Source organism: Providencia sp. SP181, assembly GCF_050446505.1.
Taxonomy (GTDB): domain Bacteria; phylum Pseudomonadota; class Gammaproteobacteria; order Enterobacterales; family Enterobacteriaceae; genus Providencia; species Providencia vermicola.
The window spans coordinates 173,014-230,684 of sequence record NZ_JBBPXM010000007.1; the positions used below are offsets into that span (position 1 = coordinate 173,014).

General features: G+C 42.0%; 50 protein-coding genes (2 of these 50 only partly in view). 25 read left to right on the top strand and 25 right to left on the bottom strand.

Annotation, left to right across the window (positions count from 1 at the left end):
• The 11 genes from pstS to hemN all read left to right on the top strand — a co-directional run.
• Positions 1–450, top strand: the final stretch of a protein-coding gene (gene pstS, locus AABS66_RS13745; protein WP_206084975.1) for a phosphate ABC transporter substrate-binding protein PstS. It extends 594 nt beyond the left edge of the window; the window shows 450 of its 1,044 coding nt (coding positions 595–1,044); the start codon falls outside the window, past its left edge; it ends in the stop codon at positions 448–450.
• Between the two features lie 109 nt (positions 451–559).
• On the top strand, positions 560–1,516 hold the full coding sequence (pstC, locus tag AABS66_RS13750) for a phosphate ABC transporter permease PstC (RefSeq protein WP_206084973.1): 957 nt from the start codon (positions 560–562) through the stop codon (positions 1,514–1,516).
• Position 1,517: 1 nt separating this feature from the next.
• Positions 1,518–2,399, top strand: a complete 882-nt coding sequence (gene pstA, locus AABS66_RS13755; RefSeq protein ID WP_206084971.1) for a phosphate ABC transporter permease PstA — start codon at positions 1,518–1,520, stop codon at positions 2,397–2,399.
• Between the two features lie 37 nt (positions 2,400–2,436).
• Positions 2,437–3,213 (top strand): phosphate ABC transporter ATP-binding protein PstB, encoded by a 777-nt coding sequence (pstB, locus tag AABS66_RS13760; protein WP_206084970.1) that lies wholly within the window; start codon positions 2,437–2,439, stop codon positions 3,211–3,213.
• A gap of 13 nt (positions 3,214–3,226) precedes the next feature.
• Positions 3,227–3,937, top strand: a complete 711-nt coding sequence (gene phoU / locus AABS66_RS13765) for a phosphate signaling complex protein PhoU (protein WP_206084968.1) — start codon at positions 3,227–3,229, stop codon at positions 3,935–3,937.
• A 736-nt stretch (positions 3,938–4,673) separates the two neighbouring features.
• On the top strand, positions 4,674–5,513 hold the full coding sequence (locus AABS66_RS13770) for an ABC transporter substrate-binding protein (RefSeq protein ID WP_206084966.1): 840 nt from the start codon (positions 4,674–4,676) through the stop codon (positions 5,511–5,513).
• A 111-nt stretch (positions 5,514–5,624) separates the two neighbouring features.
• The gene (locus tag AABS66_RS13775; protein WP_206084964.1) at positions 5,625–6,377 is read left to right on the top strand and encodes an amino acid ABC transporter permease; all 753 of its coding nucleotides are present in this window, start codon (positions 5,625–5,627) and stop codon (positions 6,375–6,377) included.
• Between the two features lies 1 nt (position 6,378).
• Complete coding sequence (locus AABS66_RS13780; RefSeq protein ID WP_206084963.1) at positions 6,379–7,131, top strand: amino acid ABC transporter permease; 753 nt, start codon at positions 6,379–6,381, stop codon at positions 7,129–7,131.
• A 181-nt stretch (positions 7,132–7,312) separates the two neighbouring features.
• Entirely contained in the window at positions 7,313–8,647 is a 1,335-nt protein-coding gene (locus AABS66_RS13785; protein WP_206084961.1) for an NCS2 family permease, read from the top strand.
• A 369-nt stretch (positions 8,648–9,016) separates the two neighbouring features.
• Positions 9,017–9,535 carry a Der GTPase-activating protein YihI gene (gene yihI / locus AABS66_RS13790; RefSeq protein WP_272538917.1) on the top strand — a complete coding sequence of 173 codons (519 nt, stop codon included), beginning with the start codon at positions 9,017–9,019 and terminating at the stop codon, positions 9,533–9,535.
• Positions 9,536–9,868: 333 nt separating this feature from the next.
• On the top strand, positions 9,869–11,242 hold the full coding sequence (hemN, locus tag AABS66_RS13795; protein WP_206084958.1) for an oxygen-independent coproporphyrinogen III oxidase: 1,374 nt from the start codon (positions 9,869–9,871) through the stop codon (positions 11,240–11,242).
• 268 nt (positions 11,243–11,510) lie between these two features.
• On the opposite strand, the gene ampC is transcribed toward hemN, so the two are convergent.
• Positions 11,511–12,659, bottom strand: a complete 1,149-nt coding sequence (ampC, locus tag AABS66_RS13800; RefSeq protein ID WP_430225046.1) for a class C beta-lactamase — start codon at positions 12,657–12,659, stop codon at positions 11,511–11,513.
• Positions 12,660–12,842: 183 nt separating this feature from the next.
• Here ampC and AABS66_RS13805 point away from each other — a divergent pair, with 183 nt between their 5' ends.
• Positions 12,843–13,724, top strand: a complete 882-nt coding sequence (locus AABS66_RS13805) for a LysR substrate-binding domain-containing protein (RefSeq protein ID WP_206084954.1) — start codon at positions 12,843–12,845, stop codon at positions 13,722–13,724.
• Positions 13,725–13,787: 63 nt separating this feature from the next.
• Here AABS66_RS13805 and AABS66_RS13810 read toward each other — a convergent pair whose 3' ends face one another.
• From AABS66_RS13810 to AABS66_RS13875, 14 genes are all read right to left on the bottom strand, one after another.
• A complete protein-coding gene (locus tag AABS66_RS13810) occupies positions 13,788–14,075 on the bottom strand; it encodes a helix-turn-helix domain-containing protein (RefSeq protein ID WP_206084952.1) in 288 nt (95 codons plus the stop codon).
• Positions 14,076–14,123: 48 nt separating this feature from the next.
• The gene (locus AABS66_RS13815; protein ID WP_206084951.1) at positions 14,124–14,372 is read right to left on the bottom strand and encodes a helix-turn-helix domain-containing protein; all 249 of its coding nucleotides are present in this window, start codon (positions 14,370–14,372) and stop codon (positions 14,124–14,126) included.
• Positions 14,373–14,669: 297 nt separating this feature from the next.
• Positions 14,670–15,629: a fimbrial protein gene (locus AABS66_RS13820; protein WP_206084949.1), complete on the bottom strand. Its 960-nt coding sequence runs from the start codon at positions 15,627–15,629 to the stop codon at positions 14,670–14,672.
• Positions 15,626–15,904: a helix-turn-helix domain-containing protein gene (locus AABS66_RS13825; protein ID WP_206084947.1), complete on the bottom strand. Its 279-nt coding sequence runs from the start codon at positions 15,902–15,904 to the stop codon at positions 15,626–15,628. The genes AABS66_RS13820 and AABS66_RS13825 overlap by 4 nt, the downstream gene beginning before the upstream one ends.
• Before the next feature lie 40 nt (positions 15,905–15,944).
• Positions 15,945–16,442 carry a fimbrial protein gene (locus AABS66_RS13830; RefSeq protein WP_206084945.1) on the bottom strand — a complete coding sequence of 166 codons (498 nt, stop codon included), beginning with the start codon at positions 16,440–16,442 and terminating at the stop codon, positions 15,945–15,947.
• Between the two features lie 16 nt (positions 16,443–16,458).
• A complete protein-coding gene (locus AABS66_RS13835) occupies positions 16,459–16,977 on the bottom strand; it encodes a fimbrial protein (protein ID WP_206084943.1) in 519 nt (172 codons plus the stop codon).
• 10 nt (positions 16,978–16,987) lie between these two features.
• Positions 16,988–17,968 carry a fimbrial protein gene (locus AABS66_RS13840; protein ID WP_430225047.1) on the bottom strand — a complete coding sequence of 327 codons (981 nt, stop codon included), beginning with the start codon at positions 17,966–17,968 and terminating at the stop codon, positions 16,988–16,990.
• 14 nt (positions 17,969–17,982) lie between these two features.
• Entirely contained in the window at positions 17,983–20,505 is a 2,523-nt protein-coding gene (locus AABS66_RS13845) for a fimbria/pilus outer membrane usher protein (protein ID WP_430225048.1), read from the bottom strand.
• 25 nt (positions 20,506–20,530) lie between these two features.
• Positions 20,531–21,199 carry a fimbrial biogenesis chaperone gene (locus AABS66_RS13850; protein ID WP_206084933.1) on the bottom strand — a complete coding sequence of 223 codons (669 nt, stop codon included), beginning with the start codon at positions 21,197–21,199 and terminating at the stop codon, positions 20,531–20,533.
• Positions 21,200–21,256: 57 nt separating this feature from the next.
• On the bottom strand, positions 21,257–21,781 hold the full coding sequence (locus AABS66_RS13855) for a fimbrial protein (protein ID WP_206084931.1): 525 nt from the start codon (positions 21,779–21,781) through the stop codon (positions 21,257–21,259).
• Between the two features lie 935 nt (positions 21,782–22,716).
• Positions 22,717–24,189 (bottom strand): nitrogen regulation protein NR(I), encoded by a 1,473-nt coding sequence (gene glnG, locus AABS66_RS13860; RefSeq protein WP_430225049.1) that lies wholly within the window; start codon positions 24,187–24,189, stop codon positions 22,717–22,719.
• A gap of 9 nt (positions 24,190–24,198) precedes the next feature.
• Positions 24,199–25,248, bottom strand: coding sequence for a nitrogen regulation protein NR(II) (gene glnL, locus AABS66_RS13865; RefSeq protein ID WP_206084927.1), 1,050 nt, complete (start codon positions 25,246–25,248; stop codon positions 24,199–24,201).
• Between the two features lie 159 nt (positions 25,249–25,407).
• Positions 25,408–26,817 (bottom strand): glutamate--ammonia ligase, encoded by a 1,410-nt coding sequence (gene glnA / locus AABS66_RS13870; protein WP_206084925.1) that lies wholly within the window; start codon positions 26,815–26,817, stop codon positions 25,408–25,410.
• Between the two features lie 354 nt (positions 26,818–27,171).
• Positions 27,172–27,864: a PadR family transcriptional regulator gene (locus AABS66_RS13875; protein WP_272573858.1), complete on the bottom strand. Its 693-nt coding sequence runs from the start codon at positions 27,862–27,864 to the stop codon at positions 27,172–27,174.
• Positions 27,865–28,296: 432 nt separating this feature from the next.
• On the opposite strand from AABS66_RS13875, the gene typA reads away from it, so the two are divergent.
• Positions 28,297–30,120 (top strand): ribosome-dependent GTPase TypA, encoded by a 1,824-nt coding sequence (gene typA / locus AABS66_RS13880; protein WP_206084923.1) that lies wholly within the window; start codon positions 28,297–28,299, stop codon positions 30,118–30,120.
• Positions 30,121–30,168: 48 nt separating this feature from the next.
• Here typA and abgT read toward each other — a convergent pair whose 3' ends face one another.
• From abgT to AABS66_RS13895, 3 genes are all read right to left on the bottom strand, one after another.
• Positions 30,169–31,695 (bottom strand): p-aminobenzoyl-glutamate transporter, encoded by a 1,527-nt coding sequence (abgT, locus tag AABS66_RS13885; RefSeq protein WP_206084917.1) that lies wholly within the window; start codon positions 31,693–31,695, stop codon positions 30,169–30,171.
• Positions 31,696–31,773: 78 nt separating this feature from the next.
• On the bottom strand, positions 31,774–33,222 hold the full coding sequence (locus AABS66_RS13890; RefSeq protein ID WP_206084915.1) for a M20 family metallopeptidase: 1,449 nt from the start codon (positions 33,220–33,222) through the stop codon (positions 31,774–31,776).
• On the bottom strand, positions 33,215–34,537 hold the full coding sequence (locus AABS66_RS13895) for a M20 family metallo-hydrolase (RefSeq protein WP_206084913.1): 1,323 nt from the start codon (positions 34,535–34,537) through the stop codon (positions 33,215–33,217). The genes AABS66_RS13890 and AABS66_RS13895 overlap by 8 nt, the downstream gene beginning before the upstream one ends.
• Before the next feature lie 263 nt (positions 34,538–34,800).
• Between AABS66_RS13895 and AABS66_RS13900 the strand changes: the two genes are divergently transcribed.
• From AABS66_RS13900 to msrA, 10 genes are all read left to right on the top strand, one after another.
• Positions 34,801–35,712, top strand: coding sequence for a LysR family transcriptional regulator (locus AABS66_RS13900; protein ID WP_206084911.1), 912 nt, complete (start codon positions 34,801–34,803; stop codon positions 35,710–35,712).
• 179 nt (positions 35,713–35,891) lie between these two features.
• On the top strand, positions 35,892–36,506 hold the full coding sequence (yihX, locus tag AABS66_RS13905; protein WP_206084909.1) for a glucose-1-phosphatase: 615 nt from the start codon (positions 35,892–35,894) through the stop codon (positions 36,504–36,506).
• 61 nt (positions 36,507–36,567) lie between these two features.
• A complete protein-coding gene (gene dtd, locus AABS66_RS13910) occupies positions 36,568–37,005 on the top strand; it encodes a D-aminoacyl-tRNA deacylase (RefSeq protein ID WP_206084907.1) in 438 nt (145 codons plus the stop codon).
• Between the two features lie 23 nt (positions 37,006–37,028).
• Positions 37,029–37,943 carry a bifunctional GNAT family N-acetyltransferase/hotdog fold thioesterase gene (gene fabY, locus AABS66_RS13915; RefSeq protein ID WP_206084905.1) on the top strand — a complete coding sequence of 305 codons (915 nt, stop codon included), beginning with the start codon at positions 37,029–37,031 and terminating at the stop codon, positions 37,941–37,943.
• A 274-nt stretch (positions 37,944–38,217) separates the two neighbouring features.
• The gene (locus AABS66_RS13920) at positions 38,218–38,787 is read left to right on the top strand and encodes a TetR/AcrR family transcriptional regulator (RefSeq protein ID WP_206084903.1); all 570 of its coding nucleotides are present in this window, start codon (positions 38,218–38,220) and stop codon (positions 38,785–38,787) included.
• A 103-nt stretch (positions 38,788–38,890) separates the two neighbouring features.
• Positions 38,891–39,823 carry an SDR family NAD(P)-dependent oxidoreductase gene (locus AABS66_RS13925; protein WP_430225050.1) on the top strand — a complete coding sequence of 311 codons (933 nt, stop codon included), beginning with the start codon at positions 38,891–38,893 and terminating at the stop codon, positions 39,821–39,823.
• 253 nt (positions 39,824–40,076) lie between these two features.
• Positions 40,077–41,138: an MBL fold metallo-hydrolase gene (locus AABS66_RS13930; protein WP_430225051.1), complete on the top strand. Its 1,062-nt coding sequence runs from the start codon at positions 40,077–40,079 to the stop codon at positions 41,136–41,138.
• Positions 41,139–41,526: 388 nt separating this feature from the next.
• Positions 41,527–43,581 (top strand): ATP-binding cassette domain-containing protein, encoded by a 2,055-nt coding sequence (locus tag AABS66_RS13935; RefSeq protein ID WP_430225052.1) that lies wholly within the window; start codon positions 41,527–41,529, stop codon positions 43,579–43,581.
• Positions 43,582–43,606: 25 nt separating this feature from the next.
• A complete protein-coding gene (locus tag AABS66_RS13940) occupies positions 43,607–44,623 on the top strand; it encodes a glycine betaine ABC transporter substrate-binding protein (RefSeq protein WP_206084887.1) in 1,017 nt (338 codons plus the stop codon).
• Between the two features lie 30 nt (positions 44,624–44,653).
• Entirely contained in the window at positions 44,654–45,109 is a 456-nt protein-coding gene (gene msrA / locus AABS66_RS13945; RefSeq protein WP_206084885.1) for a peptide-methionine (S)-S-oxide reductase MsrA, read from the top strand.
• A gap of 43 nt (positions 45,110–45,152) precedes the next feature.
• On the opposite strand, the gene AABS66_RS13950 is transcribed toward msrA, so the two are convergent.
• Positions 45,153–46,910 carry an AsmA family protein gene (locus tag AABS66_RS13950; protein WP_430225053.1) on the bottom strand — a complete coding sequence of 586 codons (1,758 nt, stop codon included), beginning with the start codon at positions 46,908–46,910 and terminating at the stop codon, positions 45,153–45,155.
• Between the two features lie 111 nt (positions 46,911–47,021).
• On the bottom strand, positions 47,022–48,410 hold the full coding sequence (locus AABS66_RS13955; protein ID WP_206084876.1) for a uracil-xanthine permease family protein: 1,389 nt from the start codon (positions 48,408–48,410) through the stop codon (positions 47,022–47,024).
• A 236-nt stretch (positions 48,411–48,646) separates the two neighbouring features.
• Here AABS66_RS13955 and gltS point away from each other — a divergent pair, with 236 nt between their 5' ends.
• The gene (gene gltS / locus AABS66_RS13960) at positions 48,647–49,861 is read left to right on the top strand and encodes a sodium/glutamate symporter (RefSeq protein WP_206084875.1); all 1,215 of its coding nucleotides are present in this window, start codon (positions 48,647–48,649) and stop codon (positions 49,859–49,861) included.
• Between the two features lie 97 nt (positions 49,862–49,958).
• Here the strand turns inward: gltS and recG are convergent, their stop codons facing one another.
• Genes recG through gmk form a run of 5 tightly spaced genes read right to left on the bottom strand, consistent with a single transcriptional unit; the run spans position 49,959 to position 55,868 of the window.
• On the bottom strand, positions 49,959–52,040 hold the full coding sequence (gene recG, locus AABS66_RS13965) for an ATP-dependent DNA helicase RecG (RefSeq protein WP_430225054.1): 2,082 nt from the start codon (positions 52,038–52,040) through the stop codon (positions 49,959–49,961).
• Positions 52,041–52,055: 15 nt separating this feature from the next.
• Complete coding sequence (gene trmH / locus AABS66_RS13970; protein WP_206084867.1) at positions 52,056–52,769, bottom strand: tRNA (guanosine(18)-2'-O)-methyltransferase TrmH; 714 nt, start codon at positions 52,767–52,769, stop codon at positions 52,056–52,058.
• A 5-nt stretch (positions 52,770–52,774) separates the two neighbouring features.
• Positions 52,775–54,892: a bifunctional GTP diphosphokinase/guanosine-3',5'-bis pyrophosphate 3'-pyrophosphohydrolase gene (gene spoT / locus AABS66_RS13975; RefSeq protein ID WP_206084865.1), complete on the bottom strand. Its 2,118-nt coding sequence runs from the start codon at positions 54,890–54,892 to the stop codon at positions 52,775–52,777.
• 19 nt (positions 54,893–54,911) lie between these two features.
• Positions 54,912–55,187, bottom strand: coding sequence for a DNA-directed RNA polymerase subunit omega (gene rpoZ / locus AABS66_RS13980; protein ID WP_004262665.1), 276 nt, complete (start codon positions 55,185–55,187; stop codon positions 54,912–54,914).
• A gap of 57 nt (positions 55,188–55,244) precedes the next feature.
• Positions 55,245–55,868 (bottom strand): guanylate kinase, encoded by a 624-nt coding sequence (gene gmk, locus AABS66_RS13985; RefSeq protein ID WP_206084863.1) that lies wholly within the window; start codon positions 55,866–55,868, stop codon positions 55,245–55,247.
• Between the two features lie 321 nt (positions 55,869–56,189).
• Here gmk and ligB point away from each other — a divergent pair, with 321 nt between their 5' ends.
• A protein-coding gene (gene ligB, locus AABS66_RS13990) for an NAD-dependent DNA ligase LigB (RefSeq protein WP_430225055.1) crosses the window boundary here: on the top strand, positions 56,190–57,671 show its 5' portion. 225 nt of this gene lie beyond the right edge of the window; the window shows 1,482 of its 1,707 coding nt (coding positions 1–1,482); it begins with the start codon at positions 56,190–56,192; its stop codon lies off the right edge, out of view.

Genomic DNA, 57,671 nt, shown 5'->3' on the forward strand with positions numbered 1-57,671 from the left:
GGCGGTAAAGGTAACGATGGTGTTGCCGCATTCGTACAACGTCTGCCAGGCTCTATCGGCTATGTGGAATATGCTTACGCAAAACAAAATAATCTTGCGTATACTAAGTTAGTTTCTGCGGATGGCGAAGCGGTATCACCAACAGGCGAAAGTTTCAGCGCAGCAGCGAAAAAAGTTGACTGGTCGAAGTCGTTTGCTCAAGACCTGACTAACCGTGATGGTGCAAACGCATGGCCAATCACGTCAACAACGTTCATCTTAGTACACAAAGAACAAGCCAATGCTGAAAAAGGCAAAGCCGTTCTCGACTTCTACAACTGGGCGTACGATAAAGGCGGTAAACAAGCAGAAGCGCTGGATTACGCCGTTTTACCTCAAGAGGTTGTAACAGCTGTTCGTGCAGCATGGAAAACAGAAATTAAAGATAGCCAAGGTAAAGCATTGTTCTAATGCACCTCGGGTTGGAAATGGCGGGTAAGTACTGAGGAACAGGGCTTACCCGCTCATTGTTGTAACACAATCCTACAGTACAAGTAGGAATGGAAAGAGAACAAAGCGCATGGCCGAAAAAACAACGGCATTTAGAGCTCCCAGCAAATCAGGTGATGTAATTTTTGGTGCACTGGTAAAGATTGCCGCGCTAATCACTTTGTTAATGCTAGGTGGCATCATTATTTCCCTTATTTTTGCGTCTTGGCCAAGTATGCAGAAGTTTGGGTTTTCGTTTTTATGGACCAAAGAGTGGGATGCGCCTGCAGAACAGTTCGGTGCCCTTGTGCCAATCTATGGCACCATTGTAACCTCGTTAATCGCCCTGATTATCGCCGTCCCCGTCAGTTTCGGTATCGCGTTGTTCTTAACGGAGCTTGCGCCAAACTGGCTAAAACGTCCATTAGGGATTGCTATTGAATTGCTTGCCGCCATTCCCAGTATCGTTTACGGGATGTGGGGCTTATTCGTTTTCGCACCACTATTTGCAGAATATTTCCAAGAGCCAGTTGGCAACGTGATGTCGAGTATTCCAATTGTCGGTGAATTATTTTCAGGCCCTGCATTCGGGATAGGTATTTTAGCGGCGGGGATTATCCTCGCGATTATGATTATTCCATACATTGCGTCTGTTATGCGTGATGTGTTTGAACAAACCCCTGTGATGATGAAAGAGTCAGCCTACGGGATTGGCTGTACCACTTGGGAAGTGATTTGGAACATCGTATTGCCGTATACCCGTAACGGGGTAATAGGCGGGGTGATGTTAGGGTTAGGCCGTGCATTGGGTGAAACCATGGCGGTAACCTTCGTGATTGGTAATACCTACCAGCTCGATAGTGCATCCCTCTTCATGCCAGGAAACAGTATTACTTCCGCACTAGCGAATGAATTTGCGGAAGCAGAAAGTGGCTTACATACCTCAGCGCTGATGGAACTTGGGCTTATCCTGTTTGTTATCACGTTTATTGTGTTGGCGATTTCCAAGTTGATGGTAATGCGTCTTGCGAAGAATGAGGGGCGTTAATATGTCAGAATATCAACCTTTTATCGTCAATGAGAAAGAACGCGCACGCCGTCAAGCATGGCGCCGCCAAGTTAACAGAATGGCACTGCTTGTCTCAATGTTGACCATGGCATTCGGGCTGTTCTGGTTAGTGTGGATTTTATTTTCGACGGTGACCAAAGGGATTGACGGTATGTCCCTTAACCTGTTTACCGAGATGACGCCACCACCAAATACAGAAGGTGGTGGTTTAGCGAATGCGATCGTCGGAAGTGGTTTATTAATCCTGTGGGCTACCGTGATTGGAACACCTTTAGGGATTTTAGCGGGGATTTACTTGGCAGAATACGGTCGTAAATCATGGCTAGCATCTGTGACCCGCTTTATTAATGACATTCTGTTATCAGCACCATCTATTGTTGTTGGTCTGTTTGTGTACACCATCGTGGTTGCGCAAATGCAGCACTTCTCTGGATGGGCAGGGGTGATTGCGCTGGCATTGCTGCAAATCCCTATTGTTATTCGTACCACTGAAAACATGCTGAAACTGGTACCAGATAGCTTGCGTGAAGCGGCTTATGCTCTTGGAACGCCGAAATGGAAAATGATTTTATCCATTACATTAAAGGCATCTGTATCTGGGATTATTACAGGGATCTTACTGGCAATTGCGCGTATTGCGGGAGAAACCGCACCGCTCCTGTTTACTTCACTGTCGAACCAGTTCTGGAGTACAGATATGAGCGAACCCATTGCTAACTTACCTGTAACGATTTTCAAATTCGCAATGAGCCCATTCTCCGAATGGCAAGAGCTCGCATGGGCTGGGGTGCTGTTAATTACCCTGTGTGTCCTGCTGATTAACATCATTGCCCGCGTTGTGTTTGCACAGAAAAAACACTAAGCGCCCAGATAAATAAAGATTTAGAGAGAAAGTAACCATGATTAATGCAAATGAAATTGCAAACAGTAAAATTAAAGTCCGTGACCTCAACTTCTTTTATGGCAAGTTTCACGCACTGAAAAATATCTCTTTAGACATTGAAAAAAATAAAGTTACAGCGTTTATCGGCCCATCAGGTTGTGGTAAATCGACGTTATTGCGTACGTTTAATAAAATGTATGAACTGTACGGTGAACAACGCGCTGAAGGTGAAATTTTACTGGATGGTCAAAATATCCTGACGGACAAACAAGATATCGCATTATTACGTGCAAAAGTGGGGATGGTGTTCCAGAAACCAACGCCATTCCCAATGTCCATCTATGACAACATTGCATTTGGTGTGCGTTTATTTGAAAAGCTATCTCGCGTGGAAATGGATGAGCGCGTGCAGTGGGCACTTACCAAAGCAGCGCTGTGGAATGAAACCAAAGACAAATTGCACCAAAGTGGTTACAGCTTGTCGGGTGGGCAGCAACAACGTCTGTGTATTGCGCGAGGTATTGCAATTCGCCCAGAAGTGTTATTGCTGGATGAGCCTTGTTCAGCATTGGACCCTATTTCCACAGGGCGTATTGAAGAGTTAATCAGTGAGTTAAAATCAGAGTATACGGTCGTGATTGTTACCCACAACATGCAACAAGCGGCACGTTGTTCTGATTACACAGCATTTATGTATTTAGGTGAACTGATTGAGTTTAATCATACCGATAAGATGTTCACCACCCCAGAAATGAAACAAACTGAAGATTATATTACTGGCCGCTACGGTTGATATGGAGCCGACGATGGATACGCTGAATCACAATAAACATATATCTGGGCAGTTCAATGCGGAACTGGAACATATCCATACTGAATTAATGACAATGGGAGGGCTGGTCGAAGAACAGCTCACCAAAGCCATTACGGCAATGCATAACCAGGATGAAGCCCTAGCGCGCGAAGTTATCGAAAATGACCACAAAGTCAATATGATGGAAGTGGCCATTGATGAAGAGTGCGTCAAAATTATTGCCAAGCGCCAGCCAACGGCGAGTGACTTGCGACTGATTATGTCAATTTCAAAAACGATTGCGGAGTTGGAAAGGATCGGCGACGTTGCCGATAAAATCTGCCAAACCGCATTGGAGAAATTTTCGCAGCAACATCAGCCGCTTCTCGTGAGTTTAGAATCGCTAGGCCGCCACACAGTGCAAATGTTGCATGATGTGCTAGATGCGTTTGCGCGAATGGATCTCGAAGAGGCGATTCGTATTTACCGCGAAGATGAAAAAGTTGACCAAGAGTACGAAGGCATTGTCCGTCAGCTTATGACCTATATGATGGAAGACCCGAGAACAATTCCAAGCGTATTGACGGCGTTGTTCTGCGCACGCTCAATCGAGCGTATCGGCGACCGCTGCCAAAATATCTGTGAGTTTATTTTCTACTATGTGAAGGGGCAAGATTTCCGGCATGTAGGTGGTGATAATTTAGAAAAAATGCTCACCAAATAAATTTTCGTCATCCTTCGTGCTGTGGCGGTGTTGGCTGTACTCGGCTACTCGGGTCACATACTTGTGTATGCTCCCCGAGATATCCTCGCTTGCCGCCTAGCCACAACGCGAATGATTTAGAAAATTAAATACTAGCTATGCTTTGTGCTGTGACGGTGTTGACTGCACTCACTTACCCAAGTCACATACTTGTGTATGCTCCTAATTTTCGTCACCCTTCGTGCTGTGGCGGTGTTGGCTTCATTCGGCTACTTGGGTCACATACTTATGTATGCTCCCCAAGCTATCCTCATTTTGCCGCCTAGCCACAACACGAATGATTTAGAAAATTAAGTACTAGCTATGTTTTGTGCAGTGGCAGTGTTGGCTGTATTCAGCTACTCGGGTCACATACTTTAGGGGGAACTGTGTTTGCCGCCTTGCTACAGCACGAACTATTTAGAGCATTGATGCTGGTTATGGGCGATTGCAGGCATGAGGTTAATGCATTCGATAGCCTATCTATTTCGATGAATACACTAAAACGTTTTTATACAGACTTTCTTCTTGCTCAATAAGAGTCTATTGATGGTGTAAGCCATATTCGGGGGCCTTTGTTACAAAGTTTGCCCCTTTTTTGTACTTCTTTATATTCCATTTGGTTATAAATATATTATTTAATATTATTTCAGGTGCTAAGAGATAGTTGATAGCTTGTGATGGTCGATTTACATAAATTTACCACTAGGGGTATTCAATGAAAGCTCGTATTCTGACGACTGTTTTACTTACAGGTTTGGCGCTGACAGCGAATGTCGCTAGCGCAGATAAATTAGATGATATTAAACAAGCGGGTGTGATCCGTATTTCCGTATTTGATAGTAACCCACCGTTTGGTTTTATTGACCCACAAACAAAAAAATTAGCGGGTTATGACGTTGATATCGCACAAGAAATTGCAGATGGTTTAGGTGTAAAACTTGAACTGCGTCCAACGAACCCTGCAAACCGCATCCCACTGCTGACATCGGGTAAAGTAGACTTGATTGGTGCGAACTTTACGATTACCGATGAGCGTGCAAAACAGGTTGATTTCTCAATCCCTGATTTCGCCACGGGCCAAAAATTTATTGCCCGTAAAGGTGTATTAAAAACCCCTGATGATATCAAACCACTGCGTATTGGTGCAGATAAAGGAACGGTGCAGGAAGTGACGCTGCGTGAACGTTTCCCTGACACTAAAGTGATTTCTTATGATGATACTCCGCAAGCATTCGCAGCGCTGCGTAATGGTAACGTGCAAGCTATCACGCAGGATGATGCAAAACTAGTGGGATTACTAGGTAACTTACCTGAGAAAGTCAAAGCGGACTTTGAAATTTCCCCCTTTAGCTTAACCAAAGAGTATCAAGCTCTGGCAGCTAGCAAAGGCGAAACGCGCTTAGTGGAAAACGTGAATGAAACGCTGCTGAAATTGGAAAAAGACGGTAAAGCTGAAGTCATTTATAACCGTTGGTTTGGTCCAGACACGAAAGCGGCACAACCACGCGGTGACTTCAAATTTGCCCCATTGAGTGAGCAACAACCACAGTCGTAATCGACAATAGCAAGTACTGAGTGATTTGAAACCCTGCACTGTGTGCGGGGTTCTTGGTTATACGGGGTGAGGTTTTTCGTCACAGGGTGTGAAAGAAATAGGTCGTGAACTATGTTTGAGAAATTTGTCAGTGGTGATTTTTGGTCTGCACATCTTCTAGCGCCTCAGTACCTTGAATGGTTCGGTTATGGCTTTGTTTTAACAGTCTGGATTTCGATTTGCACCATTATTGCCGCCACCTTTTTAGGGTTTTTAGTTGCATCAGCAAAGGATAGCCAGATTGCTCTTTTGCGTTGGGCAGTCAGTATCTATATTTCTATTTTTAGAAACACGCCTTTGTTGGTGCAGTTATTTTTTTGGTATTTTGCCTCGGGGGAAATACTGCCTTCAGCCGCAATGGAATGGCTAAATACTCCCCATGAAATCAACATATTTGGGCTTACCGTGGGTTGGCCGTCCTTTGAGTTTTTAGCAGGTTTTATTGGGTTAACGTTATATACCGTCCCTTTTATTGCGGAAGAAATTCGTGCAGGGATCCGTGGGGTACGCCAAGGGCAAAAATATGCCGCGTTCGCACTGGGGCTCACTTCATGGCAAGCAATGAAATTAGTGGTCTTGCCTCAAGCAGTCAAAATCGCAATGCCGCCGTTGTTGGGGCAATATATGAATGTCGTGAAAAATTCCTCATTAACCATGGCAATTGGCGTCGCGGAGCTCTCTTATGTGTCTCGTCAAGTTGATAGCCAAACGTTACAAACCTTCACCGCATTTGGTGTGGCCACCGTGTTGTATATCGCCATTATTGCCCTGATGGAAGGCTGGGGACAATGGCGCTTGCAACGAAACTTGGCTCAGGGGGTATAATATGGACTTTTCAGTGATCGAGCAAAATTGGCAATATTTACTGTTTGGTACTTTCCCTGATGGCCCGTTAGAAGGGGCAGCGTTGACACTCGTGATTAGCCTGCTAGCAGGGGCGGCATCGATTGTCTTAGGGACACTAGGTGGTATTGCTTTGGCAATGTTACGTGGTTTTTGGGTTAATTTATTCGCGGCAGTTTTAGGCTTTTTCCGTGCAATTCCAGTCATCATGTTAATATTTTGGACTTACTTCTTGTTGCCCATTTTGTTAGGTACGGAAATTCCTGGGATCACCACGGTGGTTTGTGCACTCGCCTTAATCACTTCTGCTTATTTAGCACATGCTGTGAAAGCAGGGATCTTAGCGATAGGTGCAGGGCAATGGCAGGCAGGGTTGTCCCTTGGTTTTAACCGTTGGCAGGTATTGTGGAATATCGTTTTACCTCAAGCATTGCGAATGATGGTGCCGTCATTTATCAACCAATGGGTGGCGCTGATTAAAGATACCTCATTAGCCTATGTCGTTGGTGTGGCTGAGTTATCTTTCTTAGCAACTCAAGTGAATAACCGCGAAATGGTTTACCCGTTGGAAGTTTTCTTATTCGTGGCATTTATCTATTTTGTGATGTGTTTTACGGTAGAAATTGTTGCCAATGTGGTGGCGAAAAAACTCAGTGCACAAAACGGCCCGCACAAGTCTGTGGTAAAACGCAGTTTATTGTTTTGGCGTAGACAAAAATTACTGGCGCTATCCTAAATTTTAATGGCGGTTTTTATACCGCCATTCTCCAAATTCTATTTTTATTCTTTTTCTTGATTCATCGCGTTGTATCAGTTAGTTAGGACATTTTGCCTGTTGATTTTTACGCAATCGTTTTCTTTTTCGATTTTTAATTGTAGTATAGGGCGAAAAAAACTTTTTTTGGGCGCGATATCTAATGAGTAATCAATCTTCTAGCTCGGCACAATCGCAGAGCTTGTTTCAGCGTGTTTTTAAATTGCAAGAACACGGCACAACCGCACGAACTGAAGTTGTTGCTGGCTTCACGACCTTCCTGACGATGGTGTATATCGTCTTTGTTAACCCACAAATTTTATCAATTGCAGGCATGGATATTAAAGCTGTGTTTGTTACCACCTGCTTGATTGCCGCTATAGGCAGTATTTTGATGGGCTTATTGGCTAATTTACCGATTGCGGTCGCACCAGCGATGGGGCTGAATGCCTTTTTTGCGTTTGTGGTAGTTGGCGCGATGGGGTATTCATGGCAAGTCGCAATGGGTGCTGTTTTCTGGGGCGCAGTTGGCTTGTTTATCCTGACATTATTCCGCATTCGTTATTGGATTATTGCCAATATTCCCTTGAGTCTACGTGTGGGGATCACCAGCGGTATCGGTCTGTTTATTGCGATGATGGGGCTGAAAAACTCGGGTATTATCGTGGCAAACCCAGACACTTTGGTATCTATTGGTAACTTAACACATCATAACGTATGGTTAGGGGCGTTGGGCTTCTTTATTATCGCCATCTTAGCGGCGCGTAATATTCATGCGGCGGTGTTAGTGTCGATTGCGGTGACCACCTTAATTGGTCTGGCGCTGGGCGATGTAAAATACACAGGCATTTTCTCTATTCCACCAAGTGTTACCAGCGTCGTTGGGCAAGTGGACTTCGCTGGCTCATTAGATTTAGCGTTATCTGGCGTGATTTTTGCTTTCATGTTAGTCAACTTGTTTGACTCATCGGGCACCATGATTGGTGTGACTGACAAAGCGGGGATCACCAATGAACGTGGGACTTTCCCTCGTATGAAGCAAGCCCTATATGTTGATAGCTTAAGCTCTGTAGCGGGTTCGGCGATGGGAACCTCATCAGTCACCGCGTATATTGAAAGTTCTTCAGGGGTATCAGTTGGTGGGCGTACGGGGTTAACGGCAGTTGTTGTGGGTATCTTATTCCTATTAACCATGTTTATCTCTCCACTTGCGGGTATGGTTCCTGCTTATGCAACTGCAGGTGCATTGATTTACGTGGGTGTGTTGATGACTTCAAGTCTGACTCGCGTGAAATGGGATGACTTAACTGAATCAGTACCTGCGTTTATTACCGCAGTTATGATGCCGTTTAGCTTCTCGATCACAGAAGGGATCGCGCTAGGGTTTATCGCATACTGTGCGATGAAAATTGGGACAGGGCGCTGGCGTGACTTGGGTCTGTGTGTGATTTTAGTCGCGGTTATGTTTCTGCTTAAAATGGTTTTAGTCGACGCCTAATACTCGTCATACTTCAAGCTGTGGTGTTGTTGTCTTCTCTCGGTTACTCGGGTCACATACTTATGTATGCTCCCCGAGATAACCTCGATTGACGCCTAGCCACAACTTGAATTATTTAGAATATTATTCAGTCTAATTTGTTTAGTGGCACAAATTTTTTAACATTATTTAATGAACTCATCATTTCTCTTTCTTCTATTCGAATCCCTCTACATGCAACACAAATTATTTAAGGTATAATCTATAAAGTACTATTGCGAAGGCAGGGTGGAATAAAAAATCCGCTGAAATTGCAAACTAGTGCTTTCCCCCTTTATGGGATCCTGCTAGATTTCGCAGCAGAAACTGACTTTATCAAGGTATCAGACCATGAATGCACCAAAAAAACCGACAGCTAAGCCAAAGAAAAAATACCGTAAAACCAAAGAAGAATTGAACGCGGAAGGCCGTGAACGTAAACGCGAGAAAAAACATCGTGGTCATAAAGCTGGCAGCCGTTATGAAGAACAAGCATCCAACAAGCAAAATGGTGGGCAAAACGCCTCTGCTGACCCGCGTTTAGGCAGCAAAAAACCAGTCCCTTTAATTGTGGATGAAAAACACATTACCAAACCTGTTGTTGAGAAAAAACAGCCAGTCGTTAAAGAAAAACTGACGCCTGAAAAAGAGTTAGAACTGTTAGAAAGCGATGATCGCTTAGATAGCTTACTTGCGCGCCTAGAAGATGGCGAAACGGTTAACGCTGAAGAGCAAAAATACATCAATACTTGTTTAGACCGTATTGATGAACTAATGAGTATTTTAGGCATTGAATATGCTGACGAAGAAGAAGAGGAAGAAGACGAAGATAAACTCGATGACATCATGCGCATCTTAAAAAGCAAATAACTTCGTTTAATCATCCCTCGCGCTAGCGGGGGATGCGTCTGTTTTTTCTACAAACACACTTTTCTTTGATGTTGCATCAAGTCTCTTTTTTCTAACATCTTTATAATACTAGTCATATTTAAAGCTGCAGCGTTGTTGGCTACGTTCATTCGCACGAGTCTCATACTTATGTATACTCCTAGCGACTCATTCACTTGCCGCCTAGCTGCAACTTGAAATATTCAGAATCTATAACGTTATGTATGCTATAAAATTTTTATACCACCGAATAACAAATTAAATAAGGTGCAACCCGTTGTCATGGTTTGAGCTTTTGGTCAATTGAGGAATGTTATGTCAGAGCAAAATATTGTTTGGGATCTTTCTCTCATTCAAAAATACAATTATTCAGGGCCACGTTATACGTCGTATCCCACCGCTTTGGAATTTAATCAAGACTATGATGAAAAAGCGTTTATTAGTGCGACAACGCGTTTTCCAGACCGCCCGTTATCGCTCTATGTCCATATTCCTTTTTGCCATAAGCTGTGTTACTTCTGTGGTTGCAATAAATTAGTGACACGCCAAAAGCATAAGGCGGATGAATATTTAAAAGTTATTGAAAAAGAAATTATTCAACGTGCATCTTTACTAAAAAACCGCACTGTCACACAAATGCATTGGGGCGGAGGTACACCAACTTATCTTGATAAAGCCCAAGTTAGTCATTTGGTCGGTTTATTGAAAAAACATTTTCATTTTGCAGATGATGTGGAAATGTCCATTGAAGTTGACCCGCGTGAAATTGAGCTTGATATGATTGATCACCTACGCCATGAAGGATTTAATCGCCTAAGCATGGGGGTACAAGACTTCAATAAAGAAGTTCAGGTGTTGGTAAATCGAGAACAAGACGAAGACTTCATCTTTGCCTTGATTAAACGCGCTAAAGAGACAGGCTTTACATCAACCAGTATTGACCTAATTTATGGTTTACCAAAACAGACGCCAGAAAGCTTTGCTTTTACACTGAAAAAAGTCGCTGAGTTATCACCCGACCGTTTAAGCGTGTTTAATTATGCTCACTTGCCAAATTTATTTGCCGCGCAGCGCAAAATTAAGGATGCGGATTTACCAAGTGCAGAACAAAAACTCGATATTCTACAAGACACGATTGCGACGTTAACCAAAGGCGGCTATCAGTTTATTGGGATGGATCACTTTGCCCGCCCTGAAGATGAACTTGCTGTAGCGCAGCGTGAGGGGATATTGCACCGTAACTTCCAAGGCTATACTACCCAAGGTGATTGCGATCTCTTAGGGTTAGGCGTTTCGGCGATCAGTATGTTAGGGGATAACTACGCGCAGAATCAGAAAGACTTAAAAACTTATTATGCACAAGTTGAAGAGCAGGGACATGCCCTGTGGCGAGGTTTAGTCCTAACTGATGATGATTGCTTGCGCCGTGATGTGATTAAAACGTTAATTTGTAACTTCCAACTAGATTTTGCACAAATAGAAGCTCTTTACCCGATTGATTTTAAATCTTATTTTAAAGAAGATTTGGAATTGCTAAAGCCAATGGCAGAAGATGGGCTGGTGGAAATAACCGAAACAGGTATTAAGGTGACACCGCAAGGGCGCTTGCTGATCCGCAATGTTTGCATGTGTTTTGATGTGTATTTGCGGGGGCAGATGAGGCAACGGCAGTTTTCCCGTGTCATCTAAATACTCTTCATATTTCGCCCTGTCGCGTTGTTGGCTGCGTTCGCTAACCCTAGTCACATACTTTATGTATGCTCCTAGGGCTTAGCTTCTCTTGCCGCCTAGCGATAGAACGAACTATTTTGAGTATTGAATATTCGTCATATTTCGCGCAATAGCGGCGTTGGCTTTATTCGGCTACTCGGGTCACATACTTTTGTATGCTCCCCGAGATATCCGAATTTTGCCGCCTTGCTCTAGCACGAACTATTTTGAGTATTACATTGTGATATCAATTCTGGTTATCAATCTTTTCAATTAGCTGATAAGCGGCATTAATGCGGTCGGGGATCGGATACCATTTATTGGCAAGGATCACCACGGCGACTTGTTCTTCTGGAAGAAACACGGCATAAGTGGCAAAGCCATTGGTTGACCCTGTTTTATTATAAAATGCACGGGTTTCTGGTGGCATTGCGGGTTTAATTGCTTCGACTTTTTGTGGCTGTAATGCCATTTCATCACGGTTACCTTGCTGTAATTGTGATAAAGAGACTGGCCACGGGTAACTTTCCCACATCATATCTTGCACAAATGAATCGGTTAGATATAACCCCGTGTGGGTATCTTCAACGGCTTCTTGCCACGATTTTGCGACTTTTACCGTTTGCATATTAATTTCAAGAAAACGAATTAAATCTTTCGCGTTCGATTTTAAACCATAAGCCTCAGCATCTAGAATTTGCGGGGTGACTCGTACAGGTTGGTCTTTTTTATTGTAGCCCTGTGCATAATTTTTTTGTTGATTCTTAGGCACATGAATATAAGTATGCTTGAGTCCAAGGGAAGGCAGCATCAATTTTTCCATGGCTTGTTCAAAAGGCATTTTTAACTGTTTGGCTGCCACAATACCTAATAATCCCACCCCTAAATTAGAGTATGAACGAAACTGACCAATCGCTTTTTCAGGGATCCAGTTTTGGTAATAACGCGTTAATTCCATTGAATTTGTTATTGTTTCAGGTACAAACAAAGGTAAGCCCGATGTATGGGTTGCAAGATTCATAACGCTAATGTGGTCAAAGGCAGAACCTTTTAATTCAGGCAGATAATGACTCACTGTTTGTGAAAAATCTAATTTTCCCTGCACTTGTGCATAGGCAGCCAAAGTTGCTGTGAAAGTTTTAGACAGCGATCCAATTTCAAACAGCGTATTGTTATTGACAGGCTCTTGGGTTTGTTTGGATTGCACGCCATAGTGGTAAATATAGCGTTTGCCTTCCATGGAAATGGCGACAGACATCCCTGGAATACCTTGCTTTTTCATCAACGGTTTAATGATGTTATCAACATCCTGTTGGCTTAACGCGTTGGCTGAAAGGGTCGTAAAAGCCAAACTAAGAGCGACAAAAATCCGCCCCTGACGAAAAAGATTTCTCATAGAGTTGTCCAATTAAATAAAAGTTTAAGTTATTGATAGCTGATTTTGAAAAGTACTTCAGTATGACAAATAAGTGCCGTAATATAGCATTTATTCGGTTAAAGTAGCCGTTGAGCAAGAGTATGCGTGTTTTAAGCTATTTTTTAAAACGATATAAAATTCGATGAGCCAAAAGAAAATCTTATGTCAGGAAATTACCGTCATCGCCTCCCACTTAATGCACTTCGTGCATTTGAGGCATCTGCCCGGCATTTAAGTTTTACGCGAGCGGGGCTTGAATTGAATGTCACTCAGGCTGCAGTAAGCCAGCAAGTTCGGTTGCTGGAAGAACAGCTAGGCTTGGAATTATTCATTCGGTTATCAAGAGGGTTAGCATTAACAGATGAAGGCTTGGCTCTGTTACCTGTGTTGAGTCGTTCTTTTGATCAAATCGAATCGTTATTGTTGCAATTTGAAGATGGTCATTATCATGAAGTGTTAAGTATCTCAGTCGTGGGAACCTTTGCAGTAGGTTGGCTATTACCGCGTTTAAGCAAATTTTCTGATTTATACCCCTATATTGATTTACGTATTATGACCCACAATAACGTGGTCAATTTAGCGGCGGAAGGGGTTGATTTCGCCATCCGCTTTGGGGAGGGCTTATGGCCATTAGTGGAAAATACACCTTTATTTTCGACTTCCCATACAGTGCTATGCACAGAAAAAGTCGCTGCTAATTTAATATCACCACTGGATTTAAAAGATCACAATTTACTACGCTCTTATCGTAAAGATGAGTGGGAAAAGTGGTTTCTTGCTGCACAAGTCGAGCCATGGCGAGTGAAAGGGCCTGTGTTTGACTCCTCTCGCTTAATGGTTGAGGCCGCAATATTAACGGATAGTGTTGCATTAGTGCCAAGCTGTATGTTTGAGCACGAAATTAGCGCTGGAGCACTCGTTCAGCCTTTCGATATTGGTGTGACATTAGGGGGATACTGGCTAAGTCGTTTAAAGTCGAAGCCGATGACATCGGCAATGATGATTTTTCAGCAGTGGATATTAGAAGAGGCACAATTAAGTTAAGCCAGCACAACAATGTGACTGGCTTAGGTAACGTTAATTTGCAGTTTATCTGAGGGCCATGCTTTAAAACACAAGCGTTTCGGCCTCATATAAACTTTTTTTGTCATGAATAAAGTTATTTGCATGATTTAATGGATTATAGTCGGTGAAAAAATAGGCGGGGTCGATATCGAATATTTGGCAAAGTTGGAATAACGTATCAACATGGATATTTACCTCTCCATTTTCATAGCGAGATTGATGTTGTTGGCTAATTCCTAACAAGGCACTGAGTTCCTTGCCACTCATGCCGTAACTTTCCCTTAATGACCTAATTTTTACACCTACTGATGTGGATATTTTTTTGCTCATAATGTGCCTTAATAAATAGTTAATTAATATTTAATTGGGTATTTTTACTTATTCTAATTTGGTTAATTCTTTTATATCTTTATTAGAAATTAAATCATAAAAGTTAATTTCAAAGTAATTAACATATTGTGCTAAACGGTCTAAATTAATACGATTGATTCCCCGTTCGTATCTTGATTGTTGTTGTTCACTAATTCCAAAATCATTAGCCATTTTAGATAATGGAATACCTTTCATTTTTCGATAATAAGTTATTTTACGACCGACTAATTTTGATGCAGGATAATTTTTCTGCATAGTAAACTCCTTTTATATCGGAACAACTATTTAAAAATGACTACTTTGACATAAAAAAGAATTTTAAATTAAAATTAGTTTTTTATATTGAAAGACTACTCTAACAGAGTGTAATTAATATAAAAATAGATATTGATCATTAAAATAAAAAATTTTAAAGAAAGTTAAATTATAAATACTGAATTTATTTCATATTGAAACATGAGCTTCTTATTATGAAGATATTTAAATGAACTGTTTCTAATCTATTATATCTAAACTGATGTACAATATATAAATTATTAATATTATTTGTTGTTATTCATATGAAATATTTATTATGACAGTACTATTTGCTGCGCCAGCTGTGATGTTATTGGCTGTTTTAATGTAACGAGCTTTCCAATTAAACAGATATTCATTGGTTTGGATATTATTTTGTAGGCTGGTTTTGACCTTTAGCTTAATGGGTGTATTGTTTTTGTCCAGTAACTGGATTGCGATACCTGTCGCAGAATTTGCCCCCGTTAGTTTTATTTTTCCTGTTGTCTCATCAACATACCCAGCACTGCTGGTGACAGTAGCTTTAATATTGGTGCCCTTATCACAGGTTAATATCACGGGGATATTAACCATCTCACTGGTATCACCGATATTCTTAAACTGAGTATCAAACCAATCTCCAAGCTGTACGGAATAGTTAGCTGAAGTTGCTGTACACTTTACAACATTTATTCTGATACCATTTGTGGGCATATAGAGCGTGGATAAAATAAACGTTGAATTTGTCTTGGTATTTTCTTGTGAAAATTGGGCGAGCTGACCCCCTCGGATATAATTACTTGTAGTAACTCGACCTGTTTTCACGATTTCAGTTTTCCATCCTAGGTTTTCAAATCCCCATGACTGATCCGTATAGGCAATTCGGAAGGGAAACCAGATATTGCTGCTGTTAATTCCCACGCGAACACCAATCCCAGGGATATTAGTTGGGGCAATATTATTGGTTGAACTCCAGCCGTTTAAAAAACGCCCAACTTGCCATGCACCACAATCACTATTTGTCCCCGAGTGCGAACTACGCCACCCACTAAACATTGAGGTATTGATTGTTGCAAGCACAACATTGGTTCGCATATCATCATATTGTAGTGTGATAGTTTGATTTTGTAATGTACGTTGTAAATTATTAAAATTTGGGTTTTGATAGCAAGCTGCATTTGTATAAGCAGAAATGGATGATAAAAATCCAATAATAAATAAATGATAAACCTTCACTCATTTTCCTTTATGATTAATTTTAACTTATTTAAAATTTCTTGATTCTCTTTTTCATTTAAAATAAAAAAATGTGCTAGCTCAACGCCAAATATATTAGCATACTCATTTAACCTATCTAAATTAATTCTATTGATCCCCCGCTCATATCGAGATTGTTGTTGTTCGCTAACACCAACGATAATTGCAAGTTCATGAAGGGACATGCCCTTCATTTTTCGATAATAAGTTATTTTATTTCCAATAATTCTAGATACTGGATAATACTCAGGCATTTAACCACCTCTAATTAGAAATAGAACAAGACACTATTTATTAATGATAAACAAAATTGAATTCTAGATGGCTACGAAATGAACCTGGCTCCATACCACTGCCATAACCGGCTACGCGAGCAGAAAATGGAAACTCCACACTGCGTGTTTGGCTGTTCACGGGAATAGTGATTTTTGCACCATTTTTAAGGGTGGTTTTGCTGGTGCCATCGGCCAAATTCAAGGCGACATTTTTTGCTGTGCCATTATTAATAAAATAGTCGGGAGTGATGGTATCAGGTGTACCAGATAAGGTCATAATGGCTTCTTGAGTCGCCACTGGGCAATTTTTCAATTTTACTGAAAAATCCACCCAAGGGGATTTTTGAGTATCTTTAATATTCCAAATATTGATTTTTTTCAGGTCAATCACATAGTTTGTGGTATCTAATTCACACGGCATAGCCGTAACATAGCCATGAACATTGATATTAATTTGCTGGTCGGCGGCAAACAGTGAGCCAGATACCAGCAATAATGAAAGTGCAAATTTTTTCATTATTTCATTCCTTTTCTTATAAATAGGTAATGGTGGCGGTAATATTGGCAGAAATAGACCCTGGTACCACATTACCCACGGCACTGTAAGCACGGGTACGTAATGGAATGGCAATATCTGACTGTCCATTCAATGGCACCTGTAAGACTTTTAAATTACCTAGGGGAGTAGCTCCGTCATCACTTTGTAATTGCACGGCGACATTTTTTGCGGTGCCTAAGTTTTTATATAAGCTATTGGTGGTATCCCCTGTTTCAGCGGTACCTGTAAAGGTCAATTTGATTTGGTTCACAAATGACGAGCAGTTATTTAAGTTAATATTAAACGTATTCCAAGTAGAACCTGTTTGTGCGCCATTAAAAATATCAATTGGCAAACGTTTCAAATCAATATCGATATTATTACCGCCAGAAATATTACAGGTGGCGGCTTTAATATTACCGGTGAAATTAACAGTAATATTTGTACCTGCAAAAGAGGATAAATGCACAGCGAATAAATTTATCGACAAAATAGCGAGTAATATTTTTTTCATACAATTATTCCTACTCATAGCGAATATTAATAGTGGCAGTGCCATTTGCAGGGCCTGGGGTAATTTTATCGGCAGTTTTAATATAGCGCGCTTTCCAACCGAAAATATAATCGCCTGCGGCGACATTATCTTTTATGGTTCGTTTACTGTTTAAAGGGATATGGTTTTTATTAGCATCAATAATTTGTATCGCAACCCCAGTAGCTTTATCGGCTCCCCCTGACAAGGCTAATTGGCCTTGTGCTGCATTAACAGTGCCACTGGTTGCTGTGACGGTTGCTTTAATATTGGTGCCAGCCATACAGGTTAATGTAATGGGGATATCGACTTCTGTGCTGGTACTACCAACTGAAGGGAATTGAGTATCATACCAATCACCTAAATTAATCGTTGGTACGGGGCTTTTTAATGAGCAGCTTAATACGTTTATACGAATGGCATTAGCAGGCATGTTTAGAGTTGTTAAATACCATGTACCTGATACTCCACTATTAGTTTGGGTTAGCTGTGCAACGCTTCCTGAGCGAATCACACCCGAGCTAGTCACTTGCCCAGTTTTTTTGATTGTAATATGCCAAACAGTATCATAGACAATCCAACCTAACTGCCCTGAGCCTTGGGGACCAAACCGGCGATTAAAATTTCCACCAATACCCCCTGTTGCAACTGTAATGCCAATTCCGGGTATATTTGAAGGTGCGATATAATTATTAGGCGTCCAACTATTGATAAAATTTCCTTGTAAATAGGAATTACCACAACTGGTATTTTCACCATAAGTCTTTGTTGATGAAGCGGATAAGTAACGTACATTAAACGAACCAAGATCTCTCGCTGCGGTATCATCATATTGAAGGTTATAGGTAGCAGATGGAATATTAGCCTGTATATTTCTGAAATTAGGATTTTGCGTACAAGCCGCAGTCGCATATCCTGAATATAAATATACACAACTAGCCGCGAATATTGATTGATAGATTAATTTTCTCATTTTCTATTTCCTTATTATCGGCAAACCGCAGTGGTTTTATATAAGCCCATATAATCCGAAATACCTGCTAAGTTATAATTTACTTGGCATTGTTGTTTCTCGTTATATTGAATAATAAACTGCCCACTTTCTGCTAAGCCGGATAAATACACTTCACCGTCATTACCGACAAGGCTATTTAATTGGTTGTTATCGTTAAAGATGGCCTGTGCCCCAAATGGTACTGGTTTACCGTCAGCAAAGGTCAGCGCCATAATCGCACGGTAACCAACGTTTGCCGCAAAGCTGGCTTTCACTAAGGCGCCACGGCTTGGTGCGACGGTTTGGCTGGTTAACTCCATTTCGGTATTGTCGGGTAACGCGGAAGTATCGATATCCACGGTATTTTTACGGTAAGCCGTCATGTACGGCACTAACGCATAACCTTGGTTATTGGTTACCACGCCAGCTTGATTCATAATCGGTACATCCCCTGCATTCGGGATTTCCACAAGGGCGGCGGTCTCACCCAACTGTTGCCCTAACACTAGCCCGTTTGAGTGTGCGACTAAGCTGCCGTTCACCCCGTAATAGAGGTTATAGTTGTCTTTGCTGTAACCCGAACCACCAGACACTTCACCATATTGCCCTTTATAGGAGGCATTTAAGTTACCTGTTGTTCCCGTTTCTTGATTGGTAAAGCCTTGTTGCATACTCCAATTTAAACGGTTATTAAGCTGGGATGCAGACACCCCCATGCTACCTGTGCTGGAGTCACGGCTGCTATGGTTGCTAACAAAGTTGATGTACGCCGTGTCATCAAACAAGCTAAACGGAATATTGACCGAGAACGTGAATAAGTGGTCTTCATCACTCTGGTTTTTCGTTCCCGTAGTGTATGAATAGCTGCTGGTGTTCTTGTTATAGGTATAATTCAGCCCATAGCTGATCCCTTGCCAGCTATTGTTATAACCCAGCGTAGCAGACTGTGTTTTGCGGTCGCTGTTCCAATAATCTTCGTTGACGTAACCCGCTGAAATCGAACCGTAAGTATCCCCCAGATTTTGACTCAAGGTAATTTCCCCGCGATTACGGCGGCGTTCAATTTCAGGCACATAGTTGGTATCACGGAAGGTATCTAACACTTCCGATAAGCTGTAAAATCCTTCTGTGGAATAACGATAACCCGCTAAGGCGATATTGGTGCCGATATCATTCAGGTTTTTGTTATAGCGAAAACGGTAGGATTGCCCGCGCTCTTTGATGTCGCTACGCAACTTAGCGTAGGACTGGGTGACGTCAATAGATACCGCCCCAAATCGACCTAAGTTTTGCCCCGCACCCACTGAATAAGATTGATAATCTTCACTTAACTGGCTACCACCGTAGGCGGTCACGCCATGGGGTAAGCCATAAATCAAGGTAAACTGGCCAAATTTGGTTTTATCTACGTTGCTATCGTAAGAGCGATATTCACCCGCAGTGGCGCTATAGGCTAAATACCCTTCGCGTTGTAATACAGGGAGTGACGCAAACGGCACAATTTGTACTTGTTCGCTGCCATTCGACTCTTTTATCGTCACATGTAAGTCACCGCTGCTCCCTGTCGGGTAAAGATCGCTGATCTCAAACGGGCCTGCGGCCACGTCCGTTTGGTAAATGGTATAGCCATTTTGGCGAATGGTGATTTGTGCATTGCTGCGTGCTATTCCACGTACCACAGGGGCATAACCGCGTAAGCTTTCGGGGTACATATCGTCATCGGTAGCGAGTTGTGCCCCACGAAACGGCACGCTGTCAAACACTTGAGATGGCGATGTGCTATCTCCCAGTATTAACTGGCTTTTTAGGCTGTTGATACCACGGGATGCATAGGTGTAAATGGTATCCCATTTATTGGATTGCCCGCTGCTATTTGACCATGTGGTGTAGTTACGCAGGCGCCATGCCCCGATATTAATCCCTGGGCGCAGGTTCACGTAGTTTGACGTGGTATCTTCGCCGCCTTTACGGTCAGTATTTTTCGACCCACTGTAGCTGTAATTGAGCAGCAGGGCGGTGATGCCATTATCGATATCCGCTAAGTCCACGTAACCCCGCGGGTTTTTCGCCAGTGCGATTTGTGGAATGCTCAAATATAAACGTTGAGAATCAAAATCAAAGTCACTTTTGGCATCAGGAATAGCGGACAAATTGACACAGTTATTTTGGCTATTATTTAATTCAGGGTAATCCGCAATTTTAATATCAAAACTTTTTAAATCATCGAGTGTTAAACATGGTGCTAATTTATTATCACTATTTTTATCAAACTTTAAACTTTTCGCGCCAATTAAATTGGTATTCACATAAATATCGACATAATAGCTGCCAGCTAATTGTTGGTTATTTTCAAATTGGCTTAAGTCCACCGCTACTTTATTTGGCAATTCTAAAAAGTCAGGGTCAAAATACGTTTTTCCCTCAGCCGTATTATTGTTGGTCGGGTTTTCGGCGTATAAAGGTACCGTATAGCCTAAATAAATGAATAGGCTAAGGCATATTTTATTTATTTTCATGTTCACAACCTACAAAGATATTGGGCTATATTTTTGCTTCAGACGCCTCAGCGGCAGAGCCATAATCATTAATCACTTCCCATTTCACGGTGCCGTGGGCTGCGTTGTCATTGACGTCAAAGGTGGCGCTAGAAAAGGGTGCTGCATAGGAGACATCACTCACTTTTTTGCCATTAAAGGTAATGCTTTGGAAATTCATAAAATAGGGTGTCGGGTTTTTTACGGTTAATTGATTACCCGATTTCGACCATGTCAGTTTTTTTTGTTGTTCTTCAAAGTTCACGTCTTTAATCGCTGAAGGGCGGTAAATCAATTTCATTTGTGTTTTAAAGGCAATTTGCAACGAATTTTCCGTGCGCTCGGTGGCAGGAATGGTTTTAATATTGAGCCAAAATAACGATTCTTTATCTTTGGGTAAGGTGTTCGCCGTTAAAAAGATACGCAGTGCATTGGTTTTATCGGCATTTAATCGGAATAATGGTGGTGTAATAGTAAAATCCGATTGTTTTTTTTCGTCGATGCCATCAATCCACGATTGAATTAAGTAAGGGATTTTATCGGGGTTTTCGACACTGATACTGACATCTTTATTCCCTTCATTATAAATCACGCGGGTGCCGCCAATAATTACACCAGCGTTAGCGGTTTGCATAAATAAGAATAAAGATATAAAAAAACAAATTAAGCGTTTCATATTATCACCTAGTAATACAGGAATAAGGTTTAAGTCCGTTTAAACCTTAAAGTCCAATTAGTTATAATTGATTGTGAACGTTGCGGTGCCGTTAGCTGGACCCGTTGTTACCGTGTCAGACTTCGCAATATAACGCGCTCTAAAATCTAAGTTATTTTCCACATTTTGCTGTAATGGGTAGTTTTTAGATGCCGTAAACAGCGGAACAACGGTATTTATATCATCAGTAATTTGGATCCCTACACCTGTAGCCACACCCGCTTCTTCTTTTAGCTTGATAACCGTGTCATCTCCTAAATACGAGTCAGCATCGAATTTTACGGATGCCGTGGTGACGGTGGCTGGGCAGTTAATTAATTTAATGGTGAATTTAGTGGCAGCGGCAGTGCTTCCAGCGCTAGGTAATGCGGTTTTAGAAACTTTCCCTAAATTTACTTTTAACGCATCAGAGCCTGCGGCTAATTCACAGGCTTGGTCGGTAATTTCACCCGTGAAATCGATAGTCCCGTCAGCAGCGAATGCATTATTAATAGCAAAAATAGACGACGTCGCAATTAACGTTGCGATGATATTCTTTTTCATTTATGACTCTCCAAGGAAGATATTTTATTTGATGGTATTGAGAGCGAGCTAAATATTCGCTTACTCAATTGGAGAGTATTTTGTGGTTATTTTTTCAAATAAACAAGTCAACTAAAAAATAGCATTAAATAATAATTTAATTTTATTTTTGGTTGTTTTAAAATAGAAAACACATTATGTGTTAGAGAATGGGCTTATGTTTTAAAATAAAAGAATTTTCATTTTTTATTCATGAATCACTAAAGTTAAATAAAAATAAAAACCCAGTAATAATTTTAGCGTGATTTTTAAATTTTATTCCTCTCGCATAATGTGATTTTTGGGTTTTTAATCTTAAGTCAAATTTTATTTTTGTTTGAAAAGAGAGCGAAATAACGAAAAACAATGATTGATATCGTAATATCTGAAAAGGTTGCTCAAAATAGTATACTCGAATTTCATTGTTTTTATAAAAAACATCTTCCTTATTACTAAAAATGCTTACAGTTATAGAATAAAAAATTTACGATATAGAAGATGTTTATTTTAGTCGTTATTTTTTAGGTTTTAATCATAAAGTGAAAATTTTGTGTTACTGAGAGGGTTTAAATATTGCCTTTCACAATTGGCATATTTCCTGTAGTTTTTTTGATTTTTTAGGTCGTAATAAAATAATGTGTTCATAGGGTGTTTAATAATTTCACTGGGCTAAATAAGATATGTGATTTTCTTAAAGAGAATCATTAATGTACTGCATTAAATAGAATATCGTATTTTAATGGTCATTATAAGGAGTGGGATAGGGGTTAGTTTGTCTAAAATAGAGAGTGCTTATTTGTTTTAATATGAAACGTTAATAAAACTATTTTATAATTAATATAAAGGAGTAGAGTTCTCCTCTACTCCTTTTTGAATAATTGCCAAAATTAAATGAAGTTACTTAATTTTATTGTGGTTTATTCAATGCTTAATTCTTTTAATTTACGGGTTAGGGTATTGCGCCCCCAGCCTAATAAGCGAGCAGCTTCCTGTTTATGTCCATCGGTGTGTTTCAGTGCGCAGTTAAGTAGAGTGCGTTCTAATAGTGGCACTGTTTGTGCTAATAAATCATCTTTTCCGGCGGATAACGCATGGTCAGCCCACTTTTCCAATAATTCAAACCATTGTGCATCTGAGGTGAATTGATGCACGGGTAAAGGAGCCTTTGCAGGTTCATTGGCCTTTGGTTTATTGGTTTCAGTGTTTTGTATTGAGTGCTCTTCCAGTAAATCATCTGGCAAATCTTGCGGTAAAATTTCTTGGCTTGCCGCCATAACGGTCAGCCAGCGACAGACATTTTCCAATTGGCGAACATTTCCTGACCAATAATAGCGCTGCAGAATTTTTTCACTGTTAGGGTGCAGTACTTTACTTTCTACACCTAACTCCTTTGCGGTATTTTGTAAAAAATAGTGTGCAAGGCGTGGAATATCTTCCGTTCGTTCTCGCAAAGGAGGAAGTTGTACTCGAATCACATTTAATCGGTGAAATAAATCTTCACGGAATAAACCTTCTTTAACCCGTTTTTCAAGATCTTGGTGGGTGGCGGCAATAATTCGCACATCCACTTTCACAGGAGTATAGCCACCAATACGGTAAAATTGCCCTTCAGCAAGAACACGTAATAACCGTGTTTGTACATCAAGGGGCATATCCCCAATTTCATCTAAAAATAATGAACCGCGGTTGGCTTGTTCAAAACGCCCTTGACGAACTTGGGTTGCTCCTGTGAATGCGCCTTTTTCATGACCAAAAAGCTCCGACTCGATGAGATCTTTTGGAATAGCGGCCATATTCAGGGCAATAAATGGCTCACTAACTCGTGGACTATGTTGGTGCAACGCGTGGGCAACAAGCTCTTTCCCTGTCCCTGACTCACCGTTAATCAGTACGCTAATTGATGAGCGCGATAAGCGGCCGATAATGCGGTACACCTCCTGCATTGCAGGCGCTTCACCGATCATGGTGGATGAAACAATCGGCGCTTTTTGTTTTGTTTCACGCCCCGTGTGGTTCTGTTCACGGCTATGATTTAACGCACGTTCAACCAATGCCACAGTTTCATCGATATCAAACGGTTTAGGCAGATAATCAAAGGCACCAGATTGATAGGCATTAACGGCAGCATCGAGGTCTGAGTGAGCTGTCATAATGATGATCGGCAAAAGGGGGTGTGATTGTTTAATGGTATTGAGTAGCTCAATACCATTGGTTCCAGGCATGCGAATATCGGATAACAAAACATCAGGGAGTGCGTTTTCCAATGCAGCAAGTACCGCATCAGCACTGTCAAAGCAGGTGCAGACAAATTCTGCACTGTTGAGTGCTCGCTCTAAAACCCAGCGAATGGAACTGTCGTCATCCACGACCCAAATTTTTCCCTGTGACATGGTTATCCCCTATTTTTTGATGGGTAGATAAATAGAAAACTCAGTGTGCCCTGGCCAACTGGTAAACTCGATTTTCCCTGCATGTTGATCCACTAAACTTCGCGCAATTGACAGCCCAAGCCCTGTCCCATCAGGTCGGCCACTCACCATTGGGTAGAAAAGCGTATCTTGGATGGCCAATGGAATGCCAGGGCCGTTGTCTTCGATATCAATCCTCGCAGCTAACCGATAACGCTCACCTTGTAGCATGACTTGAAATGCAGTGCGCGTGCGTAGTGTGATATGACCGCCCGTATCAGCGACGGCTTGTAGAGCGTTGCGGGTGACGTTCAGTAAAACTTGTTCGATTTGATCGGGGTAATAGTCTAAATCGGGCAAACTTGGATCATAGTCGCGAGTTAATGTGACATTAGCAGGTTTTTCGAGGGAAACTAAGCGCACCACGTTTTCCATAATATGGTGAATACTTTGCTGAGTTTTTGGTCCTGGATACTGTGGCCCAAGCAATCTATCGACCAAGGCTCTTAAGCGGTCGGCTTGTTCGATAATGACTTGAGTATATTCATTTAATTGTGGGGAGGGCAGCGCCTTAGATAACAACTGCGCTGCCCCCCGCAACCCACCCAGTGGGTTTTTTATTTCGTGAGCCAGACCGCGGATCAGTTCACGCGCGGCAAGTTGCTGTGCATTTTGCGCCAATTCTTGGCTAAGGCGTCGCTGGCTATCGAGTTGTGACAGCTCAACTAAAATAAATTGTTCTGAAAAAGGTTGTGCGCTGAATGACATTACGTGGGAATGGTTATTAAACACCAACGTGACCTCATTTTCAGTAAAACTGTGGCCTTCTTTTAAACTATTGAGCATTAATTCATCATTGAGTGAGCAATAGCTAAATAAGAGTGGAAGGGGAGTCCCATAGAGTTTGCGCTGACTTTGGGTTAGGATTTGCAATGCGGCATGATTGGCGTAATGGATAACCAAATCGTAATCCAAAATAAGCACGCTATTAATAAGGGAGTCGAGGATTTGTTCGGGTGCTGGCAAATGTTCGGTTTTCATGTCATGTCACTCCTGCACTATTTTGGTGCATTATACCTGATAGACCAAACAACCGATATTTGATTTTTGTTTCTTTGGTGCAGTTTTAGAGAGAAAAGGCCCCATCAAAAGATGGGGCAAGTGCTTCACGGCAACAAAGACTATCAGTGGAACGGCGTGTTACACACTGTAGTACATTTCAAATTCGAGCGGGTGTGGTGCCATACGGACACGTTGAATGTCAGCACGGGTTAATTCAATGTACGCATCGATAGCGTCATTTGTGAATACACCACCACGAGTTAAGAACTCGCGATCTTTATCCAGTTCCGCTAGTGCTTCATCTAAAGAACCTGAAACAGTTGGGATTTCTTTTGCTTCTTCTGGTGGTAAGTCATACAGATTTTTATCCATTGCATCACCTGGGTGGATCTTATTGATAATGCCATCAAGACCCGCCATTAACTGCGCTGCAAACGCTAAGTATGGGTTAGCTGCTGGGTCTGGGAAACGCACTTCAATACGACGTGCTTTGGTACTTGCAACCACAGGAATACGGATAGATGCAGAACGGTTACGTGCAGAGTAAGCTAGCATTACAGGAGCTTCAAAGCCTGGAACTAAACGTTTGTATGAGTTTGTTGTTGGGTTTGTAAATGCGTTCAGCGCACGAGCATGTTTAATGATACCGCCGATGTAGTACAGCGCCATTTCAGATAAACCGCCGTATTTGTCACCCGCAAACAGGTTCACGCCGTCTTTTGATAAAGACATGTGGCAGTGCATACCTGAACCGTTATCACCGACTAATGGCTTAGGCATAAAGGTAGCTGTTTTGCCGTATGCATGGGCAACATTGTGCACAACATATTTATAAATCTGGGTTTCATCCGCTTTTTTGGTCATCGTATTAAAGCGGGTGGCGACTTCGTTTTGGCCTGCAGTTGCCACTTCATGGTGGTGAGCTTCAACAACTAAGCCCATCTCTTCCATTGTGGTACACATTGCAGAACGCAGGTCTTGTGATGAGTCTACAGGTGGTACTGGGAAGTAACCACCTTTAACGGCTGGACGGTGGCCTTTATTGCCGCCTTCATATTTTGTGCCAGTGTTCCATGCCGCTTCGATATCATCGATATGGTAGTAGCTGCCGTGCATGTTGTTGCCGAAACGAATATCGTCAAAAACGAAGAATTCAGGTTCTGGACCAAATAACACGATGTCAGCGATACCGCTTGAACGCAGGAAATCTTCTGCACGTTTAGAAATGGAGCGTGGGTCTCTGTCGTAACCTTGCATGGTACCCGGCTCTAAAATATCGCAACGGATAATTAAGGTCACATCAGCAAAGAATGGGTCTAACATTGCAGTAGATGCATCTGGCATCAGTACCATGTCAGATTCGTTGATGCCTTTCCAGCCACCAATTGATGAACCGTCGAACATCTGGCCTTCTTCAAAGAAGTCTTCGTCAACTTGGTGAGCAGGGATAGTGATATGTTGCTCTTTACCTTTTGTGTCGGTAAAACGCAGATCAATAAATCTTACATTGTGCTCTTTAATTAACGATAAAACATGTTCAGCGGACATTCTCGGCTCTCCTGGTCGGGTCTAATCAACAAACCGCATCATATTTTGCGTTTGTTGGTTTGTCTGGCATGGCGGCGGTGATTAATCACATTAATGCACGTTGCTCGCTCACTATAAATACTATAAGCGAAAATCGTGCCAACTTTTAAAAGAAGAGTAAATACGGATTGTTACGAGAGAATGTCAATCGATTGAGTTAAAAATAGTCACAGTTTGCACTTGGTTGGTGCATTTTTGATGATGGACTGCACTGTTTTGGTGCAAAAAGAAAAGGATAGAGAAAAAAGCCAGCTTTGTGCTTAATAATAAGCCCAAAGCTGAATTGGCAAACATTATTTAATGAGTGAGGAGGTGTTATTCATCATCACTGTTCGTTAATAAGGTATTCACTTCTTCAATCTGTTTTACGGCATCATTGATAATGGAAGCAATTTGACGCGTTTGTTCTTCATTCAATTGTTTCAGAACCATTTTGTGGCGCAGTAGGGCTTTAAAGCGGCTGACTGCCATTTCAATGTCTTCTGCTAAATTGCTGCCTTGTTGCATATCACGTGCTTTAGCCAGCTTACGAGCAATAACCGCTTCTGTTTCTTTATTCTGTGCTAAGTGCGCAGCGCCTTCTGGCGTAATAGTAAAACTTTTGCGATTGCGCTCAACAATTTGAGACTCTAAAAAGCCTTGTTCTTCTAACAGTGTTAATGTTGGATAAATAACACCTGGGCTTGGCACATAAAGACCGTTCGAAGCTTCTTGAATATCTTTGATAATTTCATAACCGTAGCTCGGTTTTTTCGCCACTAATGAAAGCACCATGATATGAAGATCACCGTGGTCGAATAAACGGCGCAGGCCTTTGCCTCTTCCGCGGCCTCTTTGGCGCTCATCACTGTGACCATGACGGCCTTCACCGTGGCAACATTCACCATGCCCATGGCGGCGTTCACCGTGCCCGTGACGACCTTCGCCATGGCAACAGCCATCGTGGTGGCCGCGCTGATTTTCGTCATGGCGCGCATAATATACATGACGACAAGATTTAATTAGCATATAGTTACTCCTTAGTTTGTAACTTTAGATATATCGAATTCATTTTATGGCTTTACTATATTTAGATATATCTAATTAGTCAATTTAGATATATCTAAATAACACAAAAAGACATTAAAAATAGCGATTAAGAAAGAAAGTCTATTTTTTGTTCTTTTTTTGGGCTGCTAATATTAAGTTTTTAGCGTATTATTCTGCCACTTCGTGGTTTCGCAGAGATGATGCTCATTATTTTATGAGGGAATCTGGTACTGTTACGCAACTGAATGTTTTTTCGTTAAAAACTTTTTATACAGTGATGGGTTTCACATTTATTCCACTTGTGCGGAAAAACGTGTAAAATAACAGCAAATTAACGTAGAAAGTATGTTTGGGTAATTAGAATACCGCAAAAAGCATATTCCTTTCCTGTCAATTAAACGGTAAAAATCCTTGTCAATTCAAAACTTAAGAAACATCGCCATCATCGCTCACGTTGACCATGGCAAGACCACACTGGTGGGTAAATTATTGCAACAATCAGGCACGTTCGGTGAACGTGAAACGGTTGATGAGCGTGTTATGGACTCCAATGACTTGGAGAAAGAGCGTGGTATTACTATCCTTGCTAAAAATACCGCTATCCAATGGAATGGTTATCATATCAATATCGTAGACACCCCAGGTCACGCCGATTTCGGTGGTGAGGTTGAGCGCGTTATGTCTATGGTTGACTGTGTGCTGCTGGTTGTTGATGCGATGGATGGCCCAATGCCACAAACTCGCTTTGTAACGCAAAAAGCGTTCGACCACGGTTTACGTCCTATTGTTGTTATCAATAAAGTTGACCGCCCAGGCGCACGTCCTGATTGGGTTGTTGACCAAGTATTCGACTTATTCGTGAACTTAGGTGCAACGGATGAGCAACTCGATTTCCCTATCGTTTACGCATCTGCATTAAACGGTATTGCTGGTCTTGAGCACGAAAACATGGCTGAAGACATGACTCCGCTGTACGAAGCTATCGTAGAGCATGTTGCGCCACCTGCAGTCGATGTCGATGGTCCTTTCCAAATGCAAGTTTCGCAGTTGGATTACAACAGCTACTTAGGTGTTATCGGTATCGGCCGTATCAAACGTGGTGTGGTTAAACCTAACCAACAAGTGACTGTTATCGACAGCGAAGGTAACACTCGCAACGGTAAAATTGGTAAAGTTCTGACTCACTTAGGTTTAGAGCGTATCGATTCACAACAAGCTGAAGCGGGCGATATCGTTGCGCTGACAGGTTTAGGCGAACTGAATATCTCTGACACTATCTGCCAAGTGGGTAGCGTTGAAGCACTGCCTGCGTTAGCGGTTGATGAGCCAACAGTTAGCATGTTCTACTGTGTTAACACCTCACCTTTCTGCGGTAAAGAAGGTAAATTCGTGACTTCACGTCAGATCCTTGACCGCCTGAATAAAGAACTGGTTCACAACGTTGCACTGCGTGTTGAAGAAACTCAAGACCCTGATGCATTCCGTGTATCTGGTCGTGGTGAGCTGCATTTATCTGTTCTGATCGAAAACATGCGTCGTGAAGGCTTCGAGTTAGCGGTATCTCGTCCAAAAGTTATCATTCGCGAAATCGATGGTCGTAAACAAGAACCATTCGAACAAGTCACTTTAGACGTTGAAGAACAAAACCAAGGTGATGTCATGAAAGCGTTAGGTGAGCGTAAAGGCGACCTGCGTGACATGATGCCAGATGGTAAAGGCCGTGTGCGTCTTGACTACATCATCCCAAGCCGTGGCCTGATTGGCTTCCGTACCGAGTTCATGACAATGACTTCAGGTACTGGCTTACTGTACTCAACATTCAGCCATTACGATGATGTTCGCCCAGGTGAAATCGGTGGTCGTCAAAACGGCGTGCTGATCTCTAACGGTCAAGGTAAAGCGGTTGCTTACGCGCTGTACAGCCTGCAAGATCGCGGTAAATTATTCTTAGGTCACGGTGCTGAAGTGTATGAAGGCCAAATCATTGGTATTCACTCACGTTCTAATGACTTAACAGTTAACTGCTTAACTGGTAAAAAACTGACTAACATGCGTGCGTCAGGTACCGATGAAGCAACAACTCTGTCACCACCAATTAAAATGACTTTGGAACAAGCGCTTGAGTTTATTGATGATGACGAATTAGTTGAAGTGACTCCGCAGTCTATCCGTCTGCGTAAACGTCATCTGACTGAGAACGATCGCCGTCGTGCAAACCGTTCTAAAGAAGACTAATTTTTAGTTAAAATAAGTAGTAAAAAGGCGCCATTTAGGCGCCTTTTTTTATGGGGTAAGTTGTGGGTAAACTCCGGGCCCGATAGGTAAGCCTGCAAAGTACCAGCCTACTAGCAATAACATCCAAACAATAAAGAATACAATTGGATACGGCAATATTAAGGTATAGTAGGTCCCTAGCTGCGCATTTTTATAGTAGCGTTGTAAAAAGCCTAAAAAGAGCGGAAGGAACGGTGACATCGGCGCAAGGGGTAACACAGCGGAGTCAGCGATACGAAACACAATCTGTGCGAAAGCAGGGTGAAAGCCAAGTAACACAAACATCGGCACAAATATCGGTGCCAGTATTGACCAAATAGCAGAACCACTGGCGATAAACATACACAGAAACGCAGATAAAAACATTAACCCAATAAACGCGGGCACACCCGTCATCCCTAAGTTTTCTAGCAAGTCAGTTAAACCAATCGCCATGAATTTCCCCATATTGCTCCAGTTAAAGAATGCAACGAACTGAGAAAGTGGGAAAACCATCACAATGAAACCTGCCATGCTTTTCATTGGGTCAACTAATAAGTCTGGGATATCATTCGGCTTTTTGATTTGTTTGGTTGATACACCATAGGTAATGGAAACGACGAAAAAGAAAATAATAATGACAGGAACGATACCCTTGATAAACGGCGAAGGGATCACTGTATCAGTTACTGGATCACGCAGTGGTGCGCCTTCTGGGGCAACCATGAGCGCAACTAAACCGATAAAGATTAGTGCAGACAAGCCACTCATCAATAAACCACGGTTTTGAATTGGCGTTAACTCTTCGAGTCGGTCATGTGACGTGCCTTCCCACACGGGGAGACGGGGTTCAATAAATTTGTCTGTCAGTAGTGCACCTGCGATGGTTAACACAATCACCGATGTGGCCATAAAGTACCAGTTATCGATAACGCTGACATGTAGATTTGGGTCAATCATCATTGCTGCTTCTGTACTGATTCCCGATAACAATACATCGGTGGTGACAATCAATAAGTTTGCGGTAAAACCCGAAGCGACCCCAGCAATTGCAGCTAATAGGCCAGCGACAGGATGGCGACCTACCGCGATAAAGATCAAGGCACCTAGTGGTGGCATGACAACTAACGCCGCATCTGAAGAAATATGGCTGAAAAAGGCGATAAACAGTACCATATAACTGGCATAGCGCTTATTAATACCCGATGCCATTTTGTACATTAAAGCTTGAAGTAAGCCTACTTTCTCAGCTAAACCCGCCCCAATGACTAACGCGAGAATGGCGCCTAGGGGGGCAAAGCTGCTAAAATTCTTAACGATATTAGGTAAAATCCACTGTAACCCTTCCACGCTTAATAAATTTTTAACGCTGACCATCTCATCATTGGCGGGGTTTTTAACAGATAAATCAAACCAAGATAATACAGCCGTCGCAATCATCAGCACGGCAATTAAATAAACGAACAAAATGAATGGGTTTGGGATTTTGTTTCCCACTCGTTCTATCCAGCGAAAAATTGCCCCGGGGCTTTTGTGCACAGTTGTTGAGTCGCTCATAGGGTTTCCTTGTGTCTATCTTCATTGTTATTGTTATGACTTATGGGCGGGTAAACCCCGCCTGTATTAAGGAACTACTTATTTTAATTTTGAAGGCTTAATATCTTTGGGAATAGGGCACTGATAAGGGGTAACTTGCCTTTTCTGCGTAAATTCAGCTTTTGCTTGTGCTAATAAATCGGGCTTCAAGAACAACTCAATGGCGCTAGAGGCCATGATTTTCCCTGCGAGCAGCATCCCTTTATGGGCAATAGAGGTGCGCCCTTGTGCTACTAATTGCCAAGTATGCAGTGCGGTACCAAAGGCAAAGCATGGGCTAAAACATTGAACGGTAGGGGCAACCCAGCTGACATCACCAACATCGGTTGAGCCGTACATCAACTCTTTGGACTCAACGTAAGGCAGTACTTCATTCGTGAGTACTTTATTGCCCTGCCTTTCACACCAACGTTCGCCTTCTTCTCCTCCACTGCGGGCAGCATTTAGCTTGGCATTGCGTAAATCATCTTTTGTCAATGTATTGTGAATTTGCTCAGCGAATTGACGTTCTTTATCGGTATATTCAGGGATGCCAAATTCAGTAATGTGGTTAAACATGGCGTGTTCTAGCGTCCGATTAGGCACATAGTTTGAGCATGCTTTATCAAAACGGACTTCTAGTTGCGTCCCTGTCATCAGGGCAGCTCCTTGTGCAATATTAATCACACGCTGGTAAATATCTTGTGCTTCATCAAGTTGCGGGGCGCGGACAAGGTAGAGGGCTTCTGCATCAGGTTGCACGACATTTGGGGATGCGCCCCCCGTGTTGGTGACGGCATAGTGTATCCGAGCGTCTTGAATAATGTGCTCGCGTAAAAATTGCACGCCAACATTCATCAAGGTGACGGCATCAAGTGCACTTCTGCCTAGGTGTGGGGAGTTTGCTGCGTGAGAAGCAATACCTTTAAAGCGAAAAGCCGTTTGAATGTTAGCAAGGGATTGCACATTAAAGACACCACTAAATGATTCTGGGTGCCATGTAATGGCAGCATCAATATCATCGAATAAGCCCTCTCTGACCATGAATGTTTTACCTGATCCGCCTTCTTCCCCAGGGCAGCCATAAAACCGCACAGTACCAGGTAAATTATTGTCATGCAGCCAGGCTTTGACAGCAAAAGCGGCAGATAACGCGGCGGTGCCTAGTAAGTTATGCCCACACCCGTGACCATTACCATTTTCCACTAAGGGATTTGGCTCGCTGCAAGCAGAATGTTGGCTTAACCCTGCGAGAGCGTCATATTCGCCCAATAATGCAATGACAGGTGACCCCTCACCATAGCTGGCGATAAACGCCGTTTCAATATCACCAACCCCTCTTTCAACGTGGAAGCCTTCTTGCTCTAATGCGTCAGCCAGTAAATTAGCAGAATAGGTTTCTTCAAAGCGGGTTTCAGGGTGATCCCAAATATTGTCGCTTAGCGCGGTAAACTGGGCGCGATGATTTTCAATATAATCACCAATAAATGATGTGAATTGTTTATCCATTTTTCGCTCCGAATTCAGGGAGGTGCAGGGCAATTGTCGACAGCGTTTTTACTGCTGTTATCATCACATTTTCATCAAAATCAAAGCGCTCATTGTGGTGACCTGCACTGAGATCTGTACCAAAAATCATGTAAGTGGCTTGGCCTCCACGCTCTTTTACGCGTTCCATAAAATAGGTTGCATCCTCCGAACCTGCGGCTTGATAGCGGTTTTTAACGATAGAGGTTAATTCAGGAAGCTGTTTTTTTGTTAAATCGCAAATAAAATCAACCCACTGATTGCTTGGGTGGCTACTTTGTGCGGCTCCCATCAGTTTGATATCAAAGGCGACATCTTGCATTTTGGCGGCGCCTTCAATAATGTGCATTGCTTTTTCGTAGACAAACTTGTTGATTTCATTGGTTTCCCCGCGCGTTTCAACTTTGAGCAGTGCGGTATCGGGAATGACATTGCGGCCAATACCTGCTTGCAATACACCAACATTAATGCGTGAGCTTCCTTCACTGTGACGCGGGATACCATATAGGCCTAGGGTTGCATGGGCTGCGGCAATTAATGCATTTTTGCCATCTTCAGGTTTTGCACCTGAATGTGCCGCAACACCTTGATAGGTCACATCAAACTTTGTAGTAGCTAAAAAGTTTTTACTGCCGCAGACGACTTCGCCTTTTGGCACACCTGTACCGATATGGATAGCCACAAAGAAATCGACATCATCAACCACACCTGCTTCCATCATGGATTTGGCACCTCGGGTGCCTTCTTCCGCAGGTTGAAAGATAACCTTGATGCGACCAGACAGCTTCGCTTCATATTGCTTGAGAATACGAGCAAGCCCAAGGCCGATGGCGGTGTGCCCATCGTGGCCGCACGCGTGCATCATGTGCGGATTACAGGAAGCAAAACCTTCATTATGTGGACGGTGTTGGCACGAATGTTCTTCATTTAAATCAAGGGCATCCATATCGACACGAAAAGCAAGTGTTGGGCCTGGACGGCCAGTATCGAGTGTGGCAACGATACCAGTGAACCCCCCTGAAAAGTGAGGTAGCCATTGAGTTAAAGCGCCTTGTTCAATCGCTCTTTTTTCTTGTTCTGCCAATTTTTCTTCGGTAGGAAGGCCCATTCGAGCATCCGCTTTAACGACTTCTTTGCCCAGTTGCAGTTGGTAACCAAGTTGATGCAATTCTTCGGTAACAAGCGTTGCTGTACGAAATTCAAACCAACCTGATTCTGCATACTGATGAAAATCACGCCGCCATGCTTGTAATTGTTGTGCCATCTGCTGGATGGTGCTATCTAAGTCAGTATTCATTTTGTATCTCTTTTAGTTATCACAAGAAAAATCAGTACAGGGATATTGAAATAGGGATGTGTATGGGTTTTAAAATTAAAATTCGTTTAATTTTAAAAAGTAGTATATTAATTTGCTTTGGTTATTTTAATTTATAAAAAATTATTTAACTTGCTAAATGTTAATTTTTTGTTTCTCTATTTTCTGACTGTACACAATCAAATTAGAGTAAAAAAGATACAATTATCTTTAGATATATAACTAAAAGTTATCGGGGTATTGATATGGCACCACCCATAAAATTAAATCAGCTCAGGGCGTTCGTCGAAATTAGCCGGCATGGCAGTATTCGAGCCGCCAGCCGTTTTCTACAGCTTTCTCAGCCTGCATTGACGAAATCTATTCGTGAATTAGAGAGTAGCTTGGGGGCTAAATTGTTTATTCGCAGTAACCAAGGGATTTATTTAACGGAATGTGGGGAGGGTTTTTTACGCCGTGCAAGTTTAATTCTTGAAGAATTACGGGTCGGGCAAGAAGAGATTTCACAACGTATTGGATTGATTGGTGGAACGGTGAACATTGGTGTTGCAGGTAGTATTGCTCGTTCATTAATGCCAAAAGTCGTCACTCAATTTCACCGCGATTATCCCAATATCAAATTGCGCATTATGGAAGGGCAATTATTAACCATGCTAACTCAATTGAGGCAAGGGGAACTGGACTTCACGATTAACACTTATTACCCAGGAAGCTTGGATGCGGAGTTTACTTTTGAGCGGTTGATGCAAAAAGAATACAAAGTGATTATGCGTAAAGATCACCCCTTACGGCATGCGAAATCGCTTACTGAGTTAGTGGACTGCGATTGGACGATGCCAACCCCAAAGGGCACATATTACAAGCAACTCGCCGATGTGTTCTCCATGATGGAGCGCCCCATGGATTTCAGTGTGACCTGTGAAACCTTAATTGGTTGTTTAAGTTTAGTCGCGCAAAGTGATTTTTTAACCATTGTGTCGATAGACACGATAGATGAGCCTCTCTTTGAACAACGGTATATCGCATTGGATTTAATCGAAAAACTACCTTATGCCACGTTTGCTCTCGTGCAGCGCCGGGACGCAACATTAACGCCAGCAGGGGAACATTTAGCTCGGTTATTCCGTATTTATTGTCGTAGTAAAGAGCCAGCGTAAAAGTGATTAATAGCCCTGTTATTGTATCTGCAGTAAAAAGGGTTAGGTCGGCAGCAATTTTCTGGTTTAGTGCTCAACCGATGAATTGACAAAATAACGTGAATTATCACCAATTAGGGCTGTTCAGTTGGACGAATAATGATTAAAGTAAATTTAGTGAATAACAAAGAGGAAAATTTATGCTGTATATCTTCGATATGGGTAATGTGATTATTGATATCGACTTTAATCGTGTGTTTGATAAATGGTCTGAACTGAGCGGCACACCAAGTGAAGAAATCAAATCACGGTTTACTTTTGGCAATATCTTTCAATTACATGAGTGTGGAAAAATTTCAGATATAGAGTTTGCAGAGCTACTTTGTGAAGAAATGGGGATCACTCTGAGCTTTGAAGACTTTGCTGAAGGCTGGCACGCTATTTTTATTTCGTTAAGACCAGAAGTGATTGACATTATGGAGCGCCTGCGTGAACAAGGGCACCGTGTTGTCGTCTTATCGAATACTAACCGTCTACATTTGGACTACTGGCCAGAACACTACCCAGAGATTGCAGCTTCCTCCGATTTTCTCTATTTATCCCAAGATTTAGGTATGCGTAAGCCTGATCCTGAAATCTTCAAATACGTTCTGCAATCCGAAGAATTTGAAGCAGCAGATGCCGTTTTCTTCGATGATGTAGAGGAAAATGTTAAAGCCGCGCAAGCTCTTGGTATCCATAGTATTCATGTTGTGGATAAAGATACCGTTCCTGAATATTTCCGTACTTACGATTTTAGTGCTGAAGTTGAATAATATTTGATATTGAAGATGGAGCAACGGCTAACGTTGCTCCATCTTTTTGTGCAGAGTAATCATGATTGCATTAATCCAGAGAGTCACTCATGCGAGTGTGGTTGTTGATGAACAAACGGTTGGGCAAATAAACTCAGGTTTGTTGGTTCTGCTTGGCGTTGAAAAAGACGATGACGAGCAAAAAGCAAAACGCTTATGTGAAAAGGTGCTGGGCTACCGTATTTTTAGTGATGAACAAGGGAAAATGAACCTGAATGTTCAGCAAGCGGGAGGCAGCTTATTGGTTGTCTCACAATTTACGTTAGCGGCAGACACCAAAAAAGGCATGAGACCTAGTTTTTCTGGGGGGGCAGAGCCTGAAAAAGCCGATAAACTGTACCAGTATTTTGTGGAACAAAGCCGTCAGCATGGCGTCACGACTGAAACTGGGCAATTTGCTGCTGATATGCAAGTGAGCTTAACTAATGACGGCCCTGTGACCTTTTGGCTGCAAGTGTGATTCCATTTTTAAAGGGGGAAACGATGTACCATTTACGTACACCGAAAGATGAAATTGAATTTGCAACTTACTACCACTTTCGTTGGGAAATGTTGCGAAAACCCTTCAATCAACCCCTCGGTTCTGAAAAAGACGGTTATGATTTAACGGCTCACCATCAAATGGTGGTGGATGATAAAAACCGTATTTTGGCGATTGGCCGTCTATATATTAATGCCGATAACGAAGGTGCAATTCGCTTCCTCGCTGTTAATCCCGTCATGCAAGGTAAAGGGCTGGGGAAGTTGATTATTATGGCTCTGGAGTCAGTTGCACGGCAAGAAGGTGTAAAACGTATTGTTTCCAGTGTGCGTGAAGAAGCCGTTCCTTTCTTTAATAAGATGGGGTTTGAAAATAGGGGGCAAGTTGCAGGGCAGCTTAAAACACCTGTGCGTCATTATTTAATGATCAAGCCAATTGAAACCCTAGACCAAATCTTACATCGTCCTGATTGGTGTGGTGAATTACAGCAAGCATGGCATAAATACATTCCGTTAAGTGAAAAAATGGGTGTTCGCATCGAACAATATACAGGGACCCGTTTTATTACGACAATGCCAGAAGCGGGCAACCAAAACCCCCATGAAACTATTTTTGCAGGTAGCCAATTTTCACTCGCGACATTAACCGGTTGGGGGCTTATTTGGCTGCTAATGCAAGAGCATCAACTTGGTGGTGATATTGTGTTAGTGGATGCCAACATCCGCTACGGCAAGCCAGTGAGTGGCAGGCCAACGGCAATTGCGGATTTAGCGAATATGAGTGGTGACCTTGACCGCTTAGCGCGAGGCAGCAAAGCGCGAGTTAAACTGAAAGTGGAAGTAAGTAACCCAAATAACCAAGTTGGTGCAGTTTTTAGTGGTGTGTACATGGTGTTACCCGTTGATAAAACACAGTAAAATAGATTATTGGGCGTAAATGATAAAGGGGGCATACAAGCTCGGAGAAAGCGTAATTGCTCCCAGTTATACCGCACATTGCCCTATTTTTGAGTACGACTCGTTCCATTAGAGATGTTTTGGCATGGTTTTAATGGAACGAGAAAATGGACTCACATTTTTTTTAAATTTATCTTCAAACTTATTGCATCTATTTCTCTCTCTCAATATAATTGAGTGATTAGTCAGTCATTGAAGTTAATGAGAGACGCAATATTTTATTTGGAGATACTCTATGGCTCGTCCCTTGAGCTCACAAAAATACACTGCATTGATTAATGCAACAATAAGTACTCTTGCTGAAAATGGTTTATCAGCAACGACGGCAAATATTGCAAAACGTGCAAAAGTAGCCGTAGGCACTCTTTTTACCTATTTTCCAACCAAAGAACAATTATTTAATGATGTTTATTTGCTACTCAAAAGCGATATGGCTGAACGCCTAGTCACTGGTTACCCTAAAAATGCTGATGTGCATACACAAATAAAGCATGTGTGGTCAGGGTATACTGAGTGGGCATTAAAAAATCCTAATGGAAAACGAGTGCTTAGATTGCTTTCTGTCTCTGAGCTACTGACGCCTGAAACCCTTGCTAAAACACCTGAGCCTCTTGTTTTAATCGACCAAATGTTTACTCAAGCGATTAAAGATAATCTTTTAGTTTCTGATGAAAAAGATTTTATTTATAACATTTTTCAGAATATATCAGATGCAACAAGTGAACAAATTGAAAAGCAACCAGAACGTAAAGATGCATTATTACAACTTGGTTTTGAAATAATGTGGAAAGCGATTTCAGCATAAGCATTATATTTAATATTTATTAATGAATAGCAATTTAATTGGCAATGAATCATTGCCAATTCTTTTGCTCGCCCTTTTTTTGTCTTAAATTAGGAATAGGATCATGAAAATCAAAACATCGTTTGGCTTCCATAGCCTCGCAGACGAAGTGATTAACGGTATAGATTTAACGGGTAAGAATGCCATTATAATGGGGGCGGCTTCAGGTATTGGGTTTGAAACAGCTCGCTCTCTTGCAAATAATGGCGCCAGTGTAACTCTGGCGGTCAGAAATATTGAGGCTGGCCAACAAGCCGCATTAGAAATAATAAAATCGACAGGCAATCAGCAGGTTGATGTTGCTTACCTTGATCTAACGAATAAAAGCTCAATTCGTGAATTTACCTCAACATGGTCAAAACCGCTGCATATACTTATTAATAATGCAGGTGTTATGGCAATGCCAGAAACACGAACAAATGAAGGATGGGAAGCCCAATTTGCGACTAATTATATAGGGCATTTTTTACTCACAAATGGGTTATATGAGGCTCTAAAAAAAGCAAATGGCTCGAGAGTCGTGGTTGTTAGTTCGTCGGCTCATCATTTTAGTCCCATTGTGTTTGATGATATTCATTATCATATCCGACCTTATGACCCTTGGAGTGCTTATGGGCAATCTAAAACGGCGCTTATTTTATTTGCGGTAGAGGCTACGCGCCGTTGGGAAAAAGATAAAATATGGACTAATGCGGTTATGCCAGGGGCGATTAAATCTAATTTACAACGCTACTCAGGTGAATTACCTGTGCCTGAGCACCTTTGGAAAACACCACAACAAGGTGCAGCAACATCAATATTTGTCGCGACTTCACCTATTATTGAGAATATTGGTGGCCGTTATTTTGCTGACTGTAATGAAGCGGAAATGATAACCCACACTTGTGGCGATAGAATGAAGGAGTTTTCCGTTGTAGCGGGTTGGGCATTAGATAAAAATAATGCAATACGTTTATGGGAAATGACAGAAGAGTTATTATCTTTACCGATTCGATAAAATTAATACTCATTCAATTTATATAACCCTTATCTGAAAATTATGTATATTGTATTTAAACAGTAATAGGTTATCGTTTTTTAATATCAGATATATAAATTTAGTAACTGATAATTAAATGATATGGTGATTAATTACTTTACCCTAGGCCAATAAAATTAGCATACATAATGTTAATGCATATTACTATGCTAATTTTAACTATTTTATAAATACAGTTTAATTTAACCATATGATATTGAAGAAAAAGATAATGCTCATATTCTTTTTAGGTTTATTCATTTTGCTTGTTATTGGGTGTGCTGTTTTTTCGCGTACATTCCCCCAATACCTAACGAGCGCTAACTATAGTCAGGAAAAAAAAGCATTTGTTAATCCTCAACTATTACGCAGTGTGACTTTGAGTGATGGTGCAACAGGGTTATTTAAAATGTTAGGGGGTGAAAGCCAATATAAGCCTAAAATAAAATTCCCAATGCAAAAACCAGATTGGTCATTATTTCTAAAGGATGATGGGATTAATCGGTTTATTTGGTTCGGTCATTCCACATTATTAATGCGAGTTAATCAACAAACTATCGCAGTTGACCCTGTTCTTGGGCCATCGGTTTCTCCGTTGGTTATTAATATGCGCCGTTTTCAAGAACCCGCGGCTTCCATTGATGAATGGCCACAAACCGATATTGTTTTAATCTCCCATAACCATTATGACCATTTTGAAGAAGAGACATTACGGCAACTTGGGCAACAAAATGCACGATTTATTGTTCCTCTGGGTTTAAGTGAATATCTCAAACCGCTCGGAATTGATGCAAAAAATATTGAAGAGCTGGATTGGTGGCAAACGGCTGTGGTTGGTGAAAACCGCTACACTTTAGTCCCTGCGTTGCACAATTCTGGACGTAGCTTGACTGACAGTAATAAAAGCTTTTGGGGAGGATATGTTATTCAGGATATGAATGAAACACTGTATTACAGTGGGGATACTGCTTATGGCCCTCATTTCGCTGAAATTGCTAAAAAATTTCCTAATATCGATATTGCATTTATTGAAAATGGGCAATATGACAAACGTTGGCCAGACGACCATATGTTTCCAAGTTTAACCGCGCAAGCTGCGTTCGATATCAACCCACAACGCATTGTTCCTGTGCACTGGGGCGCCTATGCGATGGCATTTCATCCATGGAATGAATCGGTGCGTGAGAGTATCCCGATGATGCGAGATAAAGGCCTTACACCACTCACACCATATCAGGGCCAAGTTTTTGATATTAATACACAAACATCGGAGTGGTATTTGGATGATGAATAAATAATATTATATGAATAGCAAATAACACATTTAGCTAGCCTATTGGATAGCTAAATGTGTGTGTATTACAAAAACGTCCTTTGCTGAGGTATTAACAGGTTTTTACACTGTATCCATTCATATTTAGCTTATGCGTAGAATTTAGCAAACATAATAGTAATTAGTTGAAATATATAACCTGTAGCCGTAATAACTATCTGCTCTAATCTATTCAAATTTAATACTTCTTTTATTTCCTCCAAATCCATTACCCTACTAGCAAGTTATCATCAACAATATAAATAAAACTTAAAATTAATTTAACGTCACATAACACGTTTAATAATAAATCTTAATTATTGCGTGGAAGTGGTCGTTTTGAATAAAAATTTTATTGAGAGCTTAACCTGTGAATATTCAATCACCATTAGGGAAATACGCCGCAGCAGCGTTAGATAACGATGCTGCTAATGAAATCGTTGTTGAGTTTCGTGATGTCACAAAAACCTACTCATCAAAGTTGAAAAATGAGCAAAAACTGGCTGTAAACCACATTAACTTACAAGTCTATCGCGGCGAAGTTGTTTGCTTGATGGGGACATCCGGCAGTGGAAAATCAACATTGTTACGTCACGTTAACCGGTTAATTGATTCAAGTAGTGGTCACGTTTTTATTGAAGGTCAAGATATCAGTCAACTAAACCCGAAATTATTGCGTGAATTACGTGCAAAGCGTATTGGCATGGTTTTTCAACATTTTGGGTTGTTGCCTCACCGAACGGTTATTGAAAACGTCGCTTTTCCGCTTGAATTGGACGGAGTGCCCGAAGTTGCCCGCTTCGCTGCTGCTAGGGAGCAACTGAAAGCCGTAGGATTAGAAGGATGGGATAACCATTATCCACATGAGCTCTCTGGTGGCATGCAACAGCGAGTGGGTTTTGCTCGCGCATTAATCACTCAACCGGATATTTTATTAATGGATGAGCCGTTTAGTGCTCTCGACCCGACTATCCGCCGTAGCTTACAGTATCATTTTCTAAAATTAGTTCGTGAACGTGGGATCACTACCTTATTTGTCACCCACGATCCTAGTGAAGCGCTACGCCTCGCAGACAGAATAGCCGTAATGCGTCATGGTCAACTCGTGCAAGTTGCAAGCCCAAATGAACTTCTTGCTACCCCTGCTGATGCAGAAATTTCCGAGTTTTTTCAAGACTATTCATCTTCTCCTGTTCGTATTGCTGCTTTAGTCACCAGCACAGATCCTGCAGTAACGGATATTCCTTCACCGGGCGCCCACGATGCCCTTGCACGTTGGAAAACATTACTGTTAGGCCCCGCTGCACTAGCTGAATATGGTAAAGGTGGGTTGTTTTGGCTAACAATGGCGATTGAATTAGCGGCAATTAGCCTAATAGTACAAGGCTTATTATCGGACATTGATTTATGGTTATCAGGCTTACTTTTAGTCATTGCGAGCCGTTTTTTCACCTTATCTGTGATTCGGCGTTCTCGACAAAACCCGCATTCAGGTTGGAAGTTGCCATTATCAGTTTTGCTTTTTAGCCAAATATTTGTTATTTGGCGAGCGTTGACTTCTGAAATTGAAACGCTTTTTTTTACCTTTCCTGTTGATCGACTGCTTTTTTCTGAAACAGCTCAACAGATTGATAATATTATTGATTGGTCACAAAATACATTTGAAAGTGCTTTTGTTGGCATTATCGTATTAGTCCGAACCGTTATTGAAAGTATTGAAGCGATATTTGGCTGGCTACCTTGGCCTGTTAGTGCAGTGGCATTGATTTTCTTATCGTGGCGTGCTGCGGGTTTTGGTCTGAGCTTATTAAGCACCTTATCCATTATTTATATTGGCTTATTTGGTTTTTGGGAAAGAACGATTTCGACCCTCGCACTCGTCGGTTCCTCGGTCATTATTGTTTTAATTCTGGGTATTCCACTTGGCATTTTAGTCGCTAAAAAATCCCTAGCTCGCAAAATATTGACGCCGATACTCGATATAATGCAAACCTTACCAACCTTTGTGTATTTAATCCCCGCCGTGGCCTTTTTTTCTATCGGGAAAACACCTGCAGTAATTGCCACCGTTGTTTTTTCTCTTGCGCCAATGATCCGTTTGACGGCTTTAGGGTTACAAGAAGTTTCAAAAGAATCTGTCGAGGCTGCAATTGCCCATGGTGCAAACCCTTGGCAAGTTTTAACCAAAGTCCAACTGCCCTTAGCCAGACATTCGCTCCTGTTAGGTATTAACCAAACCATCGTGATGAGTCTTTCTATGGTTGTTGTTGCTGCCCTTATCGGTGCAGGCGGCTTGGGTTATGACGTTATGGCTGCATTACGTAACATTAAAGGAGGGGAAGGTGTTCTTGCTGGGATAGCTATCGTACTTTGTGCGCTCATTCCTGACCGTATCATTCAATCAAAACTACACAAGCAACAATAATAACCACCTGTTTTAAGGCTAAATTATGAAAAAATCAGTATTTCAGCAAGTTGGTGCTGCTTTATTATTTGCAGCCCTTTCATTTCCAACACTAGCAAAAGATAAAATTGTTATTGGCGAGCAAAATTGGACGGGTGCCATCGCTATCCAACATATTTTAGGCGAAGTTATTAAAAGTCGGTTAGATGGCGATGTAACCTATCTTGCGGGGGATTTGCCCGTGTTATTCGCTGCAGCAGGAAAAGACGATGGAACCGTGGATGTTCTGACGGATGTTTGGCTGCCAAACCAATCGGCAGCATGGGCAAAATACGTCACCGGCAGCAAAACATTGATACCAACTAAAAACCCTTATATTGGTGAGCAAGGGTTTTACATCCCAGGGTATTTACAAGATAAATACAACATTAAATCAGTTTATGACTTACAAAAACCTGAAATTGCGGCACTGTTTTCACCTTTAGGTGGCGGAAAGCCTGAGTTATTGGTCGGCCCTGCGGGGTGGGAGTCAACTTATATTGGCGAAATTAAAGCGAAAGACTATGGTTTTGGCGATAAATTTGCGCCAGTGTCAACTGAAGCTTCTGTTACATATGCAAAACTCGCAGCCGCTTATAAAGCTAAACGTGGCGTGATTTTCTATGCCTATACGCCTGATTGGATATTCGCAGCCTATGACTTACGCCGCCTAGAAGAGCCCACTTTTGATGGTTATGCGCAAGATAACAAAAAAGATGACCCAGCTTATAAGGCTGATGGATGTTGGAAATTTATCAGCCCAACAGTCGACTCTGATTGGTTAAATAAAAGCCATATTACATGTGCTTATCCTGATGCAAAAGTTTATGTGCTGTCTGCTGCGAGTATAGAAAAACGTTCTTCAAAAATTGCTGCCTTCTTGCGTAATGTGGCAATCGAACCTGCTGAGTTAAATCAACTTATTCTGCAAATTGAAAAGGAAAATGTACCACCTGCTATTGCGGCTAAAAATTGGGTTAAAAATAATTCAGCCACCGTTGATAAATGGTTGGCGGGTCAATAAGTAAATATTGATATCGATGACGAGGTCACTATGAGTCAGGAAGCGCTACAACAAGCCACTTTTGGCGCAGGTTGTTTCTGGGGAGCTGAAGCCGCGTTTCAAACGCAAAATGGGGTATTAAATAGCCGTGTAGGTTATGCACGTTCTGCCGATGAAACCTCTCCATGGATAGAAGTGGTACAGGTCGATTTTGACCCTCTGCAAACGAGTTATGATGAACTTTTATCGCTATTTTGGAAGATTCATAACCCACAATCTATTGATAAACAAGGTAATAATGTCGGTGAGAAATACCGTTCAGCGGTGTTTACGCATTCAATTGCTCAAGCCAATCAGGCAATCGCATCAAAAAAATTACTGGAGCAGCAGCATTATCAAGGTAAACCTGTCGCCACAGTAATCGTCACATTCGCAGAGTTTCAATTAGCGGATGAGAAAGATCAGCATTATGTGCAAAAGCATGGCGCTGGCGCTTGTTCAATTTGACCAATAAAAGGTAAACCATACTCAGCAGCCTCTCGTGGACTCATTATTGAGTGATAAGAGCAGGGGAGGGCTCTTCCTGAGGCATTTCAGAAGGTTGCTGAGTAGCATCAGATTCCACCGAAGAGGTCACAACCCCTTTTACGACCGTACGATATAAGCGCTTACCTTGAAGAGGCATCGCCATCAGCTCGCCATTTACGCTTTTAGCAACTGAAGGGGCGAGGAAGTCTCCCTGTAGTGTTGCATCAAAGTCACCGATAACTTGTGCTGGGAAACCTGACCATCCCCATTGATTTAAATCGATTAAATCAATGTTAGTCCCTGAAGCTCGCAACAAAAATGGCACTTTTTTCGGTTCTTGTTTCACTAATACACCAATCTTGCTGATACCTCTTTCCGTACTGACTGTTAAACTCGCTGCTGCGGAGGATTTCCCACTCTGACGTACTTCTAAGAACGGACGACGAACTAAAACTTGGTTAATTGTGCCGCTATCGGCATTGAATGTCGCCTTACCGCTCCAAACTCCCCACTGTTTTAGCTTAATGAGGTCAACATCTTCAATGTTGGCGCTTAACGCTGTGAATTCGAACGGGAATTCTGGCTGGATATTCATCAGCAACGATTGGGAGACAGTGAATTTTTTGATGGATAGGCCTGATAACCAAGAGGGTGCGGGTTCAGCAAAAAAAGCGAGCCAAGTTTCTGGTAGGGTATATAAAATGCCGCCTAGCTTACCTTCATTAATGGTAAGAACTTGATCATTACGTTGCCAAGCACCACTTAAATTAAATACGCCTTTGTTATAGTAGCCTGATAACTTGTTGATGTTTAGGTTGTCTCCATCAATATTCAAGTCACCGATTAGTGTACTTAGCTGTTGATCTTTCATGACTAATTGGTCAACATTAAAGCTAATTTTACTTTTAGGGTTTGTCCAGCTACCTCTGACCAAACTTAGCTGATCGATTTCTGTACTCAGCCCTGAAAGCGCCCAGTCTTTTCCTTGAATATCAATGTTAGTTAATTCAAGATTTTTGATTTGAATGGTTCTATCACTACTAATTGCATCAAATAATGTATCGAAATCAATACTGTTTTCCCAGCCAACCTTATTCATTGCTAATGAATCAATCGTAATTGCACCATCAGTAAATACTTTACCTTCACCTGCAATATAACCGTTATTTAGGTATGCACTCGCTTTGTTGATTTCAGTGACTTGCTCTTGCAACTTTCCAGTCAGTGCCACATTTTTAAATGGTAATTCATTGATTTTTAATTGGCTGGAGGTGAAACGAAAATCGCCATAGCCAAACGGATGATTCACTGTCGGCCTCCACGGCGTGATCCCCCCAGTAAACCCTGTAGCGAAAATGGTGTCATCACCTTGTTTAAGGGTTAGCTGACTATTTTCAAATTGCAGAATATCCGCCGAAATAGGCAGTGGTGTTGATTCAGGGGATAGGGTGGTAGAAAGCTCACCTTGTGTGATGATGAAGCGACGGATCGCTGTACCACTGAAAATATTGCGCCAATTTACATCAACCACGATTTGACGTGCATCTAGGGACAAGTCTTTGTTTTGTGAGGTTAATTGTACATCTTGGAAGATGAATTCGCCAGGGTTGGAAAATTCATGTCCCATAATCCCTACATGAATATCGTAGTCAGTAAATTTGCTAAGGAATTGACTCGAATAGGATGCTCCCCAGCGCGTTTGTAACCCAATGTAGGCGGCGATAAACAATAGCAGCAGTAGCAAGAATGCATAGGTAACAAATTTAATTAACCATTTCACAGCTAGCTGCTCCTCAAATTTGTGGGGGAATGCGTTTAATATCGCGATAATTTAAGGATAGCATACAGAAGAACCGCCAGAATATTCAACTCTAGCGGTTTAGATGAACGATTATTTTTCGAGTGGGAAAACTAAATTCAGTACAATTGCTGTTAATCCGCCTGCGGCAATACCAGAAGAAAACAAGGTTTTCAGCCAGTCTGGGGCAAATTGCAGAATTAACGGCTGCTGTGAAACTCCCATTCCAACAGCGAGTGACAGCGCGATAATCATAATCGCTCGGCGATTAAGTGGCTCGCGGGAAACAATACGCACACCAGATGCCGCAATCGTCCCAAACATCACAATGGTTGCACCGCCAAGAACGGGTTCAGGGATTTGCTGTACAAAACCCGCAACAGCAGGGAACAACCCCAGTAAAACAAGCATCAATGCGACGATATAACCCACATAGCGGCTAGCAACACCAGTTAATTGAATAACCCCGTTGTTCTGACCAAAACAGGAATTCGGGAAGGTATTAAATACGGCGGAAACCATTGAATTTAAGCCGTTTGCTAATACGCCACCCTTAATGCGTTTCATGTAAAGTGGGCCTCGAACGGGTTGTTCAGAAACGTCAGAGGTTGCGGTGATATCACCAATGGTTTCCAAAGAAGTTACCATAAAGATTAAGATCAGGGGGATCAACAAGTTCCAATCAAATGATAAACCATAATAGAAAGGTTCAGGTACAGTGATAATAGACTGATTTGGCTCAGTTGGCTGCGCATTTGGTAGCATATCCATCCACCAAGCAGCAAGGTAGCCTACTGCCATTGCTATGACTAAAGAGGCGACTCGTAGATAGGGATTTTTTTGGCGGTTGAGCAGAATAATGACTGCGAGAACAATGCCTGCCAAAATTAAATAATCAGGGGAGCCAAAGGTATTATCGCTAATTGCCCCATAACCGCCCCCAATAGAGGTGAGACCGACTTGGATCAGTGATAGTCCAATAATCATTACAACAACACCAGAGACCAATGGCGTAATGACGCGACGCGCTAAATGTAAGAAGCGAGACAAAATAACTTCAGTGAGCGCAGCAACTAATAACGTACCAAATAGTGCCGCCATCATGGATGGAATATCTGCCCCACCTTGCTTGAGTGCAACACCTCCCATAATTAAAGGTGCAACAAAGTTGAAACTGGTTCCTTGGATAGATAATAACCCTGAACCAATAGGCCCCCATGCTCTAATCTGAATTAAAGAGGCAATACCAGAAGCAAATAGAGACATGCTAATAATACGTTGGGTATCATGTGCAGGTAACCCGAGGGCTTGGCAGATCAGCATTGCGGGGGTGATAACAGCAACAAACATCGCGAGAAGGTGCTGCCCAGCCGCGAATAGGGCTTGGGGAAGCGGTGGCCTATCTTCTAATTTATAGATGAGCTCACTTTGGGTGTTTATCGTTGATTCCGTATTTTGTTTTTCAGACGTTGCTGTATTCATTGCCTTCATTTCCCACCAACAAAAAACGCATTGTAAAGCGACTAAATTAAAAAGCAATCGTTTGCGCAAAATAAATATTGTAAATAGTTAAACTAAGTTCATCACATTTTTATATCTTTTGACTTGTATTTATAACAGTTTTTTTTTCTAATCTGTTCACCTGTTTTTGGCGTTTTAAGGAAGAAATTAACGTCTTACTAATATTTAATAATTTTAACAACAGACGAGGTACGTAAATGTATCATCTCGATGTCTACGGGACTTTGGTAGCAGCTACATTAGTATTACTGCTTGGACGGAAACTCGTTAAAACCGTTCCTTTTTTAGAAAAATACACGATTCCAGAGCCTGTTGCAGGCGGATTGTTAGTCGCTTTTAGTCTACTTTTGCTGAAGCAAATGTTTGATTGGAGCTTGTCTTTCGACTTATCACTTCAAGAACCGATGATGTTGGCATTCTTCGCCACCATTGGTCTAAATGCCAACCTAGCGAGTTTAAAAGCAGGTGGTAAAGCGTTGTTTATCTTTATTTTTGTGGTTGTCGGTTTATTGCTTGTCCAGAATACTGTGGGGATTGCCCTTGCAAAACTACTGGGACTAGACCCATTAATGGGGCTACTTGCTGGTTCAATCACACTTTCTGGCGGTCATGGTACTGGCGCGGCATGGGGGAAAATATTCTCTGAAAGCTATGGTTTTAAAAGTGCAACCGAAGTTGCAATGGCATGTGCAACATTTGGGTTGGTCTTAGGGGGATTAATAGGAGGCCCTGTTGCACGATTCCTAACGCGAAATATTCCGACGCCAGGTACACTAGAAGACGATAAAGACGTTCCAACAGCGTTTGAAAAACCACAGTCAGGCCGTATGATAAGTTCAATGGTGCTGATTGAAACCATTGCCTTAATCGCTATCTGCTTATTGGTCGGTAGCTACCTTTCGGGTTTATTAGCGGAAACGGTGTTTGCTTTACCGAAATTTGTGTGTGTTCTTTTTGTCGGTGTGATCCTCAGTAATGGCTTATCCATACTGGGCTTTTACCGGGTGTTTGACCGTGCGGTTTCTGTATTAGGTAACGTTAGCTTATCATTGTTCTTAGCGATGGCATTAATGAGCTTAAAACTATGGGAGTTGGCATCATTAGCTATTCCAATGATTGTTATTCTTGCCGTGCAAGCATGTGTAATGGCGGGATACGCGATTTTTGTTACTTTCCGTGTGATGGGCAAAAACTACGATGCGGCTATTTTAGCGGCAGGTCACTGCGGTTTTGGCCTTGGTGCAACACCAACAGCGATTGCAAACATGCAAGCGGTTACAGATAGATTAGGACCATCTCACTTAGCATTCTTAGTTGTACCAATGGTTGGTGCATTCTTTATTGATATTGTGAATGCTATAGTCATTAAATTGTATCTGATGTTACCCGTTTTCCCGACTATTGCGGGATAATTAATATTCTAATCATCGATAGTAAAACAGGTATTGCCGTGAATAAGTTCACGGCAATTTTCGTTTAAAGAAGTGTATTTAGAACGTGGATTATGGATTATGCATGCCCATATTGCTCGCGCTCAGGTAGCCAGCGTTCAATAATTTGTTGTGCATTTTCAGGGTATTGTTGTTGAATATGGCGAGCAATGCGCTGCACTTCTGGCAACATATATTGATCACGGAGTAAGTCAGCCACTTTAAATTCAGCATTGCCTGTTTGCCTCGTGCCTAATAATTCTCCTGGCCCGCGAATTTCTAAGTCTTTTTGGGCGATGACGAAACCGTCGTTACTATCACGTAAGACTTGTAGGCGTTGCTTGGCGATATGGGTGAGCGGCGTTTTATATAAAAGTACACAGTGAGAAGCAATCGCCCCACGACCTACACGGCCTCTTAATTGATGCAGTTGAGCAAGGCCTAAACGCTCAGGATTATCAATAATCATTAAACTGGCATTGGGGACATCAACACCAACCTCAATTACAGTTGTCGCGACAAGTAGCTGAATTTCATTATTTTTGAATGCCGCCATAATGCTTTGTTTTTCAGCTGGCTTCATTCGTCCGTGAACGAGGCCCACTTTGAGTTCAGGGAGTGCTAGTGCCAGTTCTTCACTTGTCACTTCAGCTGCTTGGGCTTCTAATAGCTCAGAATCTTCGATGAGTGTACATACCCAATAGGCTTGGCGACCTTCGTCAATACAAGCTTGGCGTACACGTTCGATAATATCACTACGTCGTGTATCAGGGATGGCGACGGTAGTCACGGGTGTTCTCCCAGGAGGGAGTTCATCAATAACGGAAGTATCTAAGTCCGCATAGGCGGTCATCGCTAGCGTGCGTGGAATTGGTGTAGCGGTCATAATAAGTTGATGAGGGTGAAACCCTTGCTGCTCTCCTTTTTCACGCAGAGCGAGGCGCTGGTGAACGCCAAAACGATGCTGCTCATCAATGATCACTAAACCTAAGCGATTAAACTTCACTTGCTCTTGGAAAATAGCATGCGTTCCAACTACCATTGAAACTTCACCGCTTGCAATAGCTTCCTGTTGTAGTTCCCTCGCTTTCCCTTTTTGTTTACCAGCAAGCCAACCGACCTTGATGCCCAATGGTTCGAGCCATTGTTTGAAAGTATTTGCGTGTTGTTCAGCTAAAATTTCAGTCGGTGCCATTAAGGCAACTTGCTTACCATTTTCGATAGCACATACAGCGGCTAATGCAGCAACAAGGGTTTTTCCTGAGCCCACATCTCCTTGAATTAAACGCATCATTGGTGAGTCTTTCGCGAGATCAGCTTCAATTTCACCCACAACACGGTTTTGTGCATTGGTTGGTGAAAAAGGTAACTGTGCGAGCAGTTGTGCCTTTAGCTTGCCATTAGAGGTTAACCGTTGTGCATACAAACGTTCGTTACCAGCTCGAATTGCTAACATACTTAAGTGGTGAGCTAACAATTCTTCAAGTATCAAACGTTTTTGTGCAGGATGGTGACCTTTTTCTAATTCACTGAGTGCAACATTGGGGGGCGGGTTATGCAGTAATCGTATTGCATCTGGCAGGCTTATCATGCCACGGCTCAGTTCTTCAGGAAGTAACTCTTTAATTTTATTGTTATCAAGCATGACCAGAGCTTGATCCATGACTTTGCGTAACGTGGCTTGGCGAACCCCTTCTGTAGTGGGATAAACAGGCGTCAGATTTTCCTGCAGCGTAATACTGCCTGTATCTTGAGAAACTTTATATTCAGGGTGAATAATCTCAGGGCCTGTATTACCTCTGCGAATTTCGCCATAGGCGGTAACTTGTCGGCCTTCTGCTAAGTTGTTTTTCATCGCAGCAGAGAAATTAAAAAAGCGCAGTGTTAAGTTGCCTGTTCCATCAGTAATGAGGCTGGTCATCATTCGCTTTCGACCAAAAACCACTTTTGTTTGGATCACTTCACCTGTGATAGTCGCCGTTGTTCCAGGTAAAAGGTCTTTGATTTGGTACAAACGGGTATGGTCTTCGTAGCGAAGTGGAAAATGAAGAAGTAGGTCTTGAACGGTGTTCAAACCGATTTTACGCATTTTTTCTGACTGGCTTGCACCAATTCCATGCAGCGAAGTCAGTGAAATGGTATCAAGTAGCCCACTATTCATGTTCTTTCCTTTTCCTTAACCAAATTGTTGTCTTTTCATTTTTTCGGTTAGTTGCATTTGCACCCACCAATCATCAGTGGCTTCAATTTGCCCTTGTTCATTGATATATGGACGCGGCAAGCCTTTGCGTTTAGCCACTTCAGCAAGTACAGGATAACCCCCTTCAAATAGCCACTCTTGCTGCTCTTGCGCTGACAGCGTGCTGTGTTGGCGGTCATACATGCCGGCTAATTGCCGCTGCCTTTGCGCTTCATAGAGTATTAAGGCAGAGGCGACAGAAACATTCAATGATTGCACCATACCCGCCATTGGAATAATGATGTGCTTATCTGCCAGTGCGAGCGCTTGCTTTGAAATACCTTTTTTCTCTTGTCCCACCATAATACAAGTTGGGCGGGTATAATCAATTTCGCGAAAATCAACAGCGTGCTCAGATAAGTTTGTCACTAATACCTGCATATTTTGTGATTTTATTTGTGAAATAGCATCTTCAGTTGATTGATGAGAGATAACCTTTACCCAACTGTTACTACCTGCGGCGGAAGAGACGGATAATTTAACCTGTTGGTCTGGCCAAATAGCATGAATTTGGTGAATACCCACAGCATCAGCGCTGCGGACTATCGCAGAAACATTATGGGGTTTATGAATTTCTTCAAGGCAAATCGTGAGGTCTGGCTGCCGCATCGCCATCATTTGGCAAATGCGGCGATAGCGGCGTTCATTCATATTCGTTAGTTACGGTTTCGGCTTACTCGTAGAACATCTGGCATGATACGTATCTTACGCATAACATTTGCCAGCTGAACACGGTTTTTAGTGGTCAGGCGGATAAAGGCACAGTATACACGACCATCTTTCTCCTCAGTATTCATACTCTGAATGCTTGAGTTGGCATCATTAATTGCAGCCGTGAGGTTTGCAAGCGCACCTTGATGGTTAATCATGTCTACTTTGATTTCAGCGATGAAATCGGTATCAGTTTCGTTATCCCATTCAACGGCCATAAATTTATCGGGCTCTTTTTGGTAGCCACGGATATTACGGCAAGATTCATGGTGAATAACTAGGCCTTTTCCAGGGCTAATATGTGCCACGATAGGGTCACCAGGAATTGGGCGGCAACATTTTGCAAAGGTGATTAAAACACCGTCAGCACCTTTGATAGACAGTTTATTACGGCTTTCAATGACAGCTTGATCTTCTAGTGTGCCCTGTGGATTATTTTGTAAGTTACGCGCGACAACAACACTCATTGCGTTGCCTAAGCCTATTTCGGCAAGCAAATCATCAATAGAATTGAGCTTCATGCGGGCCAGTTCAGCATCGATATGATTTTGAGGAATATCGGCGAGTTTATTTCCTGCCCCTAAAGCATGATTAAGTAACCGTCGACCAAGATTAATTGAGTCTTCGCGTTTTAAATTTTTCAGTAACTGGCGAATTTTGGCGCGAGCTTTTGAGCTGACAACAAAATTAAGCCAAGCGGCATTTGGACGTGCACCTGGCGCTGTTATGATTTCAACGGTTTGACCACTACTCAATGACTGGGATAACGGGTATGGTTGTCGGTCAACACGAGCACCAACACAAGCGTGTCCAATATCTGTATGCACCGCATAAGCAAAATCAACAGGGGTTGCGCCTGTTGGTAACTCAACAATACGACCTTCGGGGGTGAAAACGTAGATTTCATCAGGGAATAAGTCTGATTTCACGCTTTCGATAAATTCAAATGAGCTACCTGCACTTTGCTGTAATTCAAGCAGGCTCTGCATCCAACGCTGTGCTCTGACTTGCGCTGTAGTGCCTTGTTCACCTTGCTCTTTATAGGCCCAGTGAGCAGCAACGCCCATCTCTGCCATTTGGTCCATATCCTCGGTGCGAATTTGGACTTCAACTGGCACGCCATGTGGCCCAATTAAAGAGGTGTGCAGGGATTGATAGCCGTTAGCTTTAGGGATAGCAATATAGTCTTTAATACGCCCTGGACGTGGTTTGTATAAGCTATGCATCTGACCTAAAACACGGTAGCAGGTATCTACATCTTTGACGATGACCCTAAAAGCATAGATATCCATGATGGAATGGAAACGTTGCTCTTTTTGGTGCATCTTACGGTAGATAGAATATAAGTGTTTTTCTCGACCACTGACACGACAAGGAACACCAGCTTCAGTGAGTCGACCGTCAATTTCAGAGAGAATTTTTTGGATCATCTCTTTTCGGTTACCACGAGCCGCTTTAACGACTTCTTTGATAACTCTGTAACGGTTAGGATAGAGTGCTTCAAAACCAAGCTCTTCGAGCTCTGTTTTTATATGGTGTATACCCAGCCGATGTGCTAGCGGGCTATAAATCTCTAGGGTCTCACGAGCAATACGGCGACGTTTATCAGGCCTTAATGAGCCTAATGTGCGCATGTTGTGAGTGCGGTCTGCCAGTTTAATCAAAATGACGCGAATGTCTTTGACCATCGCCATAATCATTTTGCGGAAGTTTTCTGCTTGAGCTTCTTTTTTGTCGCGAAAGTTTAGCTTATCAAGTTTGGAAACACCTTCAACAAGACCTGCGACGGTTGTTCCAAACAATTCTTCTATGTCCTGAAATGTTGCTGGAGTATCCTCAATCACATCATGAAGTAGCGCAGCCATAAGTGTTTCATGATCCAGACGCATTTGGGCAAGAATACAAGCAACAGCAACAGGGTGAGTAATATAAGGCTCACCACTTGAACGGGTCTGTCCTTCATGGGCATCCCGTGCGACAACATAGGCTTGTTTTAGTAATTCAATTTGCTCCTTAGGGAGGTATTTTTGAATAACTAAATTAAGGCTTTCAAACAGATACAAGGCAGACCCACCTTAGTAATTAGCGACGACCTTCAGCGATTGCCGAAACTGCCTGCATTTCAGCCGCTTCTTGCTCTTGCTGTTCTTGGCGTTCACGCACATCCAAAATGTGACCGTTAATTAAACCTTCTTCTACTTCACGTAGCGCGATAACTGTGTATTTATCGTTTTCTTCAGGAACTAAAGGGTCTTTTCCACCAGTTTGTAACTGGCGAGCTCTGCGTGCTGCGACCAATACGAGGTCAAAGCGGTTACCAATTTTCTCTACTGCGTCTTGAACAGTTACGCGTGCCATAAGTGTGCTACTCCAAAAGAAATAAAAAAATGACCTGATATGATACTGAAACTATTCTCAGTCTGCTAGTAATTTGCTGATTAAAGCATCATGTCTCTGAACTTGGCGCCCTAATTTTAAGCGTTCAGTGCGGATAATGGATTGTAAATCGCCTAATGCGGTATTGAAATCATCATTAACGATAAGGTAATCATACTCGTTGAAGTGTTCGATTTCACCTACTGCTTGTGACATTCGTTTTTCAATGACTTCATCACTATCCTGGCCACGGCCACGTAGCCTGCGATAAAGTTCGTCTTTGGATGGTGGGAGAATAAAAATACTGCGCGCTTCTGGCATTCTAGCCCTAATTTGTTGCGCTCCCTGCCAATCTATATCAAGAAAAACATCCACTCCACTTTTTAAAACGTCTTCAATAATAGGTTTAGACGTTCCATAGTAATTTCCAAAGACACAAGCGTGCTCTAAAAAGTCACCATTTTCGACCATTTGTAAGAAATCAGTTTCTGATACAAAGAAATAGTGCTCACCATGAACTTCACCAGGGCGTGCAGCTCGAGTTGTATGAGAAACAGAAACTTGCGTGTCATACAACGGTTGTGTTTTCAATAGAGCCTGAATAAGGCTTGATTTACCCGCACCACTAGGCGCAGAAACAATATATAACGTACCTTGTATCATGATGATTTCTTGAATAGTCGAGGGTTAAACATAAAAGACGGAGATAAACCCCACATAGTATACACACACTTCCATCAACATGCAGCGATATCAATAAAACATAAATAGTAGAGAAGAGAAATTTGATCTATGAGTAATCTGCGAGCAGCTTCCAGAAATTAATTGAGTATTCTTGAAAATCACATCTGTCTTGCGAAGCTTTTCGCAAAAAAACACATTTTAGCGTGAGCGTTAAGAAAAATACTTTCATGCTTAAAAAGATAAAGCGTATTGAGTATAGGGGAAGTTAATTATTTAAAAGGAATTGTTATGGCATGTTTTATGGATAAATTTAGGAGTAACTTAGCGTTTATTATTGGTATGTTGATGGTTGGTTTTTGGGGAATTGGTAGTTTAGCCTTTGGTTCCAGTCATGTTGAATTAAATGAGCATTGCGAATTAGGGAACATGAGTGAGATTGAGCGAGAAAGCCATCGGTTAGGCGCTCAGTTACAGGAATGGAATCAGGTCTATCGGTTATCTGGTCATAGCCAAATTAGTGATGAAGCTTATGACCAATTACTTCATCAATGGCAATCTTTACGCCGTTGCCAGCAACTTTCTGAAGAACTTCCCGAAGTTGTGCTACCTAAAAAAGTACAACTTATTAAACATCCTATTCCCCATACAGGATTGAAAAAGCTAGCCGAATCTGAGGTATATAAATGGGTTGATTCTCGCCGTGAAATCTGGTTACAACCGAAAGTGGATGGCGTGGCAGTAACCCTTGTCTATCAAAATGGTCATCTTATTTCTATGATCAGCCGTGGTAATGGCATTGAAGGCTTAGAATGGCGCGATAAAGCTGACTTTATACCTGCAATTCCAAAGCAGATTGATATACATAAAAGTGTCATTTTACAAGGTGAACTTTTCTGGCGGTTGAACCAGCACATCCAAGCAAAAAGTGGGGGAGTAAACGCCCGAAATAAAATAGCGGGTTGGTTAATGCGTAAGGCACAGCCAAAAGTTCTTGAGCCTGATATCGGAATATTTATTTGGGCTTGGCCAAACGGTGAATCAGAACCAATGAAACAGCTTCAGGATCTTGCTCAATTAGGGTTTCCCTTAGCAAAAAAATATAGTCACAAAATTGAAAATAAAACACAAGTAAAGCAATGGCGTGAGCACTATTATCAAAATGAACTTCCTTTCGCCACGGATGGTATCGTACTAAAAAGTTATCCATTTCCAGATGCGTTTGCGTGGAAACCAAATCAAAATAGTTGGGCGGTTGCTTGGAAATATCCACTGCGTAGAGTGGCTTCAGTGGTCAAGTATTTACAATTCAAAGTTGGCCGAACAGGACGAGTGAGCGTTGTTGCGACGATTAACCCCATCAATCTTGAAGGAAAAACTATCTCTAGAGTCAGTATTGGCTCATTGGCATCTTGGAGAAAAAAAGATTTACTTGAAGGAGATAAAGTCTTGGTTACTCTTTCGGGTCTTGGAACACCTAAAATAGAAGACGTTATTTGGCGGCTTGAAAAGCGTACATATCCAGATCTTTCTACTTTTGATAGTTTTAATTCACTTAGTTGCTTAGCATATACAAATGCTTGCTTACAACAGTTTGTTGCTCGTTTAATTTGGTTAGGTAAAAGCTTAAAAATTAAAGGGGTGAATGAGGCCACATGGCGTGACTGGGTTGAAAATCATCAGCTAACTGAGTTAACGACATGGCTACGACAAGATTGGCAAAACGGGCTACCGAAAAACAAAAAAAATACCTCTTCAATCGAACAGTTTCAATCAGTTAAATTT

What these genes read in the sequence shown, in the direction of transcription:
- pstC (WP_206084973.1), top strand. Translation starts at nt 560, where the DNA reads ATGGCCGAAAAAACAACGGCATTTAGAGCTCCCAGCAAATCAGGTGAT.
- pstA (WP_206084971.1), top strand. Translation starts at nt 1,518, where the DNA reads ATGTCAGAATATCAACCTTTTATCGTCAATGAGAAAGAACGCGCACGC.
- pstB (WP_206084970.1), top strand. Translation starts at nt 2,437, where the DNA reads ATGATTAATGCAAATGAAATTGCAAACAGTAAAATTAAAGTCCGTGAC.
- phoU (WP_206084968.1), top strand. Translation starts at nt 3,227, where the DNA reads ATGGATACGCTGAATCACAATAAACATATATCTGGGCAGTTCAATGCG.
- AABS66_RS13770 (WP_206084966.1), top strand. Translation starts at nt 4,674, where the DNA reads ATGAAAGCTCGTATTCTGACGACTGTTTTACTTACAGGTTTGGCGCTG.
- AABS66_RS13775 (WP_206084964.1), top strand. Translation starts at nt 5,625, where the DNA reads ATGTTTGAGAAATTTGTCAGTGGTGATTTTTGGTCTGCACATCTTCTA.
- AABS66_RS13780 (WP_206084963.1), top strand. Translation starts at nt 6,379, where the DNA reads ATGGACTTTTCAGTGATCGAGCAAAATTGGCAATATTTACTGTTTGGT.
- AABS66_RS13785 (WP_206084961.1), top strand. Translation starts at nt 7,313, where the DNA reads ATGAGTAATCAATCTTCTAGCTCGGCACAATCGCAGAGCTTGTTTCAG.
- yihI (WP_272538917.1), top strand. Translation starts at nt 9,017, where the DNA reads ATGAATGCACCAAAAAAACCGACAGCTAAGCCAAAGAAAAAATACCGT.
- hemN (WP_206084958.1), top strand. Translation starts at nt 9,869, where the DNA reads ATGTCAGAGCAAAATATTGTTTGGGATCTTTCTCTCATTCAAAAATAC.
- ampC (WP_430225046.1), bottom strand. Translation starts at nt 12,659, where the DNA reads ATGAGAAATCTTTTTCGTCAGGGGCGGATTTTTGTCGCTCTTAGTTTG.
- AABS66_RS13805 (WP_206084954.1), top strand. Translation starts at nt 12,843, where the DNA reads ATGTCAGGAAATTACCGTCATCGCCTCCCACTTAATGCACTTCGTGCA.
- AABS66_RS13810 (WP_206084952.1), bottom strand. Translation starts at nt 14,075, where the DNA reads ATGAGCAAAAAAATATCCACATCAGTAGGTGTAAAAATTAGGTCATTA.
- AABS66_RS13815 (WP_206084951.1), bottom strand. Translation starts at nt 14,372, where the DNA reads ATGCAGAAAAATTATCCTGCATCAAAATTAGTCGGTCGTAAAATAACT.
- AABS66_RS13825 (WP_206084947.1), bottom strand. Translation starts at nt 15,904, where the DNA reads ATGCCTGAGTATTATCCAGTATCTAGAATTATTGGAAATAAAATAACT.
- AABS66_RS13830 (WP_206084945.1), bottom strand. Translation starts at nt 16,442, where the DNA reads ATGAAAAAATTTGCACTTTCATTATTGCTGGTATCTGGCTCACTGTTT.
- AABS66_RS13835 (WP_206084943.1), bottom strand. Translation starts at nt 16,977, where the DNA reads ATGAAAAAAATATTACTCGCTATTTTGTCGATAAATTTATTCGCTGTG.
- AABS66_RS13840 (WP_430225047.1), bottom strand. Translation starts at nt 17,968, where the DNA reads ATGAGAAAATTAATCTATCAATCAATATTCGCGGCTAGTTGTGTATAT.
- AABS66_RS13845 (WP_430225048.1), bottom strand. Translation starts at nt 20,505, where the DNA reads ATGAAAATAAATAAAATATGCCTTAGCCTATTCATTTATTTAGGCTAT.
- AABS66_RS13850 (WP_206084933.1), bottom strand. Translation starts at nt 21,199, where the DNA reads ATGAAACGCTTAATTTGTTTTTTTATATCTTTATTCTTATTTATGCAA.
- AABS66_RS13855 (WP_206084931.1), bottom strand. Translation starts at nt 21,781, where the DNA reads ATGAAAAAGAATATCATCGCAACGTTAATTGCGACGTCGTCTATTTTT.
- glnG (WP_430225049.1), bottom strand. Translation starts at nt 24,189, where the DNA reads ATGTCACAGGGAAAAATTTGGGTCGTGGATGACGACAGTTCCATTCGC.
- glnL (WP_206084927.1), bottom strand. Translation starts at nt 25,248, where the DNA reads ATGAAAACCGAACATTTGCCAGCACCCGAACAAATCCTCGACTCCCTT.
- glnA (WP_206084925.1), bottom strand. Translation starts at nt 26,817, where the DNA reads ATGTCCGCTGAACATGTTTTATCGTTAATTAAAGAGCACAATGTAAGA.
- AABS66_RS13875 (WP_272573858.1), bottom strand. Translation starts at nt 27,864, where the DNA reads ATGCTAATTAAATCTTGTCGTCATGTATATTATGCGCGCCATGACGAA.
- abgT (WP_206084917.1), bottom strand. Translation starts at nt 31,695, where the DNA reads ATGAGCGACTCAACAACTGTGCACAAAAGCCCCGGGGCAATTTTTCGC.
- AABS66_RS13890 (WP_206084915.1), bottom strand. Translation starts at nt 33,222, where the DNA reads ATGGATAAACAATTCACATCATTTATTGGTGATTATATTGAAAATCAT.
- AABS66_RS13895 (WP_206084913.1), bottom strand. Translation starts at nt 34,537, where the DNA reads ATGAATACTGACTTAGATAGCACCATCCAGCAGATGGCACAACAATTA.
- AABS66_RS13900 (WP_206084911.1), top strand. Translation starts at nt 34,801, where the DNA reads ATGGCACCACCCATAAAATTAAATCAGCTCAGGGCGTTCGTCGAAATT.
- yihX (WP_206084909.1), top strand. Translation starts at nt 35,892, where the DNA reads ATGCTGTATATCTTCGATATGGGTAATGTGATTATTGATATCGACTTT.
- dtd (WP_206084907.1), top strand. Translation starts at nt 36,568, where the DNA reads ATGATTGCATTAATCCAGAGAGTCACTCATGCGAGTGTGGTTGTTGAT.
- fabY (WP_206084905.1), top strand. Translation starts at nt 37,029, where the DNA reads ATGTACCATTTACGTACACCGAAAGATGAAATTGAATTTGCAACTTAC.
- AABS66_RS13920 (WP_206084903.1), top strand. Translation starts at nt 38,218, where the DNA reads ATGGCTCGTCCCTTGAGCTCACAAAAATACACTGCATTGATTAATGCA.
- AABS66_RS13925 (WP_430225050.1), top strand. Translation starts at nt 38,891, where the DNA reads ATGAAAATCAAAACATCGTTTGGCTTCCATAGCCTCGCAGACGAAGTG.
- AABS66_RS13930 (WP_430225051.1), top strand. Translation starts at nt 40,077, where the DNA reads ATGCTCATATTCTTTTTAGGTTTATTCATTTTGCTTGTTATTGGGTGT.
- AABS66_RS13940 (WP_206084887.1), top strand. Translation starts at nt 43,607, where the DNA reads ATGAAAAAATCAGTATTTCAGCAAGTTGGTGCTGCTTTATTATTTGCA.
- msrA (WP_206084885.1), top strand. Translation starts at nt 44,654, where the DNA reads ATGAGTCAGGAAGCGCTACAACAAGCCACTTTTGGCGCAGGTTGTTTC.
- AABS66_RS13955 (WP_206084876.1), bottom strand. Translation starts at nt 48,410, where the DNA reads ATGAATACAGCAACGTCTGAAAAACAAAATACGGAATCAACGATAAAC.
- gltS (WP_206084875.1), top strand. Translation starts at nt 48,647, where the DNA reads ATGTATCATCTCGATGTCTACGGGACTTTGGTAGCAGCTACATTAGTA.
- recG (WP_430225054.1), bottom strand. Translation starts at nt 52,040, where the DNA reads ATGAATAGTGGGCTACTTGATACCATTTCACTGACTTCGCTGCATGGA.
- trmH (WP_206084867.1), bottom strand. Translation starts at nt 52,769, where the DNA reads ATGAATGAACGCCGCTATCGCCGCATTTGCCAAATGATGGCGATGCGG.
- rpoZ (WP_004262665.1), bottom strand. Translation starts at nt 55,187, where the DNA reads ATGGCACGCGTAACTGTTCAAGACGCAGTAGAGAAAATTGGTAACCGC.
- gmk (WP_206084863.1), bottom strand. Translation starts at nt 55,868, where the DNA reads ATGATACAAGGTACGTTATATATTGTTTCTGCGCCTAGTGGTGCGGGT.